This window comes from Schaalia georgiae DSM 6843 (genome assembly GCF_000429245.1).
Taxonomy (GTDB): domain Bacteria; phylum Actinomycetota; class Actinomycetes; order Actinomycetales; family Actinomycetaceae; genus Pauljensenia; species Pauljensenia georgiae.
Window position 1 is genome coordinate 1 of sequence record NZ_AUBM01000007.1, and the last position, 46,152, is coordinate 46,152.

A 46,152-nucleotide genomic window follows, 5' to 3' on the forward strand; every position below is an offset into this window, starting at 1 on the left:
CCACAACAAGGCAGAACCACAAGCCAGGCACAACCACCACGAACCACGCCGCGGCGACAGACGAATAATCTACCCACCCACCCACACCACGTCAAATCCATTCAGAATGAACTGGCTCACAAACCGTATGTTCCTTTGGCACGACTGGGAAAAGTAGCATCCGATGCGCGCCGCACAGCCGCTCGTGAGCACCCGCCTCCCACGTCCCCGACCCCCTCTTCCCCATGTGCGAACAGTCCACGACCAGGGAACACGCCCACAGGAGTGGTAGGACTCATACTCCACACAGACCTCGTGGCGATAATGCCGGGCCCGGCCCACACCTCGTGGACCGGGCCCGTCTCGCGCACACCCCGCGCACAACAACCCCACTCAACCGAGCAACAGATCCGGCTGAACCGGAATCGCAACAGTCGGCAGATCACGAACCGCCTTGCGCACCGCACGGGAAACGGCCGGCGCGACCCTCTTGTCGAAGGCTCCGGGGATGATGTACGACGGCGAGAGCTCATCCTCGGAGATCACGGAGGCGATTGCGATCGCCGCCACCCTCAGCACCTCCGTAGTGATCTCCTTCACCTTCGCGTCGAGGAGGCCCCGGAACAAGCCCGGGAACGCCAGGACGTTGTTGATCTGGTTCGGGTAGTCGGAGCGGCCTGTCGCCACGACCGCGGCGTGGGCGGCCGCCCCGATCGGATCGACCTCGGGAGTCGGGTTCGCCAGGGCGAAGACGATGGCATTGTCCGCCATGGTCGCCACGTCGTCCGGGGTGAGGATGTTCCCCGAGGACACGCCGATGAACACATCGGCGTCCGCCAGGCCCTCCTTGAGGGAGCCGTGCACCAGGCGCGGGTTCGTGGCCTCCGCAAGCGCCTTGCGCGTGGGGTGCATGCCCTCGGTCTGGTCCGCGGCCAGCGCGCCCGTGCGCCCGTAGCCGACGATGTCCTTGGCGCCCTGTGCCAGCAGGAGGCGGATGATCGCGTTGCCCGCGGCGCCGACGCCCGATACGACGATGCGCACGTCCTCGATCCTCTTGCCCACGATCTTCAGGGCGTTGAGCAGAGCCGCCAGGACGACGATGGCCGTCCCGTGCTGGTCGTCGTGGAAGACGGGGATGTCGAGTTCGGCGCGCAGGCGCTCCTCGATCTCGAAGCAGCGGGGGGCCGAGATGTCCTCCAGGTTGATGCCTCCGTAGCCCGGGGCGATGGCCTTGACGATCGAGATGATCTCCTCGGTGTCCTTCGTGTCCAGGACCACCGGCCAGGCGTCGACGCCGCCGAACTCCTTGAACAGGACGGCCTTGCCCTCCATGACGGGCAGCGCCGCCTCGGGGCCGATATCGCCCAGGCCCAGGACCGCCGTCCCGTCCGACACCACGGCGACCGTGTTCGCCTTCATGGTCAGCAGGTGGGCCTTCTGGGGCATGTCGTGGATGGCCGTGCACACGCGGGCGACGCCGGGAGTGTAGGCGCGCGACAGGTCGTCGCGGTTGCGCAGCGGAACCTTCGAGTGGATCTCGATCTTCCCGCCGATGTGGCTCATGAAGGTCTGGTCGGCCACCGATTCGGTCTTCACGCCGGGCAGGGAGGCCAGCGCGTCGCGCACCTGGGCCCTGTGGGCGGAATCGCGCATATCGCATGTGAGGTCGATTACGATGCGCCCACGGTCCGAGTCGGCCACGTCGAGGCCCTTCACCTCCGCTCCGGTCGCGGCGACGGTGTCGACGATCTGGACGACCGTGGTGGTCGCCTCGTCCACTTCGATGCGGTAGGAGGCTGTGTACGACGGGGACGTTCGCATATGAGTCCTTCTCTCAGGGGGCGGAGCCCAGCAGTCAGGTTTTCTTCATCCTATGGAACTGGGCGCGCCGGGCGCGAGGGGACCACCTGGTGGACTCCGCAGTCCGACGAGGCGGGCGCCGGTGTCGCTTACCGGCGCCGGCCAGCGTTATTGGCGCCAGAGCGCGCTTATAACCCCCCTCACGGCGTCGGCAACTCGCGACCACACTTGCGCCAGGGGACCACCCGCGCTCGCGCCTGTGCCGTGTCCCGCGAGCAGAACGGGGGCGGCGGCCCGGACGCGCAAGGGCCCGGACCGCCGCCCCAGCGGGCGCCACGTGTCAGGCGCCCACCATCTCCATGATGAGTTCGCGCACACGGGCAGCGTCGGCCTGTCCGCGCGTCGCCTTCATGACGGCACCGACGAGGGCTCCAGCCGCCTTGACCTTGCCGCCCTTGATCTTCTCAACGATGTCGGGGTTGGCGTCCAGGGCCTCTTGGACGGCCGCGGTGAGGGCGCCGTCGTCGGAGACCACCTCGAGGCCCCGGGCCTCGACGACCTGCGCCGGGGAGCCCTCGCCCGCCAGGACCCCTTCGAGGGCCTGGCGCGCGAGCTTGTCGTTGATCCGTCCCGAATCGACGAGCCCCTGCAGTTCGGCGACCTGCGCCGGGCTGACCCCCGCCTCGTCCAGGGGGACCTCGCGCTCCTTGGCACGGCGCGAGATCTCGCCCATCCACCACTTGCGGGCGGAGGCCGGATCGCACCCGGCACCGACGGTCGCCTCGATGAGCTCCAGGGCGCCGGCGTTGATGACGTCGCGCATCTCCTTGTCCGCGTAGCCCCACTCGGCGCGCAGGCGGCGCCGCTTGGCCACGGGGAGCTCGGGCAGGGACGCACGCAGTTCCTCCACCCACGCCCGATCCGGGCGGATCGGCACAAGATCGGGCTCGGGGAAGTACCTGTAGTCCTCAGAATCCGACTTCTCGCGGCCCGACGACGTGGAGCCGTCCTCCTCGTGGAAGTGCCGGGTCTCCTGCAGCACCGAGCCGCCCCCCGCCAGGATCGCGCCCTGGCGCTGCATCTCGTAGCGCACGGCGGCGGCGATGCCCCGGAAGGAGTTCACGTTCTTCGTCTCGGTGCGGGTCCCCAGCGGCGCGTCCGGACTGGGGCGCAGCGAGACGTTGATGTCGGCGCGCACGTTGCCGCGCTCCATGCGGGCCTCGGACACTCCCAGCGCGCGGAAGATGTCGCGCAGTGCCTGCACGTAGGCGGCCGCCACCTCGGGGGCGCGCTCGCCCGCGCCCTCAATGGGCCGGGTGACGATCTCGACCAGGGGGACGCCTGCGCGGTTGTAGTCCACCAGCGAGTAGTCCGCTCCCTGGATGCGCCCGTCCGCGCCGCCGATGTGCGTGTTCTTGCCCGCGTCCTCCTCCATGTGGGCGCGCTCGATCTGCACGCGGAACATGGTGCCGTCCTCCAGCTCGACGTCGACGTGGCCGTCTGCCGCAATCGGCTCGTCGGACTGGGAGGTCTGGAATGCTTTGGTCAGGTCCGGGTAGAAGTAGTTCTTGCGCGCGAAACGGCAGTAGTCGGCGATCTCGCAGTTCAGCGCCAGGCCGATCTTGATGGCGTACTCCACAGCGCGGCGGTTCACAACGGGCAGCGATCCGGGCAGCCCCAGCGACACAGGGGTCACGAACGTGTTCGGCTCGCCGCCGAAGGCGTTGGGGGCCGCGTCGAACATCTTGGTCGCCGTTCCCAGCTCGACGTGCACTTCGATGCCGAGGACCGGGTCGAACCGCGAGACGGCCTCGTCGTAGTCCATGAGCTCGCTCATCACTTCTCCTCCCAATCGGCGGCGGGGCAACGGCCCGCGACATCCTCGCTCAGCGCCTCGATCAGGGAGGCGGCCTCGTACATCTTCAGATCCCCATGGGCGGGGGCCAGCACCTGGACGCCGATGGGCAGCCCCTCCCCCGACACGCCGTTGGGCACGTTCATCGCGGGGATCCCCGCCAGGTTCGCGGGGATCGTCGCCACGTCGTTGAGGTACATGGCCATCGGGTCGTCCGTCTTCTCGCCGAACTTGAAGGCGGTCGTCGGCGCCGTGGGCGAGACCAGGACATCGACGCGCTCGAAGACGGCGTCGAAGTCCCGTTGGATGAGGGTGCGCACCTTCTGGGCGCTGCCGTAGTAGGCGTCGTAGTAGCCCGCCGACAGGACGTGGGTCCCCAGGATGATACGGCGCTTCACCTCGTCGCCGAAGCCCGCTCCACGGGTGGCCGCCATGACGCGCTCAGCGGTCACGGGGCCCTCGGTGGGCTCCACGCGGATGCCGTAGCGCATGCCGTCGAAGCGCGCCAGGTTGGAGGAGACCTCCGCGGGCATGATCAGGTAGTAGGCGGCCAGAGAATACTCGAAGTTGGGGCAGGACACCTCGACGACCTCGGCCCCGGCCCCGCGGAGCCGCTCAACCGTGGCGTTGAAGGCGTCGATCACGTCCTTCTCGTAGCCGTCGCCGCTCAGTTCCTTCACGACGCCGACCTTGAGGCCCTTGATCGACCCCTGCCCGGCGACGGAGCGGACGGCCTCGGTCAGGGCGGGGACGGGCTCGTCGAGCGACGTGGAGTCAGCCGGGTCGAATCCGCCGACCAGCTCGGTCAGGGCGGCCGCGTCGGCCACCGTGCGGGTGACCGGGCCGATCTGGTCCAGGGACGAGGCCATGGCGATCAGTCCGTAGCGGGACACCGCGCCGTAGGTGGGCTTGGCGCCGACCGTGCCGGTGACGGAGCCGGGCTGGCGGATCGAGCCGCCGGTGTCGGAACCGAGTGCGAGGGGCACCATGTAGGCGGCGACAGCGGCTGCGGAGCCGCCACCAGAACCACCGGGGATGCGCTCCAGATCCCACGGGTTCCTCGTCGCGCCGAACGCGGAGTGCTCGGTGGAGGAGCCCATGGCGAACTCGTCCATGTTGGTCTTGCCGACAATGGGCAGTCCGGCCTCTTTGATCTTCCGGGTGACCGTGGCGTCGTAGGGCGGGCGCCAGTCCCCCAGGATCCGCGACGCGCACGTCGTGGGGATCCCCCGGGTCACCAGGTTGTCCTTCAGAGCGATCGGGACGCCCGCCAGGCGGTGCAGGTCCTCGCCCGCTGCCCGCCTCGCGTCCACAGCCGCCGCAGTGGCCAGCGCGCCCTCACGGTCCACGTGCAAGAACGCGCGGACCCGCGGGTCGATCGCTTCGATGCGGTCCAGGCACGCCGTCGTGAGCTCCACCGACGTGATCCGCCCGGCCGCGAGCATGTCCGCCAGCTCGAGGGCGCTCTTCCTCAGAAGTTCGTTCATCATTCCTCCCCCAGGATCTGCGGGACCAGGAACATGCCGTCCTCGCTGGCGGGCGCCTGGGCGAGCACCTCGTCGCGGTCCACCGTGGGGCCTGCCTCGTCCTCGCGCCACACGTTCGTCAGCGGGATCGGGTGCGAGGTGGCGGGCACATCCGGGGTTGCGACCTCGGACACCTTCGACACGGCGTCGGCGATCACGTCGAGTTCGCCCGCGAAACGCGCGATTTCCTCTTCGGTCAATGCGATGTGGGCCAGGCCCGCGACGCGGGCGACCTCGTCAGTACTGATGCGTGACATGTGTGGCATCCTAACCCTTATGGGCTTTTCACAGCGACGCCAACTCACGAAGCAGACATGGCGGATCCTCCGGCGCGTCGGCGTGGGGATCGCCCTCGCCCAGGCGGCCGCCGTCGTCACCGTTCACGCCATCGACCGGATGCGGGTCCAGCGCATCCCCGGGGGCGTCCACGGCTTCCCCGCCCTGGAGCCCGCCGACACCCGGATCGGGGGGACGTCGGCGCGCACCTACACGGAGGGCACCTCCCTGTACAACGACATGCTCGAGGCCATCGAGGGCGCTCAGCACCACATATTCTTCGAGACCTTCATCTGGCGCTCGGACGAGTGGGGGGGCCGCTTCAAGGAGGCGCTGCTCGCCGCGGCGCGGCGCGGGGTCGACGTGTTCTGCGTGTGGGACGGCTTCGGCGTGCTCAACCAGGACCCCCGCTTCTACCGCTTCCCCGACATCCCCCACCTGTACGTGAGGCGCTTCCCGGCGCTGCGCAGCGGGTTCTTCACGCTCAACATCCGCAAGACCGGGCAGGACCACCGAAAGATCCTGGTGGTCGACGGGCAGGTCGGATTCGTCGGGGGGTACAACATCGGCGACCCCTTCGCCTACGAGTGGCGCGACACGCACGTGCGGGTGACGGGCGACGCGGTGTGGGAGCTGGAGAACGGCTTCGTCGACTTCTGGAACCATTTCCGGCCGCGCACCGCGCCGACCCTGCCCGACCGCGGGGCGCGCCAGTGGAGCGCCGACGTCACCGCCGCCTTCAACCTGCCCGACCGGCTCCTCTACCCGATCCGCGGCATGTACATCGACGCGTTGGAGCGGGCCACCGACCGGGTGCTCATCACGACCGCGTACTTCATCCCCGACAAGGAGATCCTCGCCTCCCTCATAGCGGCCGCGCGGCGCGGCGTGCGCGTGCGGGTCCTCATCCCCGAGTACTCGAACCACATCATGGCGGACTGGGTGGCGCGCCCCTACTACGGGGAGCTGCTGCGCGAGGGCGTGGAGATCTGGCTCTACCAGCACGCCATGGTCCACTCCAAGACGATGACCGTGGACGGGCACTGGTCCACGATCGGCACCGCGAACATCGACCACCTGTCTATGCGCGGCAACTACGAGGTGTGCATGCAGTTCCACGACCGGGCGCTGGCCGAGCGCATGGAGCAGATCTTCGACAACGACCTCACCACGGCGCGCCGCCTCACCATCGAGGAGTGGGAGAAGCGCTCGATGCTCACCCGCATCGGCGAGGTGTTGCTGCGCCCCTTCGAACCACTCGTGTGAAGCCCGTACCTCGGGGACGAGGCCGGAGCTGGGTCGTGTCTTGACGTGGCCACGACGCTGTCTAGTCTTGGTCGGCCCGCTCTTCTGCCTTCTCGTCCTCCCGTTTGGCTTCGAGCTCGTACTCTTCCGCGAGGCCATCGAGGACGGCGGCGGCGCGGGGCCAGCGCACACTCATCTTGCGCGAGTGTTCGCGGTATCTGAGCGCCAGGCACCATTCCCGTGCCCCTCCGTCAAGGATTCCCCGGCTCGCGACGCCTCGGCGGTTGTACCTTCCCACTGCTATCCCCTGCTCTAGGTCGCGGCTCTTCGCGTCCTCAAGAAGATCACGAACTTCCTCGGCAGGCCACATTCCGTCCCTCCCGTCCGGGCTGCTGGCGAGGACCTCACCGACCTGGGTGTCTGCGATGTCCCCAAGTCCGTCGGCATTGAGGAGTTTTCGAGCTTCCTCCACCCAACGCGCGAGATACTCCCCGTCAATTGTCCCATTGTCGCTCAGTCCCGGTAGACGCCTCCAGTAGTAGAGGATCTTCCAGCACCCATGCCGATACACCTGTGACGCACGTGCAGCCTGGCTCTCACCAGAACCATACAGAGTTTTCACGCAATCGACAAAGAAACCAGGCTGGCAAGCCATCATCCGATAGAGAGAATCCGGGAACGTGAGATCGTAGCCATAGGTTAATAATCGGAATTCCAGCATCGGCAAGTCGGGATGATCTCCCGCCTCAGACTCGAGCCACGCGATCAATTCTTCAACGTCATCACGTAACGCTGTTCCCCCCTCAGACTCCATCGACTCACACAACAAAGAAAGCGCTCGCACCGTCTGTGAGGCTTTCGGCCACTGTCCTACGCCGATCATTATCGAAAGGAGGTCGATTGCCTTGGCGGCACATCCATATTCCAGAAGTACGTCGAGGACCTTGCACCTGCCCTCCTCTTCTATTTGGAAGACGCTCACGTTCTTCCAGTACGCGCGAAACCGGCGCTCATCAGTATCCGCGATAGCACTCCGCATATCTCTGTTCTGTGGTAGCGAGGCAACGAACCTTCTCTCACCATCCGCACTAAGGGATCCCTGCTCGACAATCGACCGCACCCAGGGCATCCCCTCCTGCTTCGCCCTGCTCCACACGTACGCGGAAGCCGCCTTTTGTAACGTCGGCGATTCCCCGTCCAACCACGACAGGATGCAGGGCTCAAGCTCAGGGTCTGTGCGCGCCAAGAACTCTCCGATGTAGTTAACGTTCTTCGACGCCTCCACGAGCGCACGAATCTGCGCATCGCCCCCTTGGATGACAGAGGTTAACGCATTGTCACGTTTCTTCCGAATCACTTCACCGAATTCCTCATCCTTACTTGTTAGCCCACCAATCATAATGCGATGATCGTAGTCGAAAAGCCAAGCAAATTTGCGGGGATCCTCGGCCGGCTCCAAAACGTCCAGTAGGTCGAGGAGTATGCGAAGTTCCTCATCAATCCACGCCAACTGTGCGTCGGAAGATGCTTGACGAAGACTCACCATCGTCCGCAGGAAAGACCAGATCTCCAACGACTGATCACTATTCCACTTTGCTTGAGCAGCAATGCCCCGAAACACATCAATGACTTCCCTCCGATCCCGAATGGGGAGGCGTCCGATCGCTCGCAGAAGATACAGCCAGCGTTCCGCATCGAAGCCCGCTAGTCTGACAGCCGCGCCGAGAACCACTTGACGATAGGCGGCGGGCGCGATGGCCACAAGAGACTCCTTCTCCGCATCCCAGTCCCGGAAGAGCGGTTTAGGTGGATGAGCGAAACCGATAGTCTGAATAACAAGCCCTTCAACAAGCGGCCATCCGAAACTCGAGCACTTCTCAAGCATCCATGTCACGATGTCGGTCTTCTCCTGCCAACCGCCCGCTCCGAACGAAGACCAACCCGCGACCGCTATTGTCACCGCCTCGACGTAATCGTGCCGATCAGCTTCAACAACGGCTAGATCACCCAGTCTTACTAGTGCGCGCACGGCCCTGCCGAAGTACTCAGGGGACCAGGTCAGACACTGCAGCGCCCGCTTGATAAAAGGCGCCGCCGATAGCAGGCGCTTTGGATCACTATCCGCCTGGGTGACGTCGCTTAGGGCCGCAGCGTCTTGCTGCTCCAGACAAAGCTCGATAGCCTCGAGGAATCTCCCTGGTGACGCCTCTGCGAGAAACGGAAGATTCTGAGACAGACGACCAAAACCAGAGCCACCGTTATCCTCGCATCCTTTGTCAATGAGCCCCTTGACAATGTGGTCGACGCACCTGCCGACATTGGCGAGGGATCCGGTTCTCCTGTTGCTCGCGGCGGCGGCTAGGGCGATTCCCCTAGCGACGTGATGGGTCAGAGTCGACGAAAAAGGCGGCCGCAGACCATTGATCAGTGCGTTAAGCGCTTCGGTCGCAGATTTCCCCTCCAACGGTCTTGTCGCAAGCAGGACATCATTGACAAGATTCTCCCAGCGCTCTATATGCGCCGAAGACAGCCTCGGCAACAGCAGCACAGCAGCATCCATTGCATCAACCAGCCGCCACTGTCCGCCTGATCGAATAAAAGGTGGATCCAGCGGATACTTGTCGACTAGTTCATCTAGCCGGGAACTAATCTCGTTCCCATCGAGATCGACGAACCGAGAAATCAAATCCAAGTCACCCGGGTGATCGACTTCCCACGCGCCGACCAAGACCAGCGGAGCCAGAACGTCAACAGTCTCTTTGTCTTTCGCCCAATCAGGACGATTCCTGGCCTTATCGCATGAAATCTGCCGGTAAAATCCACGCATGCTTCTGCGGGCCAGAGCCGTGAGCTTATCGGCTCTCAAGAAATCCAGTCCCGCACGAGCAAGCGCAGTGGCGCCGGCCCAACGATCAACCTTGAGAAGCGTGACGACGTCACTATCATCGCGACTGCTATCCATCTCAATGACTGGATGAATCACGCCGTGGCCGTTGCCCATCGCCAAACCAATGTCGGGATTATCGAATAGGGGGATCAGGATGAGCGTGGAGGGTTGAATCGCCAGCTGATGCCATGTCTCAGCGTCCGACACAACCAACGTCCGTTCAAGCGCAGCGATGTCCTTTCCAGCAAGGACAGCATGGCAGAAGGCAAGCGCATCATCGCGCCACGCAGATTGAACCGTTACGGCGCCACTGTCCGCATCCAGCAGCTCGAGCAGTTTGTCCGATTGTTCAACACGCCCAGCCATATGGAACTCCGGGGGAACGTCAATCGTACAGTTGCGACGGAGTCTTTCCCACCACGCTGCCAGTGGTTGAGCGTTCATTACTGGTATTCTCAGATGCTCGCTAATCCAGTAGTGGACGGCGGGCACTGACTGGAGCCAGCCCTCAAGCCGGTGTGCGTCAAATGCTTCGACGGATTCGTATATCTTTTCGTTACGGCGTTCCTTCGCCCATGCGGCAGCCCCAGCCCAGTTTCGGGGTGTGGCGAATACGAAGATCTCATCCGTTGTCCCGACAACTTTTTCAACACGCTTCTCGTAGTCCTCGTTGGCCTTGTGTTTCGGGTGCTTATTCGTACCGAACTCGAAGCGCAGCTCACCTGCTGGCAGGTACGCAGAACCCGCCGAGGTCGCAGTGCCATCCCACCCAGGAGCGGCGGTTCCCTCATGCGCGCGGATGTTGATGTTGGAGACACCCGGAGTTTGAGCCAGTAGTCTGCGCATGAGCTCGGGGAAGGCCCCCTTCGCGTCGTCGGTGTCTGCCCAGCTGTCCAGATCGCTCGCGCTAGCCAGCAGAGAGTTGCTTTCCATGAAAGCACCGTACACCGACGCATCTTCATCTGGTGTCGAACGAAACAGGCCTGCGTGATTGCCCCTTCACAGGCGAACTGTCACACGCCCACCCAGCCCAAGTCTCGTTACAGGCCGACGGCCGACAGGCCCCCCTCAAGGAGGTCGCCGAACTGCTGCTCAGTGATGACGGGGACGCCCAGGGACTCGGCCTTGGCGGCCTTGGAACCCGCGCCGGGTCCCGCGACCACCAGGGAGGTCTTCTTCGAGACCGAGCCCGAGGCCTTGCCTCCGCGCGAGGTGATGGCTTCCTTGGCACCCTCACGGTCGTATCCGGGCATCGCACCGGAGACCACGATGGTCAGCCCCTCCAGGACCGCGGGGACCGCCTCGGGGGCCTCGTCCTCCATGCGCACGCCCGCGTCGCTCCAGCGCCGCAGGATCTCGCGGTGCCAGTCGACCTCGAACCAGTCGGCCAGGGACTGGGCGATGACCCCGCCGACGCCGTCGACGGCCGCCAGCTCCTCCACGTCGGCCGCGCGCAGGGCGTCCATGGAGCCGAAGCGGGCAGCGAGGGCGCGCGCCGCCGTGGGACCGACGTGGCGGATGGACAGGGCGACGAGCACGCGGGCGAGGGGCTGGGACTTGGCGCGCTCCATCTCGTCGAGCATCTGTGCGAGCATCTTCGAGGCCGTGGTGCCCACCTGCTCGTAGACGGTCGTGCCCTTCACCCTCTTGGCCTTGTGGGCCTTCGTCCAGAAGTAGCGGACCTGCGCCCAGTCGCCGGTGGGCTCCCCCTTGACGGTGGTGGGCCGCCACACCATGACATCGCGCACGTCCTCTGCCCTCAGGTCGAAGAGGGCGGACTCGGCGGTCAGGACGGGGGCCTGGGGTTCGGGGAGCATCGCGTCGGCGGTGGCCAGCTGCTCCGCGTGGGGCAGGTCCCCGGCGTCGGCGAGCTCCAGGCGCGTGCCGTCCTCCAGGACGACGGCGTGCCCGGCCACCAGGGCGGCGGCGACCTGGTCGCGGTTGTTCTCGGGCTGGGTGAGGGCCAGGGCCGCCTCGTCCCCCAGCCCCTCGATGTCGAGGGCGGAGCGGGCGCCGATGTGCGCGATGCGCTCGGTGATCTGGGCCGGGCAGGCCGCCTTGTTCGGGCAGCGCAGGTCCACATCCCCCTCCTTCTCCTCCACCAGGGCAGTGCCGCACGACGGGCACGCTGTGGGCATGGAGAACTCCCTTTCGGAGCCGTTGCGCGCGTCCTCCACGGGGGCGACGATCTCGGGGATCACGTCGCCCGCCTTGCGCAGGACCACGAGATCGCCGATGAGGACCCCTTTGCGCTTGACCTCCTGGGCGTTGTGCAGGGTAGCTCGGGCCACGTTGGACCCGGCCACCAGGACCGACTCCATGACGCCGTAGGGGGTGACGCGGCCGGTGCGGCCCACCTGGACCCGGATGTCGAGCAGGCGCGTGTGGACCTCCTCGGGCGGGAACTTGTAGGCGGCCGCCCACCGGGGGGCGCGCGAAGTGGAGCCCAGGGAGCGCTGGAGCGCCAGGTCGTTGATCTTGACGACGACGCCGTCGATCTCATGGTCGAGGGTGTGCCGCGCTTCTCCAATCCGTGCGATCCGCTCCTCGATGGCCACGCGTCCGGTGAGCAGTCGCGTGTGGGGCGAGACGGGCAGCCCCCAGTCGTCCAGCTGCTCGTACCAGCCCTGCTGGGTGGTCGGCTCGGTGAAGTCCTCCCCGGCCTCGATGAAGCCCACTCCGTGGGCGACCATGGCGAGAGGGCGCTTGGCGGTCTCAGCGGGGTCCTTCTGGCGCAAGGAGCCCGCGGCGGCGTTGCGGGGGTTCACGAGCGCCCTCTCGCCGGCCGCGACGCGGGCCTCGTTGAAGGAGGTGAACTCGGCGACCGGGAAATACACCTCGCCGCGGATCTCGACGCGCCTGGGAGGGGCGGCAGTGTCGAGGTGGGCGGGGACCGAGGCGATGGTGCGGACGTTCGCGGTGATGTCCTCCCCCACGTATCCATCGCCGCGCGTGGCGGCGCGCCGCAGGACTCCGTCGACGTAGAGCAGGTTGACGGCCAGGCCGTCGACCTTCACTTCCGCGGTCATCGGCAGCTCAGCCTCGCCTGTCTCCTCGTGCATGCGCTGCTCCCATCCGGCCAGCTCCTCCAGCGAGAACACGTCGTCGAGCGACATCATCTGCTGTAGATGCCGGACGGGGGCGAAGGCGGAGTCCGCGGTGCCGCCGACGCTGAGGGTCGGCGAGTCCGCGCCCCGCAACTGCGGGTGGGCGCGCTCGATGTCCTCCAGCTCCCGGTAGAGGCGGTCGTACTCGGCGTCCGCCAGGGTCGGGGCATCGCGGTCGTAGTAGGCGCGGCGCGCCTCCTCGATGGTGGCGACCAACTCGTTGTAGCGGCTGCGGATTGCGTCGAAGGACTCGTGCTCAGTCATGGCGCAATTGTCGCACTCCGCCCGCGCGGCTGGAGCGTCGGCGCGTCGTCCACAGGCCCGCGCCCGGCTAGTTCGCCGTCCACAGGCCCAGCGTCCCGTGTGGAGCGGCAACGCGGAGCGGGGCCACCCTGGTCGCATGACCAGCCGACACCCCCATCCCGCGCACGCCCGGCACGTGCTCCGCTTCCCCTGCCACCTGGCGTGCACCTCCGGGCCTGACACCGGGGTCGTCATCGCCTCGGGCGTGGTGGGCCGCGCCGGCGCCGTTCCACTGAGGGCGGCCGACGTTTCCCGCGAGCACGCCGTCGTGGAGGTCGAGGGGCGCCGACTGCGTGTCACGCCCGCTCCCGGGGTCCGGCCCCCGCTGGTCCGCCCGCGGTTCGGGCCGTGGCGCCGCTTGCGCGCCGACGGGCGGCTCCTGCGGGTCGGCGATCGTCTGCGCGTCGGCTCCGACTGCTTCACCGTGCACGACAGGCCCGGGCGGCTGGCGTGGGCGCAGCCGCGGAGCGTGGGGCGCCGGGCGTGGCTCCCGTTCCTGTCCTTCGCGGTGATGGCCCTCCTCGGCGGGTGGCGGCTGGCCGCCGCGGCCCCCGCGGGCGCCATGGCGGCGGTGGCCCTTGCCCTCATCCTCGCCGCACTCGCGCTGGCCGCGAGGGCCTGGCTGCGCCGGGCGGCCCGCGTGTGCGACGGCGCGCACCTGGCCCTCGTCCTGGCTGCGCTGCCCGGCCAGTCCCAGCCCGTCCGCCCAGCCGAGGGGCCCCTCGTGTGGCCACGGCGCCCCACGCGCCTGGGGGCGCGCATCGCGGTGGCTGGCCCGGACGTTCTGCCGGGGAAGGGGCCCGGGGCCCGCAGCCTCGGCTTCGTGGGGCCGGCCGCCCACGAGTGCGCGCTGTGGTGCGCGGGGCAGATCGCCGCCCAGACGGGCGGAGCGCGCGTGTGCACGGACCAGGGGACGTGGACTGTGGGAGCTCCCCATGCGACCATCCACATCACCCGCTCCGAGGCGTGCCCCCACTGCACCGCCTCCGGCGCGCCCGGCGCGCAGGACGCCCCCGTCGTCCACTGCGGCGTCGGAGGGGCCTTCGAGGACCTCCCCCCGTGGTGCGAGAGGGTCTTCACCGCGCGCAGCGCCCCAGTGTCGCCGAGGTGGTGGTGGCAGGTCGCCACGTCGGACGACGAAGCGGCGCTGCCGGACGTGGTGGAATGGGAGGCACTGGGGGCCGCCGCATCCGGCGGCGACGGCGCGGGCGGGGACTCGCGTGAGGACTCGGACGGGCGCACCGGCGACGGCCTCGCAGCGCCCGTGGGCGTCGGGACGGGCGGGCAGGTGGTCCTGGACCTGGTGGCCGACGGGCCGCACGCCCTGGTGGCGGGGTGCACCGGGTCGGGCAAGTCGGAGGCCCTGCTCACGTGGCTGCTCTCCCTGTGCTCCCGCCACCCGCCCGAGCGGGTGCGCCTGGTCCTCATCGACTACAAGGGCGGCGCGACCTTCGCGCCCCTGTCGGACCTGGTCCACACCGAATGCGTCCTCACCGACATCGACCCGGGGGCGACGGCGCGCGCTCTGCGCGGCATAGGGGCGCTGCTGGCCGACCGCGAGCGCCAGCTGGCCCGCATCGGCGTCCCCGACCTGCGCCAGTGGGCGCTGCGCCACCGCACCGACCCAGCCCGGGTGCCTCCCCCTCCCGCGCGCATCGTGATCGCCATCGACGAGTTCCGGGTCCTGGTGGACTCCCATCCCGAGACGATGGGCGTCATTATGCGTCTGGCAGCGCAGGGCCGTTCCCTGGGCCTCCACCTCATCGCAGCCACGCAGCGCCCGGCGGGGGCGGTGTCGGCGTCGATGCGGGCGAACATCGACATCCGCGTGGCGCTGCGGTGCCTGACCGCAGCGGACTCGATGGACGTCCTGGGCGACGACAGCGCCGCCTGTATCCCCCGCACTCCGGGGCGGGCGGTCGTGCCAGGACGGGGGCCGCTCCAGTTCGCCCACGCCGGGGACGCGCGGGCGCTGGTGGAGCGCGTCAACGGGCGTTTTCAGTCGCGTGGGCGAACGCCGCTGTGGGCGCCACCCATCCCCGCCTCCCTCACGTGGGAGGACGTCGATGCCCGTTGCCCCGGGGGGAGGGCTCTGGGGCTCTTCGACTCGGTCGACTCCTCGGGGCCACTGCCGATCGTGTGGGACGGCGGTCCCATCGAGGTGCAGGCGCCGCGTTCCGAGGCGCGCCTGGCGGCCGCTTGGGTGCGCTCCCTGGCGGCGCGCGCCGCCTCCTTGGCGGGCCTGCCGGTGCACCACTGCTCCCAGGAGCCCGTGGCGTGGGCGGTTTCGCGCGTCACCCCCGAGGACGCGGCAGCGTGCGCGCGCCTGTTGGAGGGCGTATGCGCGCACGGGCCCTGCGTGCTCGCCATCGACGACCTCCCCGCCGTGCTCACGTCCATGTCCTCGGCGATGGGGCAGTTGCGCTGCGACGAGGCGTGGAAGGGCGTGCTCCGGGGGGCGCTGGCCGCCGGGGTGGTGCCGGTGGTCGCCAGTCCCGGGCGCTTCACGCTCCCCTCGGCGTCGATGGGGGTGTTCTCGACGCGCGTGCTCCGCGCCCAGAGCGTGGATGCGGCGCTCCACGCGGGCATCGACTCCCGGTCGGTGGTGCGCCTGGGGGCCGCCGAGGCCCTGGTCGAGGCGGCGGGCCAGGAGGCGGCGCTCGCCTCGGTGCCCCTCGATGCCCGGGAGCCGGTGGGCGGGGGCGTTCGAGGCGGGGGGTGGCGGGTGCGCACACTCGCGCAGGGCGTGGAGGCCGCTGCCCGGCTCTCACCGGCGCCCGCCGCGCTCGTCGGCGGTGACTACGCCCCGTACCGGCCCAGCGGCCCCCTGCCTTGGGTACTGGTCGGCGGCGAGTGCCTGGATGCGGCGCGGGCGATCCACGCGGCGGCTGGTTGGGGCGAGCCCGTCGTCGCCGACGTGGTCCCAGAGGCGTCCTGGGCGCGCCTCGGGCGGTGCCCGGGGGCGAGGGTGCTCGCCCTGGATCCAAATGACAACGTCGTCCGCGCGTTATTCCAGGCCGCCAGGGTCCGCCCGGCCTCCCTCCTGGCCTGCGGGTTCACGTCCACAAGCGGTTTGCTTAGCGATGATGGTAACCTGACAAACATCCAGATGACCGGCGGATTGGAGCCGTTCCGGCGGCCCCGCGAGCGCCCGGGTGAGAACCCCCATAGCGCTCCGGCGGAAAGTGTGCCTCAGAACTCTTGCGCCGTTGCGCCGCGTGCCGGAAACTAACGATGTTGCAGGTGAGTTTGCCCTCCGAGGCGAGACTTGATAAGAGGAGCTGTTGAGAGATGGATTGGCGCAGTAAAGCCGCGTGCCTGACGGTCGACCCCGAGTTGTTCTTCCCCATCGGAAATACCGGCCCCGCGATCGCGCAGGCCGCCGAGGCCAAGGCCGTGTGCCGCACCTGCGAGGTCCAGGCCGTCTGCCTCCAGTGGGCCCTCGACAACAACCAGGACTCCGGCGTGTGGGGCGGAATGAGCGAGGAGGAGCGCCGTTCCCTGCGGCGCCGCGCCGCGCGCGCCCGCAGGGCCTCCTGACCGCCGCGCCCGGCGGAGGACCGCGGAGCCCGGGGCGCCCGCCCTGGGCTCCGGGCTAGCCGGGCGTTCCCGTTCCGGGCGCGCTCGTCGTCCGCGGCCGCCCCTCACGGGTGTCGGTCAGCCCCATGGCGCGCATCCGGGCGCGCTCGTCGTCGACTGCGGCGGCCCCTCACGGGTGGTCCACGTGCATGTCGATCGTGACGACCGTCCCCCCGCCCTCGCGCAGTGCCCACTCGATATTGCCTTTGAGCTCCCCGCTCACCATCTGCTTGACGATCTGCGTTCCCAGACCGGTCATCGGGGTCCCCGCCTCGAAGCCCACTCCGTCGTCGGCGACTGTGACCGTCATGGTGTCGCCCCGCCTCTCGGCGCGCACCTCGATTCGCCCGTTGCGGTCGGCCAGGCCGTGCTCGACGGAGTTGGCGACCAGTTCGTTGAGCACTGTGGCCAGGGCCTGCGCCTGATCGGCCTGGATGACCCCGAACCTCCCGCTGGTGACCACCTCGACGCTGTGGTCCGTGGACGCCACCGCCCCCGACATCCGCAGCACGGTGCGCGCCACCTCGTCGAAGTCCACGGATTCGTTGACGTTCTGGGAGAGGGCGGCGTGGACGGTCGCGATCGCCTGGACCCGCCGTTCGGCCTCGGTGAGCGCCGCTTTGACGCCGTCCTCCCGCGAACGCCGCGACTGGAGGCGCAGCAGGGCCGACACTGTCTGCAGGTTGTTCTTCACACGGTGGTGGATCTCCCGGATCGTCGCGTCCTTGGTCATGAGCGCCTGCCGGTGCCGGTGCATCTCCGACACGTCGCGCGTGAGGACGACCGCGCCCAGCCGTTTGCGCCCGTTGACCAGCGGCAACGCGCGCATGGTGATCGTCGAGGCGCGGGCGGTGATCTCCACCCGCCACGACGCGCGGCCCATGATCACCACGGCCATGGACTCCTCGATGAGGCTGTCGTCGCCAATGACGTTCGTCACTTCTTGGGCAAGCACTTTGCCCGTCACGTGGGAACGGATCCCCAGGCGCCGCAAGCATGACACGGCGTTCGGGGTGGCCTGCTGCACCCGCCCCTCCGCGTCCAGCAGCAGCGCGCCGTCGAGGACGCGGGGCACGCCGTGGGCGGAGACCTGCGGCGTCGAATCGTAGGGGTACTCGCCGCGCGCCATCATCTGGCACAGCGTATCGGCGGCGGCGACGGTCCACCCCTCGAATCCCAGGGACAGTCGGGGGCTCGACAGGTTCGCCTCGCGCGTGACGACCGCGATGATCGTCCCGTCGTGGCACACGGGCACGCAGGTCTCCATCATCGAGTACGTCCCCGCCCAGCGCGCCGCCTGGGAGCGGATGACCCGCCCGGTCTGCATCGCGCGGCGCAGCTCGATCTCCCGCGCGGCGGGCAGGTGCAGGCCGATGATGTCGTCGACGTGGACGGTCGTGGAGGTCGCGGGACGGCAGTGCGCTGCGGCGATGAAGCGCCCGTCGTCGGAGGGGAGCCAAAGGACCAGGTCGGCCGCGGCCAGATCGGCCAGCACCTGCCAATCCGCGAGGAGCAGGTGGAGCCAATCGATGTCCTTGTCGGGCAACGGCGTTGAGGAGGCTTCTTCAGCTAACTGCATGAGGCTTCTCATGTCCTCTACTCTAGTTCCAGCGCGGCACCAACGAGGCGACTCGGGACTCGATTCGAGCAACACGCTCACGCCACGCCAGTAATCCGACAAGGAGAGCACCCATGGAATTCACTCAATCCGCCACCTATCCCCTGGACGTCGACTCCGTCATCCGCATGTCCACTGACCCCGCCTTCCTCGACATGCGCTTCGGGCGCTTCATGGCCGCCAACCCGGAGGTCACCGTCGAGGGCGACACCATCACCTACGTGGGCACGGTCAATCCGGAGCTGATCCCGGCGATCGCGCGCCCCTTCACCAAGAACGGCATCACCCTGACGTTCACCGAGTCGTGGACCCGCACGGAGGAGGGGGCCACCGCCCACACGGAGGTGGCAGTCGGCGGCGCGCCCGTCTCCGCGGCGGTCGACTCCACGCTCACGCCCGACGGCGACGGCTGCGCCCGCGAGCTCAACGGCACCATCACTGTGAGCGTCCCGCTGGTCGGCGGGCGCGTCGAGAAGGAGGCGGTTGCCCGCGTGGGCCACGCCTTCGACCGCGAGCACCAGCTGGCGGCCGAATGGGCGGAGAAGCAGGGCTGAGCCGACCGGCCCGGCCGCTCGGACGCGGCCGGGCCGGGCCGGCCCCGTCACTCCGCCGGGCCGCTGCGGGCGGTTCGCATTGCCCAGGGGCGGCGGAGAGGGCAGAATCCCCCTATGAGCGATTCAACGAAACCCCAGCCGTCCCTGTACCTCGAGCGAACGGGCGTCCGCGAGTACGTCGCACGGAACCAGGACGGAGCAGAGGTGCGCGTGGGGCACGGCCCCGGGTGCTTCTCCCCCGGCGACCTGCTCAAACTCGCGATCGCGGGCTGCAACGCGATGAGCTCCGACATGCGCCTCGTCAGCCGCCTCGGCGACGACTTCGCCCAGTTCGTGGGTGTGTCGGCCGACTACGACGAGGACGCCGACCGTTTCACGCACGTCGAGGTGGAACTGGTGCAGGACCTGTCCGCCCTGGACGAGCAGGAACAGGCCGACCTGATCCGCCGTGCCGACGCAGCGATCAAGCGCAACTGCACGATCGAGCACTCCGTGGTCGACCGCGCACTGCCCTCCCACCACGCGTTCACCAGCGAGAGAATCGACTGACGTGATCGACCGCCAGTACGAGGACCTCCTCGCCCGCGTCATGGCGGAGGGGGTCGCCAAGGGGGATCGGACGGGCACGGGCACCCGCTCCGTTTTCGGCGCCCAGTTGCGCTACGACTTGTCCAGGGGATTCCCCCTGATCACCACCAAGCGCATCCATCTCAAGTCCGTGGTCGGGGAGCTGCTGTGGTTCCTGTCGGGGTCCTCGAACGTCGGGTGGCTGCAAGAGCACGGGATCCGCATTTGGAACGAGTGGGCCGACGATGACGGCGAGCTCGGCCCTGTGTACGGCGTGCAGTGGCGCTCGTGGAACGCGGCCGGGGGCAAGCGCATCGACCAGATCGCGAGCGTCCTGGAGACGCTTCGGACGGACCCGGACTCCCGGCGCATGGTGGTGTCGGCGTGGAACGTCGGCGACCTGCCGCAGATGGCGCTGGAGCCCTGCCACGCCTTCTTCCAGCTCTACGTCGCCAACGGGCGCCTTTCCCTGCAGCTGTACCAGCGCAGCGCCGACATGTTCCTGGGGGTTCCCTTCAACATCGCCTCGTACTCGCTGCTCACCCACATGTTCGCCCAGCAGGCGGGCCTTCAGGTCGGCGACTTCATCTGGACCGGCGGCGACTGCCACATCTACTCGAACCACACCGAGCAGGTGGCCGAGCAGTTGTCCCGCGACCCCTATCCCTTCCCCCGCCTGGAGTTGGCGAAGGCGCCGTCGATGTTCGACTACTCCTTCGACGACGTGTCCGTCGAGGGCTACCAGCACCACCCCACGATCAAGGCGCCGGTGGCCGTATGACTAATATCGCATCCATTTGGGCGCAGGACCGGGGCGGGGTCCTGGGGAGCGGGGGCGGCATGCTGTGGCACGTCCCGGCTGACTTCGCGCATTTCAAGGCCGCCACGATGGGCTGCCCGATCATTATGGGCCGCCATTCCTGGGAGGCGCTCGGGGGCCCCCTGCCGGGGCGCGCCAATATCGTGATCACCAGCTCGCGCGAGTACCGCACCGATGGCGCGGACCTGGTGCACTCCCTGGACGAGGCGCTCGAGCGCGCCCGGCTCCACGCGGAGGCCAGCGGCGCGCGGACGATCTGGATCGTGGGCGGGGCCAACGTTTACGAGCAGGCGATGCCCCTGGTCGATGAGCTGGTGGTGACGGACATCGACTGCGACGCCACCGCCGGCCACGACGGCCCCGTCGTCTACGCCCCCGGGATCGACACGTCCACGTGGGGTCGCGATGAGGAGCGCTCGGACGCCCAGTGGCGCGAGCCGTCGGGCGGTTCGCGCTGGAGGGTGACCACCTGGGTCCGCGCCCGGAGGTGAGGGCCCGGGAGCGCGCCGGGAAGCGACCAACTGCGGGCGCGCCAGGAAAACGCCCACCCGGCGCGCTGACGTGGGCGCTGGCACGGGGACGGAGACGCGCGCCGCTCAGCGCCGCAGCTGGGGAAGGAAGCCCATCGCGTCGACGACCAGGCCCGCGGCCTGGTCGTACCCGGCCTCCGAGGGGTGGAAGCCGTCGGAGGCCCAGAACCCCTCGACCAGGTCGGTGTGCGCGACATCCACGTAGTCGACTCCCAGGCGCGCGCAGATGCTCTTCGAGTCCGCCGTCTGGGCGTCGATGCGCTTGGCGAGCTCCCTGCGCAGCATCGCGGGCAGCCGCGGGGAGTTGTGCGGCTGGCCGGCGCTGCACAGCACGACGTGCGCGGCCATCTCCAGGCCCCGGCCGAGCACCGCCTCGAGGTCGTCGGCCCACTCGGCCCGCGAGCGCCGCGCCATGATGTCGTTGCTGCCCGCGCAGACGAAGAGGATGTCCGACCTCCCCTCGACCTCTTCGAGGAAGCGGTGGCGGACCCTGCGCATTGTGGAGCCCAGCCGCGCGTGCGTCTCCCAGATGACGGGCGCCCCGGTCGCCGCGGCAACCCGGTCGGCGATACGGGGAGTGAGGGCAGTGGCTTGGCTGGAGGCACCCGATCCGGCCACCAGGGAGTCGCCCACCGCGACGAGGCGCAGGTACTCGGACAGGGTCGCGCCCAATCGCTCGCGCGCGATGCCGGAGCGCTCCCCCTCGGGTTCGGGCGCGAGCCGCACGGTTCTGGCGGCCCAGGCCGCCTGGGCGAGCAGGATCGTTCTCTTCACGGGGTTCACGGTGGCCGACCCTAACACGCTCCGCGCCCCCGGTGAAGGGGCCCCTCCCCCGCCGGACAGTGGAGGGCGGTGCGCCGCGGCCGGGACTATCTGAGAGGCGGTGCCCTGCCCCGCCAGGACGGATAGCAGCGGGGGGCGGGGCCTAGAATGAGGTGTGCCCCATCCTGATTCCCCCTCCTCCCGGTCGTGCTCGCCCATCCTGGCCGATCCCACGCTGCGCGTCCTGGTGGCCGTCGCCCTGTTCACGTACACGGCGCAGAACATGCTCAATGTGTCGATCGCCCCTTTGTCGCGCGCACTGGATCTGCCGGAGTGGATCGTGGGGGCAGCGGTGTCGCTGGCGGCGCTGGCGGTGGCGCTGCTCAGCCAGTTCTGGGGGCGGCGCTCCATCGCGTGGGGCCGCAGGCGCGTCCTGCTGTGCGCCCTTTTCCTGGCCCTCATCGCGGGCGCCCTGTTCTCCACTGCGGTGTGGCTGCGCGCGGGGGGCGGCATCGGTGCGGCCTGGGCGGCAGGAGCGATCATGGCGGCGCGGGGGCCCTTCTTCGGGGCGTCGGTCGCGGCGATCCCCCCGACCGGCCAGGCGTTGGTCGCCGAGGTCACGCACGACGAGGCGTCCCGTGTGCGCGGGGCGTCGGCGTTCTCGGGAGCCATCAACATGTCGGTGATGATCGGCTCGGTGGCCTCGAGCCTGCTGGGGGCGTGGTGGATATTCGCCCCCGTCCACGCGACGCCGTGGTTCGTCGTCGTCGCCCTGGTGATCGCGTGGGCGGGTGTGCCCCGCGACGGCGGCGGTGCGGACCAGGGGGCGCCGTCCCCGCACGCCCCGCCGGCGTCCGCCGCCCCCGGAGGCGAGGGCCCTTCCACAGGCGCCCAGGCGTCCCCGCTCCCCTCCCGCTCCCCTCACCCGGCGCGTCCCCTGCCGCCGAGGGTGTCGTGGACGGATCGGCGCATCGTGCCGTGGGTGCTGGGCGTGATCGGCCTGTACTTCGCGGCGGGCGTCACCCAGATCCTCATGGGGTTCCTCATCCAGGACCGGGTGGGGACCGCCCCCGACCGCGCTGTTTCACTCACGGGGCTCATGCTCCTGCTCAGCGCGGCGGGTGCGATGACCGCCCAGCTCCTCGTCGTCCCGCGCCTCCAGTGGCCGCCGCGGCGCCTGCTGCGCGCCGGAGTCAGCGTGGGCGTCACCGCAGTCGCGGTCCTCACAGTGGCGTCCGCCGTGGTTGCCCTGGCGGTTGCGATGCTCTTCATGGGGGTGGCGACGGGTCTGACGTCGACGGGTTTCACCGCGGGCGCCTCGTTGGCGGTGCTCGACGACGAGCAGGGGGGCGTCGCCGGCCTCGTTTCCGCCACGGGCGCGATCACGTGGATCTTCGCGCCGGTGAGCGCCACCGCCCTGTACGGGTGGCAGCCGCTGGCCCCGTTCGGACTGGCCCTGGTCCTGGTCGGCGCCTCGTGCGCGGCGGCGTGGGCCCACCCTGGGCTGCGCAAGCCGTCAGCCCCACTGCTGGACGGGGGCTCCTGAGACGGGAATGGGAGCGGCGCTAGGACGGGAGGCCCCCGGGGCGGCTGTGGGAAGCGGGTATCCTGGGACCGTTATGATCGCCTGATGCGAAGGAGCCGAATATGGCCGACAACACACGCACCGAATCCGATTCCATGGGGACCGTGGAGGTCGCCAACGACCGCTACTGGGGGGCGCAGACCGAGCGGTCCCTCCACAACTTCGACATCGGCCGCAACACTTTCGTGTGGGGCCGTCCCATGGTGCGTGCCCTCGGCATCCTCAAGAAATCCGCCGCCCTGGCGAATGCTGAGCTGGGCGAGCTGCCCCGCGACATCGCCGACCTGATCGCCCGCGCGGGCGACGAGGTGATCTCCGGCAAGCTGGACGACCACTTCCCCCTGGTCGTCTTCCAGACCGGCTCGGGCACCCAGTCGAACATGAACGCCAACGAGGTCATCTCCAACCGGGCCATCGAGCTGGCCGGCGGCACGCTGGGATCCAAGAAGCCGGTCCACCCCAATGACCACGTGAACCGCGGCCAGTCCTCGAACGACACCTTCCCCACCGCCATGCACATCGCCGTGGTCTCCGAGCTGCAGGACATGTACCCGCGCGTGCGCCAGCTGCGCGACACCCTGGACGGGAAGGCGAAGGAGTTCAACGACGTCATCATGGTGGGCCGCACCCACCTGCAGGACGCGACGCCGATCCGGCTGGGCCAGGTCATCTCCGGGTGGGTCGCGCAGATCGACTTCGCCCTGGACGGCATCGAGTACGCGGACTCGCGCGCCCGCGAACTGGCCATCGGCGGCACCGCAGTGGGCACGGGCCTGAACGCGCACCCGAAGTTCGGCGAGCTGACGGCCAAGAAGATCTCGGAGGAGACCGGAATCGCCTTCAAGCAGGCCGACAACCTCTTCGCCGCACTGGGCGCCCACGACGCGCTGGTCCTGGTGTCCGGCGCGCTGCGCGTCCTGGCCGACGCGCTCATGAAGATCGCGAACGACGTGCGCTGGTACGCCTCGGGCCCCCGCAACGGCATCGGCGAGCTGCTGATCCCGGAGAACGAGCCCGGCTCCTCCATCATGCCCGGCAAGGTCAACCCCACCCAGTGCGAGGCGATGACCATGGTCGCCACCCAGGTGTTCGGCAACGACGCGACGGTCGGTTTCGCCGGCTCGCAGGGCAACTTCCAGCTGAACGTGTTCAAACCCGTGATGGCGTGGAACGTGCTGGAGTCGATCCGTCTGCTCGGAGACGCCTGCGTGTCCTTCGACAAGAACTGCGCCTACGGGATCGAGCCCAACCGCGAGAGGATCCAGCACAACCTGGATGTCAACCTCATGCAGGTGACGGCGCTGAACCGCCACATCGGCTACGACAAGGCATCGAAGATCGCGAAGAACGCGCACCACAAGGGCCTGTCGCTGCGCGAGTCCGCCCTGGAGCTGGGCTTCCTGACGGAGGAGCAGTTCGACGCGTGGGTGGTGCCCGCCGACATGACGCACCCCAGCGCCGCCGACGAGTGATACCGGACCGGCCCTGTGCCGGGCGGCCCCGCTGGAACAGCGGGGCCGCCCGCGTTGGCGGAGACCCGGCGCTGACTACGCCCCGGGCAGGACCAGGGGGATCGGCGCCTCGTCCACGCCGTCCTCGACACTGAGCGAGGCGACAGTCCGCGGAGTGGGGTTCCAACTGATGATGCGGGCACCCCGGGGATTGATGACGTCGTAGGCCGGATCGGCCGGGTCGATGTCGATGCGCGCGCGCTTCAGCTTCAGTAGCGATTCCTTGGCCGTCCACAGGTTGACAACGTCCCCCGGGTGCTCGTTGAGGTGCATCCGCTCGGCGGCGGTGAAGATACCGGGAAGCAGGGCGATGCGCTCGGCGGCGGCGAGCGCATCGCAGTCCACGCCGACCCGCTTGTCACTGATCGCGACGCACACCAGAGCCTGGCAGTAGCTGGCGGCAGCGTGCCAACCGGGCACGGTGAACATTGCGGAGGCCATGGGAGCGCCGTCCCCGACTTGGGCGATCCCCCCCTCCGATGTGATGCGGCCGTCGGCGCGCGCCTCGTCGAACAGGGCGTGCAGCAGGATCCTCTCGACCAGGGCACCGCGCTGGAAGGTGGCGGGCTGCCCCCTCACCCACGCCCTCTCCTGGGGTTCCAGCCCCTGCGCGCAGCCCCACAGGGCGCGGTAGCCCATTTCGAGAGGGGCCCAAGCGATGTACGAGTCCCACTTCGGCCACCACATGGAGCGCTGGCCGGGGAGCGCGGAGCTCTTGGCCTCGGTGTCGTCTGACATGGCGATGACACTCCTTCCGGGGCGGGTACAGGAACTCATTCCCGTACCTTTTCACACATTTAACAACTTTGTTGTAATTTTGTCACCTTACTCAGTATCCGTAAGAAATATCAACGTCTTTGGCAGAAGCCTTCCACAGCTCCGACCTCTACGACCGCGCGCCATGACCCCCTAGGGCGCCCCGATCACACCTTCGTATACTGATTGGTATGAATGATCGTTTATCAGTGGAGGGCCTTCGCCACATTGCCGCAGTCCACCGCTGCGGGTCGTTCTCGGGGGGCGGCCCGGGAGTTCGGAGTGGCACAACCGGCACTGTCCGCGGCCGTGCGCAAGGTCGAGGACTTCATGGGCCACCCACTGTTCGAACGGTCAACGCAGGGAGTGGTGCCCACCCCCTTCGGCGGCACCGTCATCGGCCTCATCGAGGACGCCGTCGCAGCCGACGACGAGGCGGCCGCGCGCACGCTCGTCCTCGTGGCGCCAACGTGCGGCCTCACCGTTTTCACCGAGGCGCTCTTTCGATCCGCCGGAGTCGCCCTGCACGAGCACCCCGGACGGGCCGCCTCCTACCGTGTGCTGGAGGAGGGGCAGAACGAGCACCGCGTCCGGGTGGACAGATAGAGCGGCCCGCCCGGGGGCAGAACGAACGGAGCCGCTGGGAATCCCAGCCGGGCGCCTACGGGAGCGCAGGGCCGGGGTGGCCGAGCGACGCACCACTGACGACGGCGGGGCGCCTCCGGGAACGCGGGGCCCGGACTGTGGACGGGATGCACGGCCCAGCGACCAACAGGCGCCTCCGGGAGCACGGGAACCGAGAGCTCACGGCCGGCAGCCCCCGCGGAATACGGCGCGCCCGTATGCCGTTGAAACACGTATCCGACGAAAGGCCCGCTCATGACGACCCCTGCAACCGGCGCCGGCACCGGCACCGGCAAGGTGGACAGCATGACGACCCCCGCAACCAGTACCGGGATCGGTACAGGGAAAACGGGCAGCGCCGCGCATTCCCGCCTCGTGCGCCGCGCCGTCGAAATCCTCTGCGCCGAGGAGGGCACCGAGCCCCCGGCCGGCCTGGACCCCGGCGCCCAACGCGCCCTGCTGCGCGCGTTGATGAACACCCGCGAGCCCGGCCCCCTCGACCCGGAATACCTCGAGGTGGAGGGCGCCATCCTCGACGCGGAAGCGCAGGAACGGGGAACCGCCTCGTGGGAGGACGCCGAGGCGTCCCCCGTCCACCCGCGGCTTGCCCTGTGGCGCGGGGACATCACCCGCATGGCGGTCGACGCCATCGTCAACGCCGCGAACTCCGCCCTGCTGGGGTGCAGGGTCCCGGGCCACGCCTGCATCGACAATGCGATCCACTCCGCCGCCGGGCTCCAGCTGCGCGAGGCGTGCGCGGGCATTATGGCCCAGCGGCGGGCGGCCGGGCTCGGCCCGGAGCCCACGGGGGAGGCTGAGATCACCCCGGGCTTCCACTTGCCCGCCCGCCACGTCCTGCACACGGTGGGGCCCATCGTCTCTGGGCGGCTCACCGACGCGCACCGCGCGGCCCTCGCCTCGTCGTACCGGTCCTGCCTCAGCCTGGCCGCCTCCCACGGCCTACGGACGGTGGCGCTGTGCTGCGTGTCCACCGGGGTCTTCGGGTTCCCGCAGGACCAGGCCGCGCGCATCGCAGTGTCCACGACCGCCGCGTTCCTGGACTCCGCTGTGCCCGGCGCCTCCCGCATGCGCGTAGTTTTCGACGTGTTCGGCGCGCGCGACGAGGAACTCTACCGGAGGGAACTGGGGCTGTGAGCGCGGACGGAGGCGGGGCTGGCGCCGAGGCGGAGCAGTGCTGCTAGGGGGCTTACCCTCGTGGCCGGATCCCGTTAGCCTGATGGCATGGCGCTCTTGAAAGACCCCCGGGGGATCTTCACCTTCACCTTCCGCTACCTGTTGCTCCACGTGGCTTTCCTGATCGGGTTCCCCCTCTCTGTGGGCGGCGATCTCATTCTATTCTACTTCTTCGGCTTCATGGGCTTCTTCACCTTCATCCAGGTGCTGGCGTCCATCTCCCGGAAGTTCCTCGACCACGGCGGGGCGTGGAAAGCCGTGGTGATCATGGGGGCCGTCGCCTCCGACGTGGTAGTCCTATGGTGGTTGGGGCGGATGCTGTACGGCTTGCTCTTTGGTTCCGACTGGGAGCTCGTGGCCAAATGGCTGCCCTTCCACTTCCTCGCCGCGTTCCTTGCTTGGGGGCTGCGGGAGTTCATCCACATGTTGAGCTCACAAGGCACCAGCCATCCAGGGCTGCCCAGATGACTCGGGGGCCGTCGTCGGCGCCCGAACACGGGATCCCGAGGCCCCCGCCGTTCTCGCAGCGAAGAACGGGCACCGTTCCACAGCACTGGGCCAGATGATCAGTCGAACACCCACATATTGGCATAGCCCCTGAGGGGCTTACCCTCGTGGCCGGATCCCGTTAGCCTAGTGGCATGGCACGTTTGAAAGATCCCCGGGGTATCCTCACCTTCATCTTCCGCTACCTCGTGCTCCACGTGGTGTTCCTGCTCGGGCTCCTCCTCTCCGCGAGAGCCGACCTCGCTCTGTACTACTTCTTCGGCTTCATGGGCTTCTTCACCTTCATCCAGGTGCTAGCGTCCATCTCCCGGAAGTTCCTCGACCACGGTGGCGTATTGAAACTCGTGGTGGTCCTTTGCGCGATCGCCACGGATGTGCCGATCCTATGGTACTTCGGCTGGATGCTGAGGGGCCTGTCCCCCAACCACTCCGATTGGGGCCTCGTGGCCAACTGGCTGCCATTCCACTTCATCGCCGCCATCTTCGCCTGGGGACTGCGCGAGATCATCCACGCGGTGAAAACGGGAGGAACCGCCGAGCCCAGAAACCCGAGTCGTCCCGTCGATCCGGGTGCTTCCGCCGATCCGAGTGGTCCCATCGATCCGGGTGCTTCCGCGAGTCCCAGCAGTTCCGAAGGCGCAGACGCCCCGACGGGCGGCCCCGCGAGCATAGACGCAAACACCGACGACCGGTGAGGCCGTGGGGCGCTGGCGTCACCGCCCGCCCAGGCCCACGAACCGTGACACCCAGGCGCGCAGGGCATCGAGTACCCTGGCCTTCTTCTCTGCGCGGCCACCACCCCGGGCGAAGCGCGACATAGGGGGCAGGATGCTTGACAAACCGGTCCCCTCCTCGGAGACGAACCCCTCCGCCAGTGCGCGGTGGGCGAACTCGCTGGCGTTTGCGCGCAGGTTCTCGCGTTCGATGATCCCCTCCAGTTCGGCCTCGCGGCGCTCGGCGACGTAGCGCGCGAACTCGGTTGACACGTCCCCGCTCAACGACACGCGCCTGTAGAAGTCCTCTATGAGGTCGCGCTTGTCGCGCAGTGAGGGGCTGGATTTCAGGGCGCGCGTGATCTCGACGGGGATCTCCACGTCGTCGCCGTCCCCTCTGCTTGCCCGGTGTTGCTCAACCAGCATCAGGATGTAGTCGACGTTCACCTCGACCTGTTTGACCAACTCGATCTCGAAGACAAGGTCCGCGTTGATGGGTTCCTTGTCGGCGGCGGCGTGCTGGCGCATCTCCTGGTAGAGGTCCAGGTAGGCGCTGCGGTAGTCCTCAATGTCGCGCGCGGAAAAGGGGTCGTCGGCAGCGAAGTCGTCGAAGGACGCGAGGATGTTGCGCAGGCGGAGGATCTTGCCGAAGAGCACGACGAATCCCCGCTGTGCGTCTTCGGACGCGATGGGGCCCAGCGGCAGGGGGAACTCGAGGCGCAACCGCGTCACGGCCTCAGCGTGAGCGTCGAGGTACTCCTGGTAGGACTTGAGCAGCACCTGCCCGCGCGCCTCCTTGTTGCCGAAGAGGGCGATGGCGTCCTCGGTCTCCTGCGCCAGGTTCCTGAAACACACGATGTTCCCGTAGGTCTTCACAGAGTTGAGGATGCGGTTGGTGCGCGAGAACGCCTGGATCAACCCGTGGCTGCGCAGGTTCTTGTCCACCCAGAGGGTGTTGAGCGACTTGGAGTCGAAACCTGTGAGGAACATGTCCACCACGATGACCAAGTCGATCTGCTTGGAGGACAGGCGCCGCGAGATGTCCGCGTAGTACCCCTCGAAACCCTGGGCGGAAGAGTCGAAGTTCGTGTCGAACTGCCGGTTGTAGTCCCTGATCGCCATGTCCAGGAAGTCACGGTCGTCATGGGTGAGGGCCGAGGGGTCCATCCCCTCCTCAGAGAGGAAGCCGCCGGCGTCGGGCGCCTCGGCGTTCGGCGCGTAGGAGTAGATAATGCCGACGCTGAGGCGCTGGGCCTGCGGCAGGCCGCGCTGCTGGCGGGCGAACTCCTGGTAGTAGGCGCGCGCCGCTTTGATGGAGGCGGTGGCGAACAGGGAGTTGAAGCCCCGCACCCTGCGGTCGCTCAAAGTGTAGGAGGAGTGTCGGAGGGTCTTCTGGTCGAAGTGCTCGCGGATGTAGGTCACGACCTGGCTGATGTGCCGGGGGTCCATGAACGCGGTCTCCGTGTCGATGCCCGCCACCAGTTTCGCGTCCACGTGCGGGGCCACGGAGAAGCTGTTGACGTAGTCGATCCGGAAGGGCAGGACATTGTTGTCGCGGATGGCGTCTGCGATGGTGTAGGAATGCAGCTGGTCGCCGAACGCCTGGGCGGTGGTCCGCAGGTTCGCCTTCCCGCCGCTCGAGGCGTTCTGAGCGAAAATGGGCGTGCCCGTGAAACCGAAAAGGTGGTAGTTGCGGAAAGCCTTGGTGATCGCGGAGTGCATGTCCCCGAACTGGCTGCGGTGGCATTCGTCGAAGATGATGACGACGTGGCCGCCGTAGATCGTGTGGCCCCGGTTGGCGGTGCTGGACACGAAGTTGGAGAGTTTCTGGATCGTGGTGACGATGATGCGGACGCTGGGGTCGTTGATCTGCCCGGCGAGTTGGCGGGTCGATTGGTTCGCGGAGACAGTTCCCGCGGCGAACCGGTTGTACTCCTCGATGGTCTGGTGGTCCAGGTCCTTGCGGTCGACGACGAAGAGGACCTTGTCAATGCCCTCCATTCCCGCCGCCAGTTTCGCGGTCTTGAAGGACGTGAGGGTCTTACCCGATCCGGTTGTGTGCCAGATGTACCCCCCAGCCGCAAGCCTACCCGTCTGCTTGTTGAGGGTCGCCGAGTTGATCCTCCGCAGGATCGCCTCCGTGGCAGCGATCTGGTAGGGCCGCATGACCATGAGCTGGTTCTCGACGGTGAGGACGCAGTAGCGGGTGAGCACCGCCAGCAGCGTGTGCTTGGCGAAGAACGTCCTCGTGAAGTCCACGAGGTCGGTGATCGGGTTATTGGCGGCGTCGGACCACCACGACGTGAACTCGAAGGACTTGGATGCGGCGGCCTTGACCTCGCGTCTGCCCGACTGGTTCTCAGTGATCTGGGACAGGCGCACGGTGTTGGAGTAGTACTTGGTGTGGGTGCCGTTGGAGATGACGAAAATCTGCACGTAGCCGAAGAGCCCTGCCCCCGCCCAGAAGGAGTCGCGCTGGTAGCGGCTGATCTGGTTGAAGGCGTCGCGGATGGCGACTCCGCGCCGTTTGAGTTCGATGTGGACCAGGGGCAGTCCGTTGACCAGGATCGTCACGTCGTAGCGGTTCGAGCGCGAGGCGGTCGTGGCCTCGTACTGGTTGATGACCTGCAGCGAGTTTCGGTGCACGTTCTGCTTGTCAATGAGGTAGATGTTCTTCGTTTCACCGTTGTCGCGGATCAGGCTCTGGACATGGTCCTCCTGGATGCGCCGCGCTTTCTCGATGACGCTGTCGCCAGGGGTCCGGATGGATGCCTCGAAGAACCGCTTCCACTCGTCGTCGCTGAACCGGTAGTCGTTGAGGTCCTCGAGGCGGGCTCGCAGGTTCGCGATGAGTGCAGCTTCGTCGGTGATCCGCACGTACTCGTAGGCCTGCGCCCTCAGTTGGCGGATGAGGGCCGCCTCCAGTTCGGCTTCGCTTTGGTGCGCGCCGCCCTCACGGGGCACGGGCTCGTAGAGGCCCACCACGGTGGCGTCGTCGGTGAGGATGATGGGTTCGACGATCGGGTGGTGGGCTTCGGCGGCCATTCGGGGACCTTTCTGCTGGCGTGGTTCGACTGGAACGATGGTAGCCCCGGGCGGGCGCGTCTGCGTCAGATTCCCCCCCGCTCAATGGGAACTCGCCACCGGGCGCAGCGGGGATGCGCCTGTGGTTGTGAAGGCCTTGATCCAGGTGGGCGCCCGTCGCGAACCAGTTGTCCCGTCCCGAAAGGCCAGATTCGGGGTGTACTGTGACAGTGAGAGGAGGAGACCATGGCACGCATTGTTGATGTCGCAGCGCGCATTTTGGCCGAGACCGGTACCGTCACGACGATGAAGTTGCAGAAACTCGCGTATTACGCACAGGCGGAGCACCTCGTGCGCACGGGTCGGCCGTTGTTCCCCGAGGACTTCCGCGCGTGGCGCGGGGGGCCTGTGGCGCCAGAACTCTTCACGCTCCACGCCGGGAAGTTCCTCATCCGGCCCGGCGAATTGGATGGCGCGCTCGCCGAGGGCGCTTTGAGCACCGAGGAGGAAGCCCTCATCGCGGAGGTGTGCGCCGCCTTCGGCACCTATTCGGGCGCCGAGCTCTCCGAACGCACGCACAGCGAAGCGCCATGGAAGAACGCACGTGGTGGCCTCCTGCCTTCGGAGCCCTCGACTGCTGTGATCACGAAGGACGCGATTCGCGAATACTACAGCGAGCACCCGGTTCTCGACGGGCTGAAGGACTGAGTCCACCAGGCTCCGCAGGGGGGCGCGTGATTGTCACGTGCCCCCCTACTGTTTTCCGGGTTCATCGTTTGAGAATTGCCGCACCGCCACCGATCTCGGAACCGGCGTCAGCCCTCGAGTCCACGCTCCTCCCATTGAGCGTAGGTCTTCTCCTGGCCGTGGTCGTCCCATTTCCAGCTGGTGCGACCGCTGCACGATCTCCCAGTGACCAGTCGTCCCGCCGCAGTAGGACTGGTGAAAGTGATGTCACGCGTGAGTACCCCATGATCCCCCTCGACCCGTATGGTGCCGTCGGCAACCAGCTGGGAGTGGAGAGCATGGATCCGCTGGTAGCGCCGCGGACTGGTGACCTCAGGCGTAACACGCGAACCTTGGAGGACGACGAATTCGCCGCCGACCACCCGGGCGCGGGCGTCGATTCCCCGCTTCGAAAGCACGTAACAGAAAACAGGACTGTCCTCCGCCGCGGTACTCTCCTCCTCGCGAGGCAGGGGCTGGGTCTCACGGAACACCTGGACCCCCAGGACAGGCAGAATCGAGCGCATCTGGGTGAAGAATGTCTCCGCATCGGATTGCTGGGCCTCCGAGAGTTTTCGCACCTGCGGGATCTGCGCGTTGTCCTTGAGGGTTGCGCGTTTCGCGCGCACGGCGACCTCGACCATGCGCGCCTCCAGGTAGCCCCAGTGCCCTTCGTTGAAGGCGTCTTCCCGCGAGGAGACCAGGACGGCCCGGTCCCACCAGTCCTTCTGACGGTCGTGGTCGCGGAAGCGCCTGCTGAAATCCTCCGTTTTACCGATGTAGCAGCGCACACCGTCGACGCACTCGGGATTGTCGCCGAGCAGCAGGTAAACGCCATTGCGCGACGCTTCCTTACGACCAAGCAGGCGCGCGAGTTCAGTGCGGGGACCAACCAGGATGTGCCCGGTCCACCCGGACACGTTTGCCGTCGTAATGCCGCCTGCTTCTCCGTCGACCAGGAAGAGCTCGATGTGTTTACCCACCATCGCAGTCAGACCTCCTTTTCGGGGAATGACAACAAACGATCGCGGTAATGCTCGTACTGTTTGCGCCGGGCCGCGATCTCCGCGGGCAGGCCGGACGAAATGTCATTGACCAACGCATCGAAACGATCAAGGATATCGGCGATACGGCGCTGTTCCTCGATCAACGGAACGGGAATCACTAGTTTCTTCAGTTTCCGTTTTGATAAGTTGAACCTAGTAACCCCATCTGCTGAACAGGATATCAGCTTTCGCATCGCACCGCTCCTGAATAGGTGTTTAACAAAGTCCGGATAATAAGCCTCCGGATTTCTCCACCGCACTCCGATACAGAAACTGTTCAAGTACAGATCGTGGGGAGGCTGATCCACAACAACAGACGACATTCCAACCTCGTCACGACTTTCAGAAGATCCCGTGAGAACCAAGTCACCAAGGAGCAACCGCCTTTGATTTTCGTCTGGACGAATTCGCACACGATCCTCTGGATCGACATCAAGCGCGATGTTTGAGTACACATTCCTATAAGACGCATACCGGGCGTCACCAACACCGAAGTCCCCTTTTCTCTTTCCGGTCAAACCACCAAACACATCGGAGGCGTCACCAATCGACACCCAGCGAACACTCCGATCTCCGGGATGAAACGAAAGCAAGCTGTCCCTGTAGTGCTCGTACTGCTTGCGCCGGGCTTCCAGCTCCGCTTCCAGCTCCGCTTCCAGCTCCGCTTCCAGCGTCGTAAACTGATCTAATATTCTCACAATTTCCTGTTGCACTTCAAGAGGCGGAATAGGGCACAGCAATTTCGCAACGTCCTTCGTGTAAACATGGGGAACGCCTCCTCCGCTCTTGAACGAGTGTATCTTATTCTGACTGCCCGCCATCCAGTGGTAGACAAAGCGTGGAAGGAGAACCGTGCCGTCGACTTTGATCGAGAATGCGTCCGAAACAAATACAGGACGATCCCAGTAGGACACGTAACCCGCGTAAGCACCGGATCCTGCAACGACGAGAGTCTCCCCCTCTCTGTTCGCAACATTATGGGAGTACGCGGGCTCGCGCCCTCCTGCGATTACGGGAATATCCCCGGTAGCGATTTGTCTCTTCGTAATGGGAGTCCCCCGCTCAAGGGCAGCTACCCTGCCCAGCGGCCTGTACTCCGCCCCGTCCGGGCACAGATCCCGAATCAACTCGGATAAACGGCTCATCGCTCCTCCTCCGCAGCGCCGTCGCCAGCGCACGCCGTCCCTGAGGCGCCCGGCGTGTCAGAACCGACGGGACTGGTCTGCGCGGAAGCGGCCCCCGCCTCGTCGGCCTCCAGTTCAGCGACAATCTGGTCGATGGAGGCGCGCAGCCGCTCCTGGCGGGCAACGATCTGCGCGATCTCGGCGTTGAGGGCGACGATGTCGACCTCCTCACGAGTGTCCTCCGGCTCCACGTAACTCGACACCGACAGGTTGTAGTCATTGTCCGCGATGGCCTGCTGGGAGACCAAGGAAGCCACGTGCGCCTCGTCGGCCCTGGCCGCCAGCAGGGAGAGGACACGCTCCCGGTTCGGCGCGGCCAAGCGGTTCTTGTTGCCCTCGCGCACGAACTCCTTCGAGGCGTCGACAAAGAGGACACGGGAATCCGGTCTGGACTTCTTCAACACGATGACGCAGGTGGCAATCGTCGTGCCGAAGAACAAGTCCGGCGGCAGTTGGATGACCGCGTGCACGAAGTTGTTGTCCACCAGGTAGCGGCGGATCTTCGCCTCCGCTCCCCCGCGGTAGAGCACGCCCGGAAACTCGACGATGGCGGCCGTGCCCGCCACGTCCAGCCAGTCCAGCATGTGCATCGTGAAGGCCAGGTCCGCGTAAGACTTGGGCGCCAGGACGCCCGCCGGGGAGAAACGCGGATCGTTGATGAGCGCCGGATCGTCCTTGCCGACCCACTTCGTCGAGTACGGCGGGTTTGAGACGATGGCGTCGAAGGGCTGGTCATCCCAGTGCGCCGGGGCCGTCAGCGTGTTGCCCAGAGCGATGTCGAAATGTGAGAAGTTCACGTCGTGGAGGAACATGTTGATCCGGCACAGGTTGTAGGTCGTGAGGTTGATCTCCTGGCCGAAGAACGCGCCCACGTTCTCCGTCCCCAGCACCTTCGCGAACTTCAGCAGCAGCGACCCCGAGCCCGCGCACGGGTCGTAGACGCGGCCAACGCGGGCGCGCCCGTCGGCTGCGATCGTCGCCAGTACCTCGCTGACCTCCTGCGGGGTGAAGAACTCACCACCCGACTTGCCCGCGCTGGAGGCGTACATGGTCATCAGATACTCGTAAGCGTCACCGAATGCATCGATCGACGAGTCCCCGTAAGACAAGTCGAGGTCGCCGATGGCATCCATGATCTTGACCAGTTTCGCGTTGCGCTCGGCCACCGTGTTCCCCAGTTTCGCGGAGTTCACGTCGATGTCGGCGAAAAGCCCCCGCAGGTCCGACTCCGACCCCGTGCCCTGGGCCGAGCCCTCGATGTATCGGAACACCCTGGAGAGCCTCTCGTTGAGGTTCTCGTCGGAGCGCGCCACCGCCCGCACATTGCAAAACAGTTCCGAGGGACGGATGAAGAAGCCCTTCGTCCTCACGATCTCCTCGCGAGCGAACTCGGCATCAGCGTCGTCGAGGCGGGCGTAGTCGAAATCGGGGTCGCCGTCCGCAGCCGCACGCTCCTCGGCATTGAGGTAGTCCGTCAGATTCTCCGATATGAAGCGGTAGAACAAGAACCCCAGCACGTAGGCCTTGAAGTCCCAGCCGTCCACACTGCCGCGCAAGTCATTGGCAATCTTCCAGATCGCTTTGTGCAACTGCGCGCGCTCCTCTGCTTTCCCCACGTTCTCATCCCTTTCCCCAGGCCGATGGATTCCCCGCAAGTGTATCCCAGCACACACGCGTCTGGAGGGGGTTCGCCCACAGGGTCGTCACCACGCCCTCAGGCCCGCAGACCCCGGCGGGGAGTGCGCCGTCGACTATCAACAGTGGCCCACCTCCCCTCGCCACATTTTCGTACTACGATAATAGGGTGAGTACGATGAACGGACACCCCGTTTCCGAGGCGCAGATCGATGACTGGGTCGCGGAGGCCGAGCATGGCTACGACATTGAAACCCTCCGGCGGCGGGGACGCCCCTGCCGCGGAGACCAACCCGCGCGGACCATCTCGGTGCGCCTCACTGATGACGAGATCGACGGCATCGACCACTACGCGGATAAAAACGGGGGCACGCGTTCCACAGTGATACGCGACGCCCTGCGCGCCTTCATCTCATGATTTTGAGACCATCGGCACTGAAGCACGGGATTCCCGAAGAAGCCGCGGTATTCGCGGCGACGAACGGGTGCAGATTCACGGCTTCGCTTGACGACGATCATCCCCAGCGGGAGTTTCGCCTCGGTTTCGACCAATCCATGCGCCTCCTTGAACTGGTTGTGTCCTGCGCTGGGACGATCAAACGGAGGAAATCATCCATGCGATGAAAGCACGCAAAACATACCGGCATCTACTGGAGTAGGCGGCTCCACTCCCTGAGGTCCGGGCAGCCGCAGTCTCCATCCCGTCCCACGAAACCCGGCCCCCTCGCCCCCGATGCCCCTGGAGAACTGGGTCCGCGCCCGTCCGGCCCGTCCCCCGCTCCCCGCATGCGCTTTCGCACCACCACCGGCCCCCGCTGGGCGGGTACTCGGAAACCGTCGTAGAGTCGACAGCCACAACCCGTTCCCGTGCAGATCGGCCATCCCCATGAGTCTTGAACTGCTCATCATTGTCTGCGTCGCGGCCATCGTGGCGACGGCGCTCACCAACCGTTTCCGCTTGATCGGCCCCGTCATGCTGATCGTCGCTGGCATGGTGGCCTCGTTCACGCCGGGCGCCGAGGACGCGGGACTGCCCAGTGAGGTCGTCCTCACTGTGTTCCTCCCAGTCCTGCTGTACTGGGAGGCGCTGTCCGTATCGCTCAATGGCATGCGCCGGGCGCTGCGGGGCATCATCCTCTCAGCAACCGTCTTGGTGGCCATCACCTCGGCGATCATCATGGCGGCGGTCTTGGCAGTGGGGTTGTCCGCGGGCGGGGCGCTCCTGGTTGGCGCGTGCCTGGGGCCCACCGACGCCACCGCCGTGGCCGCGCTGGGCAAGGGGATCAACCGTTTCGGCCGCACAGTCCTGCAGGCCGAGTCCCTGCTCAACGACGGCACCGCCCTGGCGATCTTCTCCATCGCCCTGCGGATCGCCGCAGGGGGCACAGGGGTCAGCGCCACCTCAGTCACCTCGGAGTTCGCCATCTCGATCGGAGCCGGATTGGGAATCGGCGTTGTCTGTGGTGCGGCTGCAGTGCTCCTGTGGGCGAAATGGAACGCCAGCCAGAGCGACGCGATGCTGTCGAATCTGATCGCGCTCACAGTCCCCTTCACCACCTATTTCCTCGCCGAGGAGCTCCACGGCTCCGGCGTGCTCGCCGTCGTCGCCTGTGGCATCGTCTACTCCCGGTACAACCGGAACGCCAACGACTCCGCCATCCGCCTCGTCGGGATCCCCTTCTGGTCGGTTCTCACCTACCTGATGAACACCGTGCTGTTCATCATGGTGGGACTGTCCCTGCCCGACATCGTCCGTCGCCTCCCCCGCCAAGAGCTGGTCCGAGGCCTCGTCCTGATCCCGATCATCTATTTGGTGATGGTGGCCGCCCGCTTCGTGGGCCACCACGCCATTATCTTCAGCATCCGGGCCCTGGACCGTCGCCCCCAGCAGCGCGAGCGCCGCACGAACATCCGGGGGCGCCTCGTGTCGACGGTCGCTGGATTCCGGGGGGGGCCATCTCCCTGGCGATGGCCCTGTCGATCCCCGGGTCCTTCGGGGGGACCGCCTACGAGGAGCGCGACCTCGTGGTCCTCATTACCGCCGGAGTCACCCTGCTGTCACTGGTCGTCCAAGGGATCGCGCTCCCGCACGTGGTCCGCTGGGCGAATGCGCGTCCCACAGCCGTCCAGCGGCGCGAGGCGGAGGAGTTGGACGAGGAGACGCGCGTGCTGGCGGGGATCATGCGCGATATCGTCGAAGAGCTCCCCTCTATGGCTGAGCGGGTCGGCGTCGAGGACGAGGACCTCGTCAACGCGATCCGCGAGTCCTACGAGCGCCGCGAGCAGCGGATGGTCCAGGCCGCCTCCGAGGAAGAGTTCTCCTTCTTCGACGAGGACGAGACCGTCCTGCGGCTGGAGTGCATCGACTTCGCCCGTGCCAGGGTGCTCGAGGCGCGCAACGCCGGGCGTTTGGACGGGGCGACCGCCTCCCTGGCGATCAGCCGCCTCGACACCGAGGGCGCACTGCTGGCAGGACCGATCGAGATGGAGTGAGGCCGCCGGAGCTTCCCTCGCGCCGGCTCAGGCCCCAGGCTCCAGGGGGCCCACCACGGCACTGGCCGCGTCCGAGCACACGTTGAGGTCCGCGTAGCTCAGGGTCATGGCCATCGTATCGCCGGGCAGGACCACGGCGACCAGGTCCGCTCTGGCGGCCGAGCACCCGGCTGCGGCGGGGTCGTCCAGCGTGAGGGTCGCGTGCGCCGACTCTCGGGGAAGCACTTTGAAGATGTTCCCCGGGTCCTCGCCGTCGCGAACGGCCTCCGAGCCCACAGTCTCGTTCGTGCGCGACGACATGAAGGACACCCGCGGGAAGCCGCTGATCGTGCACTCCTGTCCGCTGCCGTTCCAGAAGGAGATCGTGAGCGTAGTGGTCCCCCCGCTCGTCGTCTTCTCCCCCAGGGACGCCTCGAGTTCCTCGGTCGTGCACGGCAGTCCCTCCACGTCGGGGGGCGGCAGGGACGGCGAGGCGGTGGCCGCCCCGGACTGGGGCGCTCCCGTGACCGGGGGCTGAGCGGTGCCCGAGGCGCCACCGGTAGCGCCGCTCTGGGCGGTGCCGCCGGGAGTGCAGGCGCCCAGCGCCACGCAGGCAAGGGCGGCGGTCATCATACGCAGCTTCTTCACCATGTGCCCATCCTAGTCTCTGCGGCGCGGCCGCCACCAGGCCCCTCCCCAGCGTCCCGCCCACCGACGGAACGCCCCGCACAGGCGGGGCCGACTCCGAGGGGCCAGTACCGCTCCGCTCTCTGTCGGCGCCCCCTGCCCTACCGGCGCCGACGGCGCGACATGTCGTCGATGCGCACGCCCTTGACGTCCATGTCGTCCAGGGCGACCACCCGGTCGCGCTTGACCAGGTGGAACCCCAGCCACACGATCAGGAACAGGGGCAGGCCGACGTAGGAGGGCAGGACCTCCATGTACGTCCCCTGCACGAACGCCTCGTAGACCTGGCCGATCATGATGATGATGCACATGGAGAAGGCCAGGATCGGCCCCGCCGGGAAGAAGGGCGAGCGGTAGGGCAGGTCGTCCAGGGAGTACCCCTGGCGCACGTAGGCGCGGCGGAAGCGCCAGTGCGCCGCGGCGATGCCCAGCCACATGACGATCCCGGACAGGCCGACGATGTTCACCAGCCACGTGTAGGCGACGCCCTCGCCGACCAGAGCCGTCAGGAACGCGCAACCTCCCATCAACGCGGTGACGATCATGGCGTTGACCGGCACCCCGTGGCGGCTCACGTAGCTGAACATCTTGGGCGCCTGCCCCACCAAGGCCATGGAGTGCAGCATCCGCGAGGCCGCGTACAACCCGGAGTTGCCCGCCGACAGGATGGAGGTGAGGATCACGGCGTTCATGATGGCCGCTGCGCCGCCGACGCCCAGGCGCGCGAACACGAGGGTGAAGGGGGATTGGGCGACGTTCGACTCGCTGGCGGCCAGCAGGTTCGGGTCGGTGAAGGGCAGCAGCGTCCCGATGACGGCGATCGCTCCGATGTAGAAGATCATGATGCGCCAGAAGACCGTGCGGATCGATTTGGGCACGTCCTTGTGAGGATTCTCCGATTCGCCTGCGGCGATGCCCACCAGCTCCGTCCCCTGGAACGAGAAGCCTGCGATCATGAACACGGCGACGACGCCCAGGAACCCTCCGTGGAAGGGGCCGTCCTCGAGGGTCCAGTTCGTCAGCCCCGGGGAGGCCGATCCCATCACCCCGAAGATCATGGCGACGCCGGCGATCAGGAAGACGACGACGGTGACCACTTTGATGGTCGCGAACCAGAACTCCGCTTCGCCGTACACGCGGGCTGAGAGCGCGTTGAGCATGACGAGGAACGCCAGGAAGCCCCCTGCCCACACCCACGAGGGGACGTTGGGGAACCAGTAGTACATGACCAGGCCCGAGGCCACCAGGTCCGCAGCGACGGTGATCGCCCAGTTGAACCAGAAGTTCCAGCCCATCGCGAAGCCGAAGGAGGGGCTGATGAACTTCGTGGCGTAGGTCTGGAAGGAGCCAGCGATCGGCTGGTGGGCGCTCATCTCGCCGAGGGACTGCATGAGCAGGAGCACCATGATCCCGACCGCCGCGTAGGAGACGAGGGCGCCGCCCGGACCGGCCTTGGACACGGTGGCGCCCGAGGCGACGAACAGGCCGGTGCCGATCGCGCCGCCGATGGCGATCATCCGCATGTGGCGGCCAGATAGCTTGCGCTTGAGCTGGGTGCTCCTTCCCTCCTTCGAGGCGATGACCTCATCGATGCTGGGACCGGCGTCTTCTGCTGCGGAGGGTTTGGTCTCACTCATGCCGCGACTCCTGGGGTTGTCCGGGCCGTTCCCGGCCCTCGGTGCGCTGCCATTGCTTGGCCCGCCTTTTTCGCTTCCTTGACTGTAGTCCACTGGAAGGGGTTCCGGCACCCCTCCCCACATGGTGGCCGGGCGCTGCGGGACGAGGCGGGCGCCGTGCGCGGGCCCCTGCGCCGTCCCCCGCGGGGGCGCTCACACCGAGTGGCGGTGCAAGGCGGCGCCCACCGTCTCGAGGCGCGCCTGGGCGGCTTCCTCCTCGTAGGGCCCCAGGCGCAGATCCTCGACGATCCTGCCATCGACCAGGACCAGCACGCGGTCGGCGCGGGCCGCGACGCGCGCGTCGTGGGTGACGACCACCATCGTGGTGCCCGAGGCGTGGACCCGTCCGAACAAGTCGAGGATGGAGGTCGCCGCGGAGTGGTTGAGCGCCCCCGTGGGCTCGTCCGCGAAGAGGACCGCGGGGTCGTTGATCAGGGCCCTGCAGATGCCCGCGCGCTGCAGCTGCCCGCCCGACACCTCGGTGACGCCGCTCGAGGCGCACTCGCCGATCCCCATCTGCTCCATGAGGGCTCGTCCGCGCTCCACGACCTCGTCGCGCGGGCGCAGGCCCGCCAGGAATCCTGGGAGGACGATGTTGTCCAGCAGGTTCAGGGTCGCCATGAGGTGCGCCTGCTGGAAGACGAAACCGAACTCCGTCAGCCTCAGCGATGCGAGTTCCTTCTCCCCCAGTCCCGTGATCTCGCGCCCCCGCGCCACGACCCTGCCGGAGTCGGGCCGGTCCATTCCGCTCAGGCAGTGCATCAAGGTCGATTTCCCCGAACCCGACGGGCCCATGACGGCGACGAACTCCCCGTCGGCGATGTCGAGATCGAGGTCCTCCAGAACGGGGGCCCCGTAGGATTTGGTCAGACGGCGGGCACTCAACGCGGGCGCCGCGTCCCCATTCGTCCCAAGGCTTGTCTCGGTGGTCATTGGCACTCCTCAGTCGGTGTCGGTCAGGGTGATGGAGGGCAGGGGCCTGAGCGCGAGCCCCACTGCCATGGCGGTGGCGGACAGGAGCGCCGCCGGCACCACCACCCCTATCAGCAATGGATCGGCCAGCAGGTGCAGATCGGGGGCCCCGCGGCTGGCGAGGACCAGCCCCACGGCCCATTCGCCGGCGGTCATCGCCATGGCGACGCCCAGGGCGACCCCGATCGCTGCGACCACGCCGAAGCGCGTGAAGTACTGGCCAGCGACGGAGCGCACGGTCGAGCCGAGCGCTCGCAGAACAGCGATACTCCCGCGCTCACGGGCGAGGACCAGGACGGAGTAGAGGGCCGTGATGAGGAACGCGAGCCCGAGGGATATCACGAGGGCCATCGCGGCCAGGACATCCACTTGCGACTGGGTCGCCCCGAAGAACTGCGAGGCGTACTCGACCATCTCCACGACCTGCGCCCCTGGGTGCTCGCGCGAGAGGTCCTGTGCGACCTCCCGCGCGTCCTCCCCGCTCGCCACGTCCGCGTACATGAGTTGCCACAGCGCGGGAGTGGAGTCGTCGAAGGCCGCCTTCGCGGTGAGCCCGTTGTTGGTGATGTCCTGGTACACCCCGACGACTGCGAGTTCCCTTTCGCCTTCGGAGCCCTTGACCGTCACCGTCGCGCCGAGGGTGGCGCCCGCCTCGGCCGCCTGGCTGTGGGACAGGGCGATCTCCTGATCGTTCAGGGGCGCGCGCCCCGACATGTAGTTCACCGGGAAGGCGCTGTGGTCCCCGATGTCGATGAGCACTGACGCCCATGCGCCGTCCTTGTTGAGCATCGTGTAGTCCCTGCGCATGATGACGACTTGCTTCGCGATCCGCGGGTCGGCGGCGAAGTCCTGGGCGATCTCCTCGATGTCCGCGACTCCGGCGCGCGCATCGACCCGAAGATCCGCCTGGCCCACCCCCAGGTACGTCGCGCTCCGGGGGTCGGCGAGGGTCGTCGACACGTTCATGGGCAGCACCGCGGTGAAGGCGCACAGGGCCAGGACTCCGAGCAGGAGGGCGTTCGCGGGGCGCAGCGCCTCACGCACCCCGAGCCACGCGTGCGGGCCGAGCAGGCGGGCGCGCGAGAGCCTCCACCGGCGGCGGGGCCGTCCCGCGCGTCCGCTGGTCCCGCTGCGAAGGGCCTCCACTGCGCTGATCCTGCCCAGTCGGCGCAGAACCAACCACGCGGAACCGACGACCACCGCCGCCAAGCCCGCCGCCACCAGGACGGGCCCCACGGCTCCGCCCACCGTCGTCGGCGGCGTGCCGAGGTAAAGGGTGGTCGGCGCCTCCAGGGACGAGGCGAGCAGATGGGACAGCGCGTAGCCGGCGCCACCGCCCACTGCGGCGATGACCGCGTACTTGAGCAGGTAGAGGCGCCGGATTCCCGCCTGGGGGGCGCCGATCGCCTTGAGCACCGCCACCTGGGGCAGGTCCGTCTCGAGGGCGGCCAGGACCGTGTAGCGCAGGGCCAGCACTGCCACGGCGGCGAGCACGCCGGCCACCACCAGTGCGACCGCGGCGATGAGCATCGTGGACAACGCGTTCATCAGTTGGATCTGCGCCGCGGTCACCGCGATCCCGGTGCTGGGGAGCCCAGCGGCCTTGTACTCCTCACTGACGGCGGCGGCGCTGGCCCCGTCGGCCAGGTCGAACTCGATGAGGTACTCGGGTTCAGCGATGTGCTCGTCCAACGAGGAGAAGTCCTCGGGGTTGACGACCAGCCGCTTGGAGGGGACCATCGCGGCATTCATCTGCGCGTCGCGGAGGAATCCAGCCACGCGCAAGTCGATCCGCCACTCCCCCGTGTCCACAGTGACCGTGTCCCCGGCCTCGGCGAGTTCCGCCGCCTTGTAGTGGATCGGCAAGTAGACCTGCCCCGGATCGGGCAGCACGCGCTCACCGTTCTCGTCGAGCAGCAGATCGATGCGCTCGGGCGCGGTGACGAATGCGGGCTCCAGGTACGAGGCGGCCTGGACGGCTCCCCCGATGGAGAGCTGCGCCCGGGGGACCGGCAGTGTCCGCATGACCATGTAGTCCTTGACATCCGCGCGCGAGTCCGCCCATTGCGCGATCGCGCGGGAGTCCGCCTCGCCGGTGTGCATCTGGACGAGGTCGGGGACCCTGGCGCGCTCCGACAGGCGGTCCACTGCGGAGACCGTATCGATGATGAGGGAGGCGCTCGCGGAGGCGAGAGTCGCCGCCAACGCGACAAGGGCGACCAGTACTGCGGCCACCGCCCGCCCGCGGGCGAGATCGGCTTTCAGGAGTCTGAGCAGCACTGGGGCGCCTCCGCATCGGTGTGGGGAAGCGGCTGGGAGCCGCCCGTGGCCGCGGAGGCGAGGGCTCCGGGTTCGCAGCCGAGCAGTGTCTCAGCGGCGTGGAGGATCCCGAGGGTCCGCCGCGGGAGCTCGTCGTGGTCGCCGGTGAAGATGCCCTCGTCCAGCAGTATGCCCGCACTGGTGAGAAGGATCTCGACGGCTTCGCGGGGATGGGGGGTGGAGAAGACACCTTCCGCGATCCCCTGTTCCACGACGTCGGTGAGAATGGGCGCGAGGGCGCGGACCATCTCGACGATGGTGAGGATGTGGAACTGCGCATTGCCACTGGCGTGGAGCTCCTCGGCGAGTTCGCGCTCGGGCTGTTCGACCCGGCTGGCGGCGGCCACGGCGACGAACTTGGCGATTGCACCGCCCGGCCCCTCGGCGAGGGCCCTGGCGGCCGAGGCGGCCTGCTGGGTCGTCCGGTCGATGAGGGCCCGCAGGATCTCATCTTTGGACGAGAAGTGGTAGTAGAGGGTGCCTTTCGCGATCCCGATCTCGGCGATGACGTCTTCGACGGATGTGTTCTGGAATCCCTTGGCGACGAATAGGCGCTGCGCCGTGTCGAGGATCTCCGCGCGGCGCGATGGCGCCGCTTTGGTGGAACGGGGTTTGGGTGTCATATCTGCTCCGTACTCGGACGCGTCGAGCGCTCTGGGACAACTTAACCGACCGACCGTCAGTCGGTAAGGGCTACCGTACTCCCCTTCCCCTTTCGTGTCAACGCGCTTCCCGCACCCCCGACGAGGCGCGCCCGGACCTATTGCGCCTCTCCACCGGCGTCCCGTCTCCGACGGGACGCCGCTGGCCCTGCGGAAGCAGGCGGGGCACAGCCCGCGATCCGACAGCGCGCCCGCCCGGGCGCGCAGTGCGCTGGCGGGGGCGGGGACCCATGTCCCCGCCCCCGCCCCGTTGTGAGGGCCGCGCTGCCGCACCAGGCCAATAGGGCCGCCCGAAACGCCGATCAGGATGTCGCTGGCGCAGATCCCCGGCTCCCTACTGGTAGGGGTTCGTCACGATCAGCGGCGCCGCGCTGCCGGGCGCACTGATCGGCTCCCTACTGGTAGGGGTTCGTCGTCCCCGCCTGGTACGGGTTCGTCCCTCCCGGCTGGTACAAGCGGCTCTCCCCGCCCGTCTGCACCGACTGCGCCGGACCGCCCGCTCCCGGCTGGGAGCCTACGGCTCCGCCCTGTGACTTCTTCAGCCCCAGGGCCTGGAGCACGGTCGCGACCACCATGAGCAGCACGGAGAACAATCCGATGTACCAACCGTACGAAAGGGTGAAAATGCCCAGGTTGCCCGTCGCCACCGCCACCCAGGTCACGACGACCGCTATGACCACGGTCGCCACGCCGCCGAGAACTACCGAGGCGAGAAGTGCCCACCGCTTCTTCACGAACCACGAGGCCAAGGCCACTACTACGATCGGGGCGGTGCCGATCATCAGAATGGTGCCCTGCAGAGTACCGAAGAGGGAGTACCCGGTACCGTCGTGGCTGAGGTAGGGCAGGAAAACGCTGCCGATCGCAACCGCTGAGGCGACAAGCAGACCGAGGAACGCGATCAGCCGGGGGCCCGATCCGCCCTCGTTCGCAGTCGCGCCTTGCGCCCCTTGCCCCTGCGGGCCAGCCGACCAGTCGGATGAGTATGTGTACTGGCTGCTGTAGGAAGGCGTCTGCGGGTTCGCCGCCTGGGGGTTCCACTGGCTTTCCCCGGACTGTGGAGCGTGGGGCTCCGCCGACTGCGGCTTCCATGGCTCCGACTGCCCCTGCGGGGCCGCGAAGGATGCCTGCGGCTCCTGAGGGCGCGGGGATTCTTGTACGGCATGGGCGCGCTCGTCGGGCTGGGCACCCCAGGAGGGTTCCGGCTCCACGGAGGACTCGACCGCCGGGGCCTCCGCCTGCGGCTCCTGGACCCCCCCGGGCGCACTGGGCGCCTGGGGCTGCGCCTGCGCATCGGCATGGGCGCGCTTATCGGACTGGGCACCCCACATGGGCTGGGGCTCTGCGACCGGCTGGGCCTGCCCGCCGGGCTGGGACCACTGACCCTGAACCGGCTGAACCTGCCCACCCGGCTGCTGCCACTGACCCTGAACCGGCTGAACCTGCCCACC

Annotated in this window: 35 protein-coding genes and 1 pseudogene; 17 read left to right on the plus strand and 19 right to left on the minus strand. The window is 67.6% G+C overall.

Features of this window, described 5'->3' with window-relative positions; genetic code table 11:
- Positions 1-372: 372 nt before the first annotated feature.
- The 4 genes from G447_RS0102080 to gatC form a co-directional block, all read right to left on the minus strand.
- A complete protein-coding gene (locus tag G447_RS0102080) occupies positions 373-1,800 on the minus strand; it encodes an NAD-dependent malic enzyme (RefSeq protein WP_005867899.1) in 1,428 nt (475 codons plus the stop codon).
- 319 nt (positions 1,801-2,119) lie between these two features.
- Complete coding sequence (gene gatB, locus G447_RS0102085) at positions 2,120-3,616, minus strand: Asp-tRNA(Asn)/Glu-tRNA(Gln) amidotransferase subunit GatB (protein WP_005867887.1); 1,497 nt, start codon at positions 3,614-3,616, stop codon at positions 2,120-2,122.
- Positions 3,616-5,121 (minus strand): Asp-tRNA(Asn)/Glu-tRNA(Gln) amidotransferase subunit GatA, encoded by a 1,506-nt coding sequence (gene gatA, locus G447_RS0102090; protein ID WP_026429857.1) that lies wholly within the window; start codon positions 5,119-5,121, stop codon positions 3,616-3,618. Before gatA ends, gatB begins: the two co-directional genes overlap by 1 nt.
- Entirely contained in the window at positions 5,121-5,417 is a 297-nt protein-coding gene (gene gatC, locus G447_RS0102095) for an Asp-tRNA(Asn)/Glu-tRNA(Gln) amidotransferase subunit GatC (protein ID WP_005867893.1), read from the minus strand. Before gatC ends, gatA begins: the two co-directional genes overlap by 1 nt.
- Before the next feature lie 19 nt (positions 5,418-5,436).
- On the opposite strand from gatC, the gene G447_RS0102100 reads away from it, so the two are divergent.
- Positions 5,437-6,702, plus strand: coding sequence for a phospholipase D-like domain-containing protein (locus G447_RS0102100; protein ID WP_026429858.1), 1,266 nt, complete (start codon positions 5,437-5,439; stop codon positions 6,700-6,702).
- Between the two features lie 61 nt (positions 6,703-6,763).
- Here G447_RS0102100 and G447_RS12215 read toward each other — a convergent pair whose 3' ends face one another.
- Both G447_RS12215 and ligA read right to left on the minus strand, forming a co-directional pair.
- A complete protein-coding gene (locus G447_RS12215; protein WP_131295655.1) occupies positions 6,764-10,501 on the minus strand; it encodes a hypothetical protein in 3,738 nt (1,245 codons plus the stop codon).
- Positions 10,502-10,608: 107 nt separating this feature from the next.
- Entirely contained in the window at positions 10,609-12,939 is a 2,331-nt protein-coding gene (gene ligA, locus G447_RS0102110; protein WP_026429860.1) for an NAD-dependent DNA ligase LigA, read from the minus strand.
- Between the two features lie 136 nt (positions 12,940-13,075).
- Between ligA and G447_RS10900 the strand changes: the two genes are divergently transcribed.
- Both G447_RS10900 and G447_RS0102120 read left to right on the plus strand, forming a co-directional pair.
- Positions 13,076-16,210, plus strand: coding sequence for an FtsK/SpoIIIE domain-containing protein (locus tag G447_RS10900; protein WP_131295657.1), 3,135 nt, complete (start codon positions 13,076-13,078; stop codon positions 16,208-16,210).
- 59 nt (positions 16,211-16,269) lie between these two features.
- The gene (locus G447_RS0102120; protein WP_005871596.1) at positions 16,270-16,518 is read left to right on the plus strand and encodes a WhiB family transcriptional regulator; all 249 of its coding nucleotides are present in this window, start codon (positions 16,270-16,272) and stop codon (positions 16,516-16,518) included.
- A gap of 169 nt (positions 16,519-16,687) precedes the next feature.
- Here G447_RS0102120 and G447_RS0102125 read toward each other — a convergent pair whose 3' ends face one another.
- On the minus strand, positions 16,688-18,148 hold the full coding sequence (locus G447_RS0102125) for a sensor histidine kinase (RefSeq protein ID WP_005872997.1): 1,461 nt from the start codon (positions 18,146-18,148) through the stop codon (positions 16,688-16,690).
- 101 nt (positions 18,149-18,249) lie between these two features.
- Here G447_RS0102125 and G447_RS0102130 point away from each other — a divergent pair, with 101 nt between their 5' ends.
- The 4 genes from G447_RS0102130 (at position 18,250) to G447_RS0102145 (ending at position 20,607) form a co-directional block, all read left to right on the plus strand.
- On the plus strand, positions 18,250-18,729 hold the full coding sequence (locus tag G447_RS0102130; protein ID WP_026429861.1) for a DUF2505 domain-containing protein: 480 nt from the start codon (positions 18,250-18,252) through the stop codon (positions 18,727-18,729).
- Positions 18,730-18,843: 114 nt separating this feature from the next.
- Positions 18,844-19,278: an OsmC family protein gene (locus tag G447_RS0102135; RefSeq protein ID WP_005873001.1), complete on the plus strand. Its 435-nt coding sequence runs from the start codon at positions 18,844-18,846 to the stop codon at positions 19,276-19,278.
- 40 nt (positions 19,279-19,318) lie between these two features.
- Entirely contained in the window at positions 19,319-20,077 is a 759-nt protein-coding gene (locus tag G447_RS0102140) for a thymidylate synthase (RefSeq protein WP_051226224.1), read from the plus strand.
- Positions 20,074-20,607 carry a dihydrofolate reductase gene (locus G447_RS0102145; protein WP_026429863.1) on the plus strand — a complete coding sequence of 178 codons (534 nt, stop codon included), beginning with the start codon at positions 20,074-20,076 and terminating at the stop codon, positions 20,605-20,607. The genes G447_RS0102140 and G447_RS0102145 overlap by 4 nt, the downstream gene beginning before the upstream one ends.
- 105 nt (positions 20,608-20,712) lie before the next feature.
- Here G447_RS0102145 and G447_RS0102150 read toward each other — a convergent pair whose 3' ends face one another.
- Complete coding sequence (locus G447_RS0102150) at positions 20,713-21,420, minus strand: GDSL-type esterase/lipase family protein (RefSeq protein WP_243442284.1); 708 nt, start codon at positions 21,418-21,420, stop codon at positions 20,713-20,715.
- Between the two features lie 163 nt (positions 21,421-21,583).
- Between G447_RS0102150 and G447_RS0102155 the strand changes: the two genes are divergently transcribed.
- Both G447_RS0102155 and fumC read left to right on the plus strand, forming a co-directional pair.
- On the plus strand, positions 21,584-22,954 hold the full coding sequence (locus G447_RS0102155) for an MFS transporter (RefSeq protein ID WP_026429865.1): 1,371 nt from the start codon (positions 21,584-21,586) through the stop codon (positions 22,952-22,954).
- Positions 22,955-23,055: 101 nt separating this feature from the next.
- Positions 23,056-24,465 (plus strand): class II fumarate hydratase, encoded by a 1,410-nt coding sequence (gene fumC / locus G447_RS0102160; RefSeq protein ID WP_026429866.1) that lies wholly within the window; start codon positions 23,056-23,058, stop codon positions 24,463-24,465.
- Positions 24,466-24,540: 75 nt separating this feature from the next.
- Here the strand turns inward: fumC and G447_RS0102165 are convergent, their stop codons facing one another.
- Positions 24,541-25,242: a 4'-phosphopantetheinyl transferase superfamily protein gene (locus G447_RS0102165; protein ID WP_026429867.1), complete on the minus strand. Its 702-nt coding sequence runs from the start codon at positions 25,240-25,242 to the stop codon at positions 24,541-24,543.
- Between the two features lie 213 nt (positions 25,243-25,455).
- Here G447_RS0102165 and G447_RS10905 point away from each other — a divergent pair, with 213 nt between their 5' ends.
- From G447_RS10905 to G447_RS0102185, 4 genes are all read left to right on the plus strand, one after another.
- A complete protein-coding gene (locus G447_RS10905) occupies positions 25,456-25,866 on the plus strand; it encodes a helix-turn-helix domain-containing protein (RefSeq protein ID WP_081697832.1) in 411 nt (136 codons plus the stop codon).
- Between the two features lie 324 nt (positions 25,867-26,190).
- Positions 26,191-27,039, plus strand: a complete 849-nt coding sequence (locus G447_RS0102175) for a protein-ADP-ribose hydrolase (RefSeq protein WP_051226225.1) — start codon at positions 26,191-26,193, stop codon at positions 27,037-27,039.
- Between the two features lie 87 nt (positions 27,040-27,126).
- Entirely contained in the window at positions 27,127-27,546 is a 420-nt protein-coding gene (locus G447_RS0102180) for a hypothetical protein (protein WP_026429870.1), read from the plus strand.
- 173 nt (positions 27,547-27,719) lie between these two features.
- A complete protein-coding gene (locus G447_RS0102185; protein WP_026429871.1) occupies positions 27,720-28,280 on the plus strand; it encodes a hypothetical protein in 561 nt (186 codons plus the stop codon).
- An 18-nt stretch (positions 28,281-28,298) separates the two neighbouring features.
- Here the strand turns inward: G447_RS0102185 and G447_RS0102190 are convergent, their stop codons facing one another.
- Complete coding sequence (locus G447_RS0102190) at positions 28,299-31,343, minus strand: type I restriction endonuclease subunit R (RefSeq protein WP_026429872.1); 3,045 nt, start codon at positions 31,341-31,343, stop codon at positions 28,299-28,301.
- Positions 31,344-31,568: 225 nt separating this feature from the next.
- Between G447_RS0102190 and G447_RS0102195 the strand changes: the two genes are divergently transcribed.
- Positions 31,569-32,030 (plus strand): Panacea domain-containing protein, encoded by a 462-nt coding sequence (locus G447_RS0102195; RefSeq protein ID WP_026429873.1) that lies wholly within the window; start codon positions 31,569-31,571, stop codon positions 32,028-32,030.
- 107 nt (positions 32,031-32,137) lie between these two features.
- On the opposite strand, the gene G447_RS0102200 is transcribed toward G447_RS0102195, so the two are convergent.
- From G447_RS0102200 to G447_RS0102215, 3 genes are read right to left on the minus strand one after another with little or no spacing between them, the layout of a single operon-like run.
- Positions 32,138-33,034: a GIY-YIG nuclease family protein gene (locus tag G447_RS0102200; protein WP_026429874.1), complete on the minus strand. Its 897-nt coding sequence runs from the start codon at positions 33,032-33,034 to the stop codon at positions 32,138-32,140.
- Positions 33,035-33,039: 5 nt separating this feature from the next.
- Positions 33,040-34,239 carry a restriction endonuclease subunit S gene (locus G447_RS12545; protein WP_081491434.1) on the minus strand — a complete coding sequence of 400 codons (1,200 nt, stop codon included), beginning with the start codon at positions 34,237-34,239 and terminating at the stop codon, positions 33,040-33,042.
- On the minus strand, positions 34,236-35,894 hold the full coding sequence (locus G447_RS0102215) for a type I restriction-modification system subunit M (RefSeq protein WP_026429875.1): 1,659 nt from the start codon (positions 35,892-35,894) through the stop codon (positions 34,236-34,238). Before G447_RS0102215 ends, G447_RS12545 begins: the two co-directional genes overlap by 4 nt.
- A gap of 197 nt (positions 35,895-36,091) precedes the next feature.
- On the opposite strand from G447_RS0102215, the gene G447_RS0102220 reads away from it, so the two are divergent.
- The 3 genes and pseudogenes from G447_RS0102220 to G447_RS12555 all read left to right on the plus strand — a co-directional run bounded on the left by G447_RS0102220 (position 36,092) and on the right by G447_RS12555 (position 38,406).
- The gene (locus G447_RS0102220; RefSeq protein WP_034476090.1) at positions 36,092-36,331 is read left to right on the plus strand and encodes a ribbon-helix-helix domain-containing protein; all 240 of its coding nucleotides are present in this window, start codon (positions 36,092-36,094) and stop codon (positions 36,329-36,331) included.
- Positions 36,332-36,886: 555 nt separating this feature from the next.
- Positions 36,887-37,708, plus strand: a pseudogene (locus G447_RS12550) (cation:proton antiporter); the annotation flags it as partial.
- 173 nt (positions 37,709-37,881) lie between these two features.
- Positions 37,882-38,406, plus strand: coding sequence for a cation:proton antiporter family protein (locus G447_RS12555; RefSeq protein ID WP_026429878.1), 525 nt, complete (start codon positions 37,882-37,884; stop codon positions 38,404-38,406).
- A 27-nt stretch (positions 38,407-38,433) separates the two neighbouring features.
- Here G447_RS12555 and G447_RS0102235 read toward each other — a convergent pair whose 3' ends face one another.
- The 6 genes from G447_RS0102235 to G447_RS0102260 all read right to left on the minus strand — a co-directional run bounded on the left by G447_RS0102235 (position 38,434) and on the right by G447_RS0102260 (position 45,912).
- Positions 38,434-39,036 (minus strand): DUF4232 domain-containing protein, encoded by a 603-nt coding sequence (locus G447_RS0102235; protein ID WP_026429879.1) that lies wholly within the window; start codon positions 39,034-39,036, stop codon positions 38,434-38,436.
- Positions 39,037-39,173: 137 nt separating this feature from the next.
- Positions 39,174-40,709 (minus strand): amino acid permease, encoded by a 1,536-nt coding sequence (locus G447_RS0102240; RefSeq protein WP_026429880.1) that lies wholly within the window; start codon positions 40,707-40,709, stop codon positions 39,174-39,176.
- Positions 40,710-40,901: 192 nt separating this feature from the next.
- A complete protein-coding gene (locus tag G447_RS0102245; protein WP_026429881.1) occupies positions 40,902-41,681 on the minus strand; it encodes an ABC transporter ATP-binding protein in 780 nt (259 codons plus the stop codon).
- 9 nt (positions 41,682-41,690) lie between these two features.
- Positions 41,691-44,000 (minus strand): ABC transporter permease, encoded by a 2,310-nt coding sequence (locus tag G447_RS0102250; protein ID WP_026429882.1) that lies wholly within the window; start codon positions 43,998-44,000, stop codon positions 41,691-41,693.
- The gene (locus G447_RS0102255; protein ID WP_026429883.1) at positions 43,982-44,662 is read right to left on the minus strand and encodes a TetR/AcrR family transcriptional regulator; all 681 of its coding nucleotides are present in this window, start codon (positions 44,660-44,662) and stop codon (positions 43,982-43,984) included. Before G447_RS0102255 ends, G447_RS0102250 begins: the two co-directional genes overlap by 19 nt.
- A gap of 434 nt (positions 44,663-45,096) precedes the next feature.
- On the minus strand, positions 45,097-45,912 hold the full coding sequence (locus tag G447_RS0102260) for a hypothetical protein (protein WP_207382529.1): 816 nt from the start codon (positions 45,910-45,912) through the stop codon (positions 45,097-45,099).
- Positions 45,913-46,152 lie beyond the last annotated feature (240 nt).

What these genes read in the sequence shown, in the direction of transcription:
- G447_RS0102080 (WP_005867899.1), bottom strand. Translation starts at nt 1,800, where the DNA reads ATGCGAACGTCCCCGTCGTACACAGCCTCCTACCGCATCGAAGTGGAC.
- gatB (WP_005867887.1), bottom strand. Translation starts at nt 3,616, where the DNA reads ATGAGCGAGCTCATGGACTACGACGAGGCCGTCTCGCGGTTCGACCCG.
- gatA (WP_026429857.1), bottom strand. Translation starts at nt 5,121, where the DNA reads ATGAACGAACTTCTGAGGAAGAGCGCCCTCGAGCTGGCGGACATGCTC.
- gatC (WP_005867893.1), bottom strand. Translation starts at nt 5,417, where the DNA reads ATGTCACGCATCAGTACTGACGAGGTCGCCCGCGTCGCGGGCCTGGCC.
- G447_RS0102100 (WP_026429858.1), top strand. Translation starts at nt 5,437, where the DNA reads ATGGGCTTTTCACAGCGACGCCAACTCACGAAGCAGACATGGCGGATC.
- G447_RS12215 (WP_131295655.1), bottom strand. Translation starts at nt 10,501, where the DNA reads ATGGAAAGCAACTCTCTGCTGGCTAGCGCGAGCGATCTGGACAGCTGG.
- ligA (WP_026429860.1), bottom strand. Translation starts at nt 12,939, where the DNA reads ATGACTGAGCACGAGTCCTTCGACGCAATCCGCAGCCGCTACAACGAG.
- G447_RS10900 (WP_131295657.1), top strand. Translation starts at nt 13,076, where the DNA reads ATGACCAGCCGACACCCCCATCCCGCGCACGCCCGGCACGTGCTCCGC.
- G447_RS0102120 (WP_005871596.1), top strand. Translation starts at nt 16,270, where the DNA reads ATGGATTGGCGCAGTAAAGCCGCGTGCCTGACGGTCGACCCCGAGTTG.
- G447_RS0102125 (WP_005872997.1), bottom strand. Translation starts at nt 18,148, where the DNA reads ATGAGAAGCCTCATGCAGTTAGCTGAAGAAGCCTCCTCAACGCCGTTG.
- G447_RS0102130 (WP_026429861.1), top strand. Translation starts at nt 18,250, where the DNA reads ATGGAATTCACTCAATCCGCCACCTATCCCCTGGACGTCGACTCCGTC.
- G447_RS0102135 (WP_005873001.1), top strand. Translation starts at nt 18,844, where the DNA reads ATGAGCGATTCAACGAAACCCCAGCCGTCCCTGTACCTCGAGCGAACG.
- G447_RS0102140 (WP_051226224.1), top strand. Translation starts at nt 19,319, where the DNA reads ATGGCGGAGGGGGTCGCCAAGGGGGATCGGACGGGCACGGGCACCCGC.
- G447_RS0102145 (WP_026429863.1), top strand. Translation starts at nt 20,074, where the DNA reads ATGACTAATATCGCATCCATTTGGGCGCAGGACCGGGGCGGGGTCCTG.
- fumC (WP_026429866.1), top strand. Translation starts at nt 23,056, where the DNA reads ATGGCCGACAACACACGCACCGAATCCGATTCCATGGGGACCGTGGAG.
- G447_RS0102165 (WP_026429867.1), bottom strand. Translation starts at nt 25,242, where the DNA reads ATGTCAGACGACACCGAGGCCAAGAGCTCCGCGCTCCCCGGCCAGCGC.
- G447_RS10905 (WP_081697832.1), top strand. Translation starts at nt 25,456, where the DNA reads ATGATCGTTTATCAGTGGAGGGCCTTCGCCACATTGCCGCAGTCCACC.
- G447_RS0102175 (WP_051226225.1), top strand. Translation starts at nt 26,191, where the DNA reads ATGACGACCCCCGCAACCAGTACCGGGATCGGTACAGGGAAAACGGGC.
- G447_RS0102180 (WP_026429870.1), top strand. Translation starts at nt 27,127, where the DNA reads ATGGCGCTCTTGAAAGACCCCCGGGGGATCTTCACCTTCACCTTCCGC.
- G447_RS0102185 (WP_026429871.1), top strand. Translation starts at nt 27,720, where the DNA reads ATGGCACGTTTGAAAGATCCCCGGGGTATCCTCACCTTCATCTTCCGC.
- G447_RS0102190 (WP_026429872.1), bottom strand. Translation starts at nt 31,343, where the DNA reads ATGGCCGCCGAAGCCCACCACCCGATCGTCGAACCCATCATCCTCACC.
- G447_RS0102195 (WP_026429873.1), top strand. Translation starts at nt 31,569, where the DNA reads ATGGCACGCATTGTTGATGTCGCAGCGCGCATTTTGGCCGAGACCGGT.
- G447_RS0102200 (WP_026429874.1), bottom strand. Translation starts at nt 33,034, where the DNA reads ATGGTGGGTAAACACATCGAGCTCTTCCTGGTCGACGGAGAAGCAGGC.
- G447_RS12545 (WP_081491434.1), bottom strand. Translation starts at nt 34,239, where the DNA reads ATGAGCCGTTTATCCGAGTTGATTCGGGATCTGTGCCCGGACGGGGCG.
- G447_RS0102220 (WP_034476090.1), top strand. Translation starts at nt 36,092, where the DNA reads ATGAACGGACACCCCGTTTCCGAGGCGCAGATCGATGACTGGGTCGCG.
- G447_RS12555 (WP_026429878.1), top strand. Translation starts at nt 37,882, where the DNA reads ATGGCCCTGTCGATCCCCGGGTCCTTCGGGGGGACCGCCTACGAGGAG.
- G447_RS0102235 (WP_026429879.1), bottom strand. Translation starts at nt 39,036, where the DNA reads ATGGTGAAGAAGCTGCGTATGATGACCGCCGCCCTTGCCTGCGTGGCG.
- G447_RS0102240 (WP_026429880.1), bottom strand. Translation starts at nt 40,709, where the DNA reads ATGAGTGAGACCAAACCCTCCGCAGCAGAAGACGCCGGTCCCAGCATC.
- G447_RS0102245 (WP_026429881.1), bottom strand. Translation starts at nt 41,681, where the DNA reads ATGACCACCGAGACAAGCCTTGGGACGAATGGGGACGCGGCGCCCGCG.
- G447_RS0102255 (WP_026429883.1), bottom strand. Translation starts at nt 44,662, where the DNA reads ATGACACCCAAACCCCGTTCCACCAAAGCGGCGCCATCGCGCCGCGCG.